At 65.3% G+C, this 44,158-nt stretch carries 39 protein-coding genes; 11 read left to right on the top strand and 28 right to left on the bottom strand.

Annotated features, from left to right (window positions below; all coding sequences use genetic code 11):
• Positions 1 to 191: LuxR C-terminal-related transcriptional regulator (locus RT424_RS00375; protein ID WP_313433628.1), on the top strand; the 191-nt coding region annotated here is incomplete at its 5' end.
• 79 nt (positions 192 to 270) lie between these two features.
• Here RT424_RS00375 and RT424_RS00370 read toward each other — a convergent pair.
• The 5 genes from RT424_RS00370 to RT424_RS00350 are packed head-to-tail and all read right to left on the bottom strand — an operon-like array spanning position 271 to position 5,270.
• Positions 271 to 1,899 (bottom strand): alpha-L-fucosidase, encoded by a 1,629-nt coding sequence (locus tag RT424_RS00370; protein WP_313433625.1) that lies wholly within the window; start codon positions 1,897 to 1,899, stop codon positions 271 to 273.
• Positions 1,896 to 2,714 (bottom strand): SGNH/GDSL hydrolase family protein, encoded by an 819-nt coding sequence (locus RT424_RS00365; RefSeq protein WP_313433623.1) that lies wholly within the window; start codon positions 2,712 to 2,714, stop codon positions 1,896 to 1,898. Before RT424_RS00365 ends, RT424_RS00370 begins: the two co-directional genes overlap by 4 nt.
• Complete coding sequence (locus tag RT424_RS00360; protein ID WP_313433622.1) at positions 2,711 to 3,505, bottom strand: GDSL-type esterase/lipase family protein; 795 nt, start codon at positions 3,503 to 3,505, stop codon at positions 2,711 to 2,713. The genes RT424_RS00365 and RT424_RS00360 overlap by 4 nt, the downstream gene beginning before the upstream one ends.
• Entirely contained in the window at positions 3,502 to 4,482 is a 981-nt protein-coding gene (locus tag RT424_RS00355; protein ID WP_313433620.1) for an alpha/beta hydrolase, read from the bottom strand. The genes RT424_RS00360 and RT424_RS00355 overlap by 4 nt, the downstream gene beginning before the upstream one ends.
• Positions 4,483 to 4,487: 5 nt before the next feature.
• Positions 4,488 to 5,270 (bottom strand): IclR family transcriptional regulator, encoded by a 783-nt coding sequence (locus tag RT424_RS00350; RefSeq protein ID WP_313433617.1) that lies wholly within the window; start codon positions 5,268 to 5,270, stop codon positions 4,488 to 4,490.
• A gap of 251 nt (positions 5,271 to 5,521) precedes the next feature.
• Between RT424_RS00350 and RT424_RS00345 the strand changes: the two genes are divergently transcribed.
• Together RT424_RS00345 and RT424_RS00340 are read left to right on the top strand one after the other, a co-directional pair.
• On the top strand, positions 5,522 to 8,338 hold the full coding sequence (locus RT424_RS00345) for a TonB-dependent receptor (RefSeq protein ID WP_313433614.1): 2,817 nt from the start codon (positions 5,522 to 5,524) through the stop codon (positions 8,336 to 8,338).
• Positions 8,339 to 8,530: 192 nt separating this feature from the next.
• Positions 8,531 to 8,872: an L-rhamnose mutarotase gene (locus tag RT424_RS00340; protein WP_313433711.1), complete on the top strand. Its 342-nt coding sequence runs from the start codon at positions 8,531 to 8,533 to the stop codon at positions 8,870 to 8,872.
• A gap of 6 nt (positions 8,873 to 8,878) precedes the next feature.
• Here the strand turns inward: RT424_RS00340 and RT424_RS00335 are convergent, their stop codons facing one another.
• The 4 genes from RT424_RS00335 to RT424_RS00320 form a co-directional block, all read right to left on the bottom strand.
• The gene (locus RT424_RS00335; protein ID WP_313433612.1) at positions 8,879 to 9,655 is read right to left on the bottom strand and encodes a ThuA domain-containing protein; all 777 of its coding nucleotides are present in this window, start codon (positions 9,653 to 9,655) and stop codon (positions 8,879 to 8,881) included.
• Positions 9,655 to 12,723: a glycosyl hydrolase family 28-related protein gene (locus RT424_RS00330; protein WP_313433610.1), complete on the bottom strand. Its 3,069-nt coding sequence runs from the start codon at positions 12,721 to 12,723 to the stop codon at positions 9,655 to 9,657. Before RT424_RS00330 ends, RT424_RS00335 begins: the two co-directional genes overlap by 1 nt.
• Before the next feature lie 193 nt (positions 12,724 to 12,916).
• A complete protein-coding gene (locus RT424_RS00325) occupies positions 12,917 to 15,916 on the bottom strand; it encodes a TonB-dependent receptor domain-containing protein (protein WP_313433608.1) in 3,000 nt (999 codons plus the stop codon).
• A 97-nt stretch (positions 15,917 to 16,013) separates the two neighbouring features.
• Positions 16,014 to 19,058: a glycosyl hydrolase family 28-related protein gene (locus RT424_RS00320; RefSeq protein WP_313433605.1), complete on the bottom strand. Its 3,045-nt coding sequence runs from the start codon at positions 19,056 to 19,058 to the stop codon at positions 16,014 to 16,016.
• Positions 19,059 to 19,274: 216 nt separating this feature from the next.
• On the opposite strand from RT424_RS00320, the gene RT424_RS00315 reads away from it, so the two are divergent.
• Positions 19,275 to 19,757, top strand: a complete 483-nt coding sequence (locus RT424_RS00315) for a gluconokinase (protein ID WP_313433709.1) — start codon at positions 19,275 to 19,277, stop codon at positions 19,755 to 19,757.
• Positions 19,758 to 19,817: 60 nt separating this feature from the next.
• On the opposite strand, the gene RT424_RS00310 is transcribed toward RT424_RS00315, so the two are convergent.
• Genes RT424_RS00310 through RT424_RS00300 form a run of 3 tightly spaced genes read right to left on the bottom strand, consistent with a single transcriptional unit; the run spans position 19,818 to position 22,242 of the window.
• Complete coding sequence (locus tag RT424_RS00310) at positions 19,818 to 20,495, bottom strand: FadR/GntR family transcriptional regulator (protein WP_313433604.1); 678 nt, start codon at positions 20,493 to 20,495, stop codon at positions 19,818 to 19,820.
• A 35-nt stretch (positions 20,496 to 20,530) separates the two neighbouring features.
• Positions 20,531 to 21,877, bottom strand: coding sequence for a gluconate:H+ symporter (locus tag RT424_RS00305; RefSeq protein ID WP_313433602.1), 1,347 nt, complete (start codon positions 21,875 to 21,877; stop codon positions 20,531 to 20,533).
• A complete protein-coding gene (locus RT424_RS00300) occupies positions 21,874 to 22,242 on the bottom strand; it encodes a hypothetical protein (protein ID WP_313433601.1) in 369 nt (122 codons plus the stop codon). The genes RT424_RS00305 and RT424_RS00300 overlap by 4 nt, the downstream gene beginning before the upstream one ends.
• Between RT424_RS00300 and RT424_RS00295 the strand changes: the two genes are divergently transcribed.
• From RT424_RS00295 to RT424_RS00285, 3 genes are read left to right on the top strand one after another with little or no spacing between them, the layout of a single operon-like run.
• On the top strand, positions 22,237 to 22,503 hold the full coding sequence (locus RT424_RS00295) for a LuxR C-terminal-related transcriptional regulator (RefSeq protein ID WP_313433599.1): 267 nt from the start codon (positions 22,237 to 22,239) through the stop codon (positions 22,501 to 22,503). The two genes, RT424_RS00300 and RT424_RS00295, sit on opposite strands and share 6 nt — an antisense overlap.
• 26 nt (positions 22,504 to 22,529) lie before the next feature.
• Entirely contained in the window at positions 22,530 to 23,633 is a 1,104-nt protein-coding gene (locus tag RT424_RS00290; RefSeq protein WP_409521406.1) for a Gfo/Idh/MocA family protein, read from the top strand.
• A complete protein-coding gene (locus RT424_RS00285) occupies positions 23,630 to 24,634 on the top strand; it encodes an SMP-30/gluconolactonase/LRE family protein (protein ID WP_313433594.1) in 1,005 nt (334 codons plus the stop codon). Before RT424_RS00290 ends, RT424_RS00285 begins: the two co-directional genes overlap by 4 nt.
• Positions 24,635 to 24,815: 181 nt before the next feature.
• Here RT424_RS00285 and RT424_RS00280 read toward each other — a convergent pair whose 3' ends face one another.
• Positions 24,816 to 26,024: an MFS transporter gene (locus tag RT424_RS00280; protein ID WP_313433593.1), complete on the bottom strand. Its 1,209-nt coding sequence runs from the start codon at positions 26,022 to 26,024 to the stop codon at positions 24,816 to 24,818.
• Positions 26,025 to 26,305: 281 nt separating this feature from the next.
• Here RT424_RS00280 and RT424_RS00275 point away from each other — a divergent pair, with 281 nt between their 5' ends.
• Positions 26,306 to 27,418, top strand: a complete 1,113-nt coding sequence (locus RT424_RS00275) for a zinc-binding dehydrogenase (protein ID WP_313433591.1) — start codon at positions 26,306 to 26,308, stop codon at positions 27,416 to 27,418.
• On the opposite strand, the gene RT424_RS00270 is transcribed toward RT424_RS00275, so the two are convergent.
• Entirely contained in the window at positions 27,419 to 27,661 is a 243-nt protein-coding gene (locus RT424_RS00270; RefSeq protein WP_313433588.1) for a DUF3253 domain-containing protein, read from the bottom strand.
• Positions 27,658 to 27,948, bottom strand: a complete 291-nt coding sequence (locus RT424_RS00265; protein WP_313433708.1) for a UvrB/UvrC motif-containing protein — start codon at positions 27,946 to 27,948, stop codon at positions 27,658 to 27,660. Before RT424_RS00265 ends, RT424_RS00270 begins: the two co-directional genes overlap by 4 nt.
• Before the next feature lie 123 nt (positions 27,949 to 28,071).
• Here RT424_RS00265 and RT424_RS00260 point away from each other — a divergent pair, with 123 nt between their 5' ends.
• Complete coding sequence (locus RT424_RS00260; protein WP_313433585.1) at positions 28,072 to 29,184, top strand: ThuA domain-containing protein; 1,113 nt, start codon at positions 28,072 to 28,074, stop codon at positions 29,182 to 29,184.
• Positions 29,185 to 29,251: 67 nt separating this feature from the next.
• Here the strand turns inward: RT424_RS00260 and RT424_RS00255 are convergent, their stop codons facing one another.
• Both RT424_RS00255 and RT424_RS00250 read right to left on the bottom strand, forming a co-directional pair.
• A complete protein-coding gene (locus RT424_RS00255; protein WP_313433582.1) occupies positions 29,252 to 31,090 on the bottom strand; it encodes a DUF885 family protein in 1,839 nt (612 codons plus the stop codon).
• 110 nt (positions 31,091 to 31,200) lie between these two features.
• On the bottom strand, positions 31,201 to 31,653 hold the full coding sequence (locus tag RT424_RS00250; protein ID WP_313433580.1) for a tRNA (cytidine(34)-2'-O)-methyltransferase: 453 nt from the start codon (positions 31,651 to 31,653) through the stop codon (positions 31,201 to 31,203).
• Between the two features lie 168 nt (positions 31,654 to 31,821).
• Between RT424_RS00250 and RT424_RS00245 the strand changes: the two genes are divergently transcribed.
• Entirely contained in the window at positions 31,822 to 32,703 is an 882-nt protein-coding gene (locus tag RT424_RS00245) for a class I SAM-dependent methyltransferase (protein WP_313433578.1), read from the top strand.
• A gap of 9 nt (positions 32,704 to 32,712) precedes the next feature.
• Here RT424_RS00245 and RT424_RS00240 read toward each other — a convergent pair whose 3' ends face one another.
• The 8 genes from RT424_RS00240 to RT424_RS00205 all read right to left on the bottom strand — a co-directional run bounded on the left by RT424_RS00240 (position 32,713) and on the right by RT424_RS00205 (position 40,062).
• Complete coding sequence (locus RT424_RS00240; RefSeq protein WP_313433576.1) at positions 32,713 to 33,426, bottom strand: YoaK family protein; 714 nt, start codon at positions 33,424 to 33,426, stop codon at positions 32,713 to 32,715.
• 103 nt (positions 33,427 to 33,529) lie between these two features.
• Positions 33,530 to 34,876, bottom strand: coding sequence for an alginate export family protein (locus tag RT424_RS00235; RefSeq protein WP_313433573.1), 1,347 nt, complete (start codon positions 34,874 to 34,876; stop codon positions 33,530 to 33,532).
• Positions 34,877 to 34,988: 112 nt separating this feature from the next.
• A complete protein-coding gene (locus RT424_RS00230) occupies positions 34,989 to 35,444 on the bottom strand; it encodes a DoxX family protein (protein ID WP_409521403.1) in 456 nt (151 codons plus the stop codon).
• 177 nt (positions 35,445 to 35,621) lie between these two features.
• A complete protein-coding gene (locus tag RT424_RS00225) occupies positions 35,622 to 37,466 on the bottom strand; it encodes an amidohydrolase (protein ID WP_313433571.1) in 1,845 nt (614 codons plus the stop codon).
• Positions 37,467 to 37,555: 89 nt separating this feature from the next.
• The gene (locus RT424_RS00220; RefSeq protein WP_313433568.1) at positions 37,556 to 37,828 is read right to left on the bottom strand and encodes a DUF1427 family protein; all 273 of its coding nucleotides are present in this window, start codon (positions 37,826 to 37,828) and stop codon (positions 37,556 to 37,558) included.
• Between the two features lie 26 nt (positions 37,829 to 37,854).
• The gene (locus RT424_RS00215; RefSeq protein WP_313433566.1) at positions 37,855 to 38,691 is read right to left on the bottom strand and encodes an alpha/beta hydrolase; all 837 of its coding nucleotides are present in this window, start codon (positions 38,689 to 38,691) and stop codon (positions 37,855 to 37,857) included.
• 111 nt (positions 38,692 to 38,802) lie between these two features.
• Entirely contained in the window at positions 38,803 to 39,474 is a 672-nt protein-coding gene (locus tag RT424_RS00210) for a hydrolase (protein ID WP_313433563.1), read from the bottom strand.
• Between the two features lie 81 nt (positions 39,475 to 39,555).
• Positions 39,556 to 40,062, bottom strand: a complete 507-nt coding sequence (locus RT424_RS00205; protein WP_313433561.1) for a hypothetical protein — start codon at positions 40,060 to 40,062, stop codon at positions 39,556 to 39,558.
• 320 nt (positions 40,063 to 40,382) lie between these two features.
• On the opposite strand from RT424_RS00205, the gene RT424_RS00200 reads away from it, so the two are divergent.
• Entirely contained in the window at positions 40,383 to 40,760 is a 378-nt protein-coding gene (locus RT424_RS00200; protein WP_313433558.1) for a VOC family protein, read from the top strand.
• Positions 40,761 to 40,781: 21 nt separating this feature from the next.
• Here RT424_RS00200 and mddA read toward each other — a convergent pair whose 3' ends face one another.
• The 3 genes from mddA to RT424_RS00185 all read right to left on the bottom strand — a co-directional run.
• The gene (gene mddA / locus RT424_RS00195) at positions 40,782 to 41,516 is read right to left on the bottom strand and encodes a methanethiol S-methyltransferase (RefSeq protein WP_313433556.1); all 735 of its coding nucleotides are present in this window, start codon (positions 41,514 to 41,516) and stop codon (positions 40,782 to 40,784) included.
• A gap of 158 nt (positions 41,517 to 41,674) precedes the next feature.
• Positions 41,675 to 42,796, bottom strand: coding sequence for an acyltransferase (locus RT424_RS00190; protein ID WP_313433553.1), 1,122 nt, complete (start codon positions 42,794 to 42,796; stop codon positions 41,675 to 41,677).
• Positions 42,797 to 42,813: 17 nt separating this feature from the next.
• On the bottom strand, positions 42,814 to 44,158 hold a 1,345-nt coding region (locus tag RT424_RS00185), incomplete at its 5' end, for a hypothetical protein (RefSeq protein ID WP_313433552.1).

Here is a 44,158-nt window from a genome sequence, read left to right as displayed (position 1 = left end):
TGACGCCGCGCGAAAGACAGATCGTGCAACTGGTCTGCGAGGGGAACATGAACAAGCAGATCGCCTATGTCCTCGGCGTAAGCCCCAAGACCGTGGAGACCCACCGCGCGGCGGCGATGAGCAAGTTGTCCTTCACGTCGACCGCCCAGCTCGTTCGCTTCGCGGTGCGGAACAATCTGGTTACCGCTTGAGATCGACGATCCCTCTATCAAAGCATACCCGGCTCGAAACCCTGCCGCTTCCTGTGCGCGGCAGGGCCATCGGGGCGTCCTAGACCAACCCGCGTCCGTCGATGCGGAACGCGGGCACGAAACCCGTCGTTCCCCGCGCCAGCTTCAGATGGAGCCCCCGGCCGTCGCGGCTATGGGCGACCGGCCCGCCGCCCAGCATGGTCACGCGTTCGACCACGCCCGCCTTGGGCCCGGCGGCGAGCGATGCGATCGTGACGTCCCCATCCGGTTTGCCCAGCACCAGGGCATAGAGCGCGCCGTTGTTGGTCGTGAAGCGAATGTCCTCCGCCGTGAAGGGCTTGGCCTTCTCCTCGCTCTGCATGCCGAGCACGGGCTTGTTCGGACCTTCGCCGAAGCGGCGCCAGGGGCGCGAGCCGAAGATCGCTTCCCCGCCCGCTTTCATCCATTCGGACATCTCGTCCAGGATCCGCTCCTCCTCGCTGTCGATCGAGCCGTCCCCCGGCTGCGGGATCGAGAGCAGCAGGTTGCCGTTCTTGGAGACGACATCCGCAAGGCGCTGGATCACTTCCTCGGCGCTCTTGTAGCTCTTCTCGTTGAGGCGGGCGACGTTGTAGAACCAGTCGCCGATGCAGGTATCGGTCTGCCAGGGTTCGTCCCAGATATGGTCGGTGTAGCCGCGCTCCACGTCCTGGACCACGCCGAAGCGGGCCTCCGGGGATAGCTGCTTCGCGGTCAGGACCACGTCGATCTTGCCGTGCCACTGGATGGAGCGGTTGTAATAGTCCGCCGCCGCTTCCAGCCCGACCGGACCGAACGGCAACCCGTAATCGTCGAAGTAGACCAGATCGGGGCGATACTTGTCGATCAGGTCGGTCTGGCGCAGCAGCCACCGGGTAACATAGGCGGGATCGTCCTTGGGGCCGCTCTCGATCCACTGGCCGTTGTTGGCATCATGCCAGGCGTTCATCGCTTCTATGCTGTCGATCCCGTCGGGCAGGACGGCGTGGCCACCGGTGTAGAGTTCCTGCGGGTCCAGCCCGTCCCACCACTGGCCCTTGCCGTCCGCCTTGCGCAGGCCGAAGGCGTCGTAGCGGCGGCCTTTTTCCGGCCCGGTGGGGTCATAGCCATAGGCCGTCTGGTACCAGTGCCAGGCGTGGGCGGCATGGTTGGAAACGCCGAAGCGCAACCCGGCCTTGCGCGCGGCCTTCTCCCAGATGCCCACCACGTCCTTGCCGGGGCCGACGCGCAGGCTGTTCCAGGCGTGGTAGCGGCTGTCGTAGCAGTCGAGATTGTCGTGATGGCAGGCGAGGGCAACGAAATACTTGGCGCCGGCTTTCTGGTAGCGCGCGATCAGGGCGTCCGGCTCCCAGCGCTCGCCCTTCCAGCGGTTCTGGATGTCCTTCATGCCTTCGACCGAGGGATGGCCGTAAGTCTTCAGGTGATGCTCGTACATGGGATGGCCCTGCATGTACATGAAGCGGCCGTACCAGTCCCCCTGCGCGGGCACCGACTGCGGTCCCCAGTGCGACCAGAGCCCCAACTTGGCGTCGCGGAACCAGTCCGGATAGCGGTAGTTCGCCACCAGAGACGGCCAGTTGGCCTGGACCGGACCGGGCGCGCTTCCCATGGCGCTGGCGGCGCGGGCCGTCCGCGCGAGGCCCAGCGCGGCGGCGCCCGCCATGAAGGAGCGGCGCTTGAGATCGATCATCGTTGTGCTCCCAGGGTTCCGGTTACGGCGGCAAGGGCCAATGGACGCATCACGGCATAGCCCGCAGGCGTGGGGTGGACGCCGTCGCTGGCGAGGCCCGGCTTCATCGCGCCGTCAGCCAGGGCCATGGCGCGATGATAGTCCACGAAGGCGAAGCGGTTGGCGCGGGCGTAAGCTGCCAGACGCGCGTTCATCTCGGCGATCTGCGGGACGGGGCGCTTGTCGGGGCTCCAGGGAAATGCGGCGGCGGGCGGGATCGAGGCGATGATCACCTTGATCCCATGCGCGCGGGCCAGTTCCGCCATGCTCTGGATATTGCCGAAGACGGTGTCCATCGTCGCCGCGCCGGTATTGCCCGCAATATCGTTGGTGCCGGCCATGATGTGGACCGCCTGCGGCTTCAGCGCGATCACGTCCTGACGGAAGCGGACCAGCATCTGCGCGGTCGTCTGCCCACTGATGCCGCGATCGACCAGCCCCTCGGTGAAAAACTGGGGATCGGCATTGATCCAGTTGTCGGTGATGGAATCGCCCATGAAGACGACCCTGACCTTCTGCGCCGCGATCGCGCGGTTCGCTTCGGCATAGCGGCAGAGCTGGCCGAAGTCGCGGGTGAGCATATGCAGGTTCCACGTAACCCAGCCGGCCTGGTCGGTTGGCGCGGGATGGGCGGGGCAGGGGTCTGCGACGATGCCCACCGGGTCTGCGGCATGAGGGTCTCCCGGCACTTGCGTTCCCGCCTGCGCCGGACTTGCGAAGCCGAGCGCGAGCAGGATGGCAGGTGCCAGACCGGCCAGTCGAAAATGAATTGTCATGGTCTGTCCCCCAGAGCTTGTTCTATGGCGCGCTGCACCACCGGCGCCATCACGGCATAGCCGGCGTCCAGAGGATGCACGCCGTCATCGGTAAAGCGGGCCGCCATCAGGCCGCGCGCGTCGACCAGCGGGCTATGATAGTCCGCAAAGGCATAGCCGCCTTGCGCGCAGAAAGTGCGAAGCCAGGCGTTCAGGGCGCGGATCCGGTTGGGGTCGCGATCCTTCACGACGTCCTTGGCGGCCGGCGTATAGTCGTTGACCGGCAAAATCGCGCCGAGCACCACCTTGATGCCGTGGGCGTCGGCAAGATCGGCCATGGTCTCCCAGTTCGCTTCGATCTGCTCCGGCGTCTCTTGCTGGAGGAAGCCCTGAATGTCGTTGATCCCGGCCAGGACGACCACGGCGGATGGCTTCAGCGCGATCACGTCCTGGTGGAAGCGCAGGATCATCTGCGAGGTGACCTGGGCGCCTATGCCGCGATTGACGTAGTCTCGGCCGGGGAAGGCGGCGGCCAGGTTCCAGCGGTCGGTGATCGAATCGCCCAGGAACACCACGCGCCGTTCGCCGGCTTTGGGGGCGGGAAGGGCCGCGTTCGCCGGGGCGTAGAGATAGCGTTCGCCGAAGTCCTGCATCAGGCTGGGCACCAGCTTGGCGCGGAACGGCCCGAGCCATTCGCCCCAGTCCTTCTCCACCACCGTGCGGCGTTCGGGTGAGCTTTGATACTGCTGCGCGGCGACCGGTACCGCTGGAAGCGCGGCAAGCAGTGCCAGCAGGGCGACACCGCGCCTCATGCGAAGGGAACGCCGTGCGTCTGCGCGAAAGTAGCGAAGAGCGCGGGCCAGGCGGCGGCCTGCATGCTCGCGGGCAGGCGAACGCCGAAGCCGTGCCCGCCGTTTTCGAACACATGCAGCGCCGAAGGGCGTCCGGCTTCCTGCAAGGACTGGAACAAGGCGATGCTGTTGGCCGGCGGCACCAGGCCGTCGTCGGCGGCATGGGCCAGGAAGGTTGGGCACGTCGCGCCATCCACCCGCGCTTCCACCGAGCGCAGCTTCTGCTGGGCTGGTGTCGATCCCGGCCCCAGCAGATTGTCGCGCGATCCCACATGGGTGAATGGCGCGACAAGGCTGACGACGGGGTAGAGCAGACCCGCGACTTGCGGCGTGGCGCTCTGGCGATCCGCCTCGTCGACGGGGCGGTATACGTCTTCCGAATGGCGCGTGGCGAGCGACCCGGCGAGATGTCCTCCTGCCGAGAAGCCGAGGACGCCCACTTTCGCGGGATTGATCCCGAACCGGCTGGCTCCCGCGCGGATCAGGCGCATGGCGCGCTGGGCATCCTGAAGGGGCACGTCCTCGCGCCGGGTCCAGCCTTCGCCGGGGAGACGGTAGAGCAGGATGAAGACGGTCACGCCCCGCGCATTGAGCCATGCGGCCTGGCTGATGCCCTCGTTGTCGTAGGACAGGAAGCCGTAGCCGCCACCGGGCACCACCAGCATCGCGCTGCCGTTGGGGCGGGCCGGGCGCTTCACCACCATGACCGGCCGGTCGATGCCGGTGATCCAACGGTCGGGGTGGGCGGCGTCCTTGGACTGGTCGGCGATCTTGCGGCGGATCGGCGTGGCCGTCGCGCCCGGTGGCAGGGTGGGAGCCGAGTCAGGCCAGAGCGGAACCACTTCGTCCGCAGGGCCTGTCTGCGCGGAGGCCATGCGGGGCAAGGCGGCCAAGGCAGCGACGCCGGCCAGGGTGGTGCGGCGGGTCATCCGGGTCACGGTATCTACTCCTGTAGTTCGGGGGAGACCCCCTGTCGGATCGGGGACATGGCGGCTCCGATCGCGGCGGCTGCCTCCCGCACGCGCAGGCTGCACGCCTCGATGGTGGACTTGCTGGCCGGTCCCGCGACGAAGGGCACGGTGAGGGCGGCGCGTGCCGTTCCGCCCAGCAGGATCGGTGCCGAAAGATCGGTGATGCCCGTCAGCATCGGGCTGGGTTCGCTGGCGCCGCCCGCTTCCGCAACCTTGTCCAGCCGCGCGAGCAGAGCCGCTTCGTCGAGGTCATCCCCGCTGGCCCGGCGGATATCAGCGATCATGGCGGCGCGCGCCTCGGGAGACTGGAAAGCGAGCAGGATGCGGCCAGAGTTGGAGAGGTGCAATGGCCGGCGATAGCCTACCCTGACGGCAAATCCGGACAGGCCCGGTGCCTCTATGGCGATGATCACGATCATCTCCGCCCCGGAGGCCACGCCCAGATGGCAGCTCTGGCCGATGGTGCGGGCGAGTTCCTGCATGACCGGAAGCGCGGTAGAGGCAAGGTCGCGGATCGGCGGCTGGCTCATGCCCAGAGTGAAGAGGCGGTTGGTCAGCCGATAGCCGTCTTCCGCGCGCGCGATGTAGCCGTGCTCCTCCAGCACCTGGAGCATCCGGAAAATCTCGCTGACGGAGCGGCCCAGCGCCGCCGAGATGTCGGACATGATGAGCGGCTCGCTGGAACCGGCCAGAAGTTCGAGGATTTCCAGCCCCTTCTTCAGGGCGGGCGCCTGGTAGCGCGTCTTGCCGTCCATCGATCCTCTCCCGTTCCTGCACCGATCCTCTTTTGCCAACCGCGCTCGGATTTGCCATGCCCATCGATCACAATCCACATATGAAATCAATTTTTATATTTCATAATGTTTCGATTAAGCGTAATGAGTCGCTCGTCTTCGCTCCGGGCAACGCGAGAAACGGCTGGTTCAAAGCCGGATCGCGTGCTCGGCCGAAAGGCGAGGCTTTTTGAGGATGTGCTCCGCGAAGGAGCCAGGGAGAGGGGAAGTCCATGAGGACGATTGTTCAGGCATCGCGCCGTGCGCGTCTGCTTACGGGAATATCGGCAGCTACTGTCGCGCTCGGCACGATTGCGCCGGCAAATGCGCAGGCAGTCACGGCCGAGCAGAGCGCGGAAACGGCCGCGCCGCAGGACGGGCAGGGCAACGATATCGTCGTCACCGGCGTGCGCGCCAGCCTTAGCAGCGCGCAGTCGATCAAGCGCAATTCCGACGTCATCGTCGATTCCATCGTGGCCGAGGACATCGGCAAGCTGCCCGATCGCAACGTTGCCGAGGCGCTCCAGCGCATCACCGGCATCCAGATCCAGCGCAGCTTCGGTGAAGGCAGCTCGGTCTCGATCCGCGGCCTCAGCCAGGTCCGCACCGAAGTGAACGGACGGGACGTGTTCACCGCCAACGGTGGCCGCACGCTGAGCCTGGAAGACGTGCCCTCGGAACTGCTTGCGGGTGTGGACGTCTACAAGAACCCGGCGGCTGACCAGATCGAGGGCGGCATCGGCGGTCTGATCAACTTGCGCACGCGCAAGCCCTTCGACTTCGACGGCTTCAAGGCCTCCGCCAGCGCCAGCATCAACTATTACGACCTCTACGGGAAGTCGACGCCGCAGGCCAACCTGCTGCTGTCGGACCGCTGGGACACCGGCATCGGCGAGATCGGCGTCATGGTCGACGTCGCCTACCAGAAGACCGCGTTCCGCCAGGACCAGATCTCCAGCCAGCCTTTCTACGAACTGGACCAGACACTTGGCGCCAACGGCGTTCCGAACGACGCGGCCGATTATGCCGTAGCTTCGGGCCTCGGCCGCCTTGGCAAAGACACCTATCTGCCGCACGGCGTGGGCATCGGCCAGTACTTGGGCGACCGCCGCCGCATCGGCATCGACGCGGCCATCCAGTGGAAGCCGACCGAGACGCTGCTGTTCACCGGCGAGTACGTCCGCTCCGACTACAAGTTCCAGTACGGCGACTACAGCTTCTTCGCCTATACCGGCGACAATCCGATCACGCCGGACTACACCCAGCCCTTCGCATTCGACGACGACGGCAATTTCCGCAGCGGCACTTTCGCCAACGTGCCGATCGATTCCAACACCAGCCTCGAGCGCCGCAAGTCGGTCACCAACGACTTCTCGCTCAACGTGAAGTGGAATCCCACCAACAACCTGTCGGTGAACGGCGACTTTCAGTATATTCGCGGCACCACCGACGGCCAGCGGTCGATCGTGATCCTGCATTCGAACGCCGAGCGGCTCTACCAGGTGGTGGGCAGCGGCGTGCCGACCATGGACATCCTGCCGGACAACAATCCCGCCAACGGCAACGGCTCCGTCACCGACGTGGCGAACTATGCCCCGCTGGGCGGCGGCTACCTCGACCACATCGACCATTCGGTGGGCAAGCAATATTCCGGGCGCCTGGACGCGGAATACAAGTTCGATGGCGGATTCCTGCGCTCGATCTCCGCAGGCCTGCGCTATACCGACCGTTCCGCCGTCACCGATTCCAGCACTTACGCCTACTACGGTACCAGCGCGCTGGCGGACAATCTCTACGAGGTGCATCCGTTCCGGGGCGATCTCTATCGCGGTTATCAGGGCGTTCCGGACGGCGGCGTGTTCTTCAATCGCGGGATCGTGCTGGACTATGACGCCACCCGCCAGGCGCTGGCCCCCTATGTCAGCGATTCCCAGCGCCAGGCGCTGCTCGACGGCGTGAGCTACGTTCCCAGCGACCGCAATACCCAGGGCGAGAAGACCTATACCGCCTACGGTCTTGCCAAGTTCAACTTCGAAGATGCCGGCTTCCCGCTCGACGGCAACATCGGTGTCCGCGTCGTCAAGACCAAGGTTTCCACCGACGGCTTCATCGTCCAGACCCCGCAGGTGATCATCGACGGTCAGCCGGGGAACGGGCCGATCTCCTACGTCGCGCTGGGGGTGAACTCCAACTACACCAAGGCGCTGCCCAGCCTGAACTTGCGCTATCACTTCAACGACAAGCTGCAACTGCGCCTCGCCGCCTCGAAGGGGCTGACCCGCCCGGACTTCTCGCAGCTCAATCCCAACATCAACATCGTCGAGTTCAATTCCGGCAGCGGGCTGCGGACGGCATCGAGCGGCAATCCGTACCTCAAGCCGCTGGAAGCCAAGCAGTTCGACGCCTCGCTGGAATGGTATTTCTCGCAGACGGGTTCGCTCTACGGCGCGGCCTTCTACAAGAAGGTGGACGGCTTCATCGCCAATATCACCAGCACCGAGACTTACGACTTCGGCAACGGCCCCTTCAACGTCGACGTCACCCGCCCGCTGAACGGCGACAATGGCAAGATCAAGGGCTTCGAAATCGGCGGCAACACCTTCTTCGATTTCCTGCCCGGCGTGCTTTCCGGCTTCGGCGTCCAGGCGAACTTCACCTATGTCGACAGCAAGGCGCCCAGCCCCGATGCGGCCGACAACGAAGGAAACCAGCTTTCGGTGCCGCTCGAATTGCTGTCCAAGTACAGCTACAACCTGATCGGCTTCTATGACAAGGGACCGCTTTCTGCGCGCGTCGCCTACAACTGGCGCAGCAAGTACGTCGTGACCACGCGCGGAAATGGTAGCGGTAACCTGCCGATCTTCAACGATGCGCGCGGACAGCTGGACGCGTCGATCACCTACACGTTCACGCCGAACTTCGCCCTGACCCTCGATGGCGTGAACCTGACCAATACGGAGAACCGCACCTACTACGGCATCGCCAGCAGGCCGCAGTCCAACGTGCTCAACGATCGGCGCATCAGCCTCACGGCACGCCTGACGTACTGATCCGCCTTGAGCATTTTCTAATCAGATGGGATCATCTGATGACTCGGAAAAAATGCGCCAAACCTGCGGCTTGGAGCAGTCGATCCGATTCAATCGGATCGACTGCTCTTGCGGCGATCGGTCTGTTCGCTACTGGTCGGGAGATCCCCGGCCAGTAGCTTTTTCGGCGCCAGAACCGGAGTGGGAGACGTGATGCGGCAGGTTCTGTTTCTGGACCTTGTGGACGAGGCCGAAGCCATTGCTCGCTACGAGGCATGGCACGCGCCGGGCGCGGTCCCGGCGGCTGTCGTCGAAAGCATCCGCGCTGCGGGAATTCGCGACATGGAAATCCATCGGACCGGCAACCGGCTGGTCATGATCATGGAGACCGGGCCCGACTTCGATCCGGCCCGGAAAGCGGCGGCCGACGCGGTCGATCCGCAGGTGCAGGCATGGGAAAGCCTGATGGATCAGTTCCAGCTACCGCTGCCCTGGTGCTCCGGAAGCAAGTGGACGCCGGCGTCTCGGATATTTTCGCTTCAGGAACAACCCTGAAGCGTTTCAGCGTTGCTGGCCGAGGCCGGTGGCTGCCCAGTAGATCCCGCCCATCAAGTGGGCGAGGTACTGCGGGTCGCGGTACGCCTCGCCATTGTGGCCCAGCGTGGTGACGAAGACCCGGCCTTTCTCGTATTGGTGCTGCCAGGCGACCGGATGGTCCCCCATGGCTTTGGCCACTTGCCCCGGCCAGATGCGGGTGGGATCGTAACTCGTTTCATCGACGCGAAGCACGCTCTCGACCTTCACGCCGTGCGGATTGGTAGTGACGTAGAACTCATCGCTCCAGATCCAGCGATGCGGCAGGCCGAAGGTCGCCGGGAAGCCGGGGTCGGCCGGGGTCACGACACCGGTCTGAAACATGGGATGGTTGACGAAGCTGCGGCCCACGAGCTTCTCGTACCAGGGCCAGTCGCCCGGCTTCGCGATCGCGGCGCGATGGACCACCATAGCGTTGCCGCCCTCGCGCATGTAGTTCTCGAAGTTCCGCCGCTGCGCCGGGTTCAGTTCCTCGCCCGGCGTGTTGAGGAACATCACGGCGGCATAGCGCTTCAGGTCGCCTTCGAAGGTGGCGGGATCGTTCGTGTAGGTAAGCTCGAAGTCGTGAAGCCGGGCAAGGTGTTCCAGGCTGTCGCGTGCTATCGGGATGTATTCGTAGTGGTACTTGTTCGGGATGGCGAGGACCAGCAGCCGGTACTGCGGATCGGCCCAGGCGCTTGCAGGAAAGGCCAAGGTCGCGAAAGTCGCGGCGATGAGCACCAGCAGCGCGCGGATCGCCCGCATCACTTGTCTATCCGCGCGGCGTAGAGCGCGTGGTGGGTCAGGATGTAGAGCGTGCTACGATCCTCACCGCCGAACACGAGTTGCAGCGGCCGTTCGGGAACGTCGATCCTCCCGATCTCGCGGCCTTCGGGCGAGTAGACGAAGACCTGCCCGTTAGCGACATAGACGCGGCCCCTGACATCGCTGGCGACACCTTCACCGCCACGCTCGGCAAAAGGCTTGAGCCCGGTCACGCTACCCCCGGCGCCCACCACGCCGCTGTAGGTTCGGTTTTCCGAAGCGTTGGTCAGGTACACCCGTTCGCCGGGCTTGCCCTGGATGAAGCCGTATGTGTCCAGCGAGTCGGAGAACCGAAGCCCCCGGTGATCGGACGGGCCCTGCGCGAAGACACGCCATGCCGGTAGCACCACGCTTCCGTCCGGCGAGGCATATTCCTGGGCCTGGGGCTTCGCCATGTTGTGCGTGAACATCGCGGCCAGGGTGGTGAATTCGTAAGTCCGGGGATCGATTTGATCCTTGAACTCGCCGTTGATCCACCAGTTTACCGGCAGCACGGTGGCGGCGCCGCTGGTGCGTTGCGCCGGGCGCGGTGCGATCACGGTCAGTTCGGTATCGGGCGATCCGGGCTTGAGGCTGTAGACGGTGCCGTTGCGCGCGAACGAGGACAGGACCAGCAGGTTGCCGGATCGGTCCACGGTCAGGTTGACCGGATCGAGCGTGGCGTCCCGCACGATCTCCAGCTTGCCCTGGTCCGACCAGCTCCAGATGCGCTGGAAATGCCGGTCGATGAAGTAGAGCTTGCCCGCCGCATCCACCGCGCCGCCGCCGATGGAGTGGAACCCGTCCGCCAGCCTTTCGACCTGTGCGCCCTCGAAGCTGGCCGGAACGACGGGGGCGGGCGCCGGTGTGGGTGGGGCGATGACGTCCAGCACCGCGAATTCACGCTCCCGCACGTCGAGGCCATGCGTCACATCGCGCAGGGCGTTTTCATAAGGAAACTTGGTCAGGCGCAGGAACGTGGCGCAGCCGTTTTCGTCGCAAGTGCCCAGACCGCTTTCGGCATTCACATGGACGTTGCGGAAGCGGATATCGTGCGAGTTGTAGAGCGTGACGGCGGCGGGTGCGGCCTTGCGGGTGCGGGTTACGCGATAGGCGTGGAGATTGGCGACCAGGATATTGCTGGAATCGCGGATTTCCAGCGCGACGGCATCGCCGCTCTCTCCGGCCTCGCCCTCGGTCTGCGGGGCGAGCAATTCCCAGTTGGATACGCGGTTGAGCCCGATCTCGGTTCGGACGTGATGTTCCACGGAGGCCTGGATGATCCGGCCCGGAGTCTTTGTGTCGGAGATCAGGATGCCGGGATGGCCGAACGTGCTGGGGCTCCAGACATTGGCGAAGGTGCCGCCGCCGCCCTGCGTGACCCAGAGGCTGGCATACTGCCCTTCCCAGCGCCGCGACGCGTCGGGATCGGCGGTGGCGTTGTTGTTGTATGGATCGGTCCGGGTGCCGTCGAAACGGTTGGTGCCGTGGCCGCCCTGGAACTTGACGTCGTTTACCATCGAGTGGGCGCCCGCCTTCCACAGCAGGGCTGTGGCGCGCGGATTGTTGCCGCTGGTGTCGAGGCCGATTCCGGCAACGATCGCATCCCCGCCCGCAGCGCTTTCGACCAGCGCCTTCGGCGCGCCGATCCCCGCGTAACCCGCCGAACCGTCCGGCAAGACGATTTGCGTCCGACTAGGGTGGAGACCGATCAGCACGGAGTCCGGACGCAATTTTAGGGTATCGCTGACCTTGTAGAAGCCGGAGGGGAGATAGACCACGCGGTGGCTGTCGATCGCCTTCTGAAGCGCGGCGGTATCGTCGGTCCGGTTGTCTCCTTTCGCGCCGAGCGTTCGGGCGCTCACCCATTCGGAAACCGGCGGCAATGCGCGGATCGCCGAGGCGGAAGGAGAGGGCAGGGAGGCGAGCGGTTCGGCATCGACTTGCGTGCGATATTCACCCATCTTGCCGAACGCCGGCAGCGTCAACCCATGGGTAAAGGAAGCGACCTTGTAGCTCTCGCCCTTGCCGGGCACCGTCTTGCCGCTGTCGCGAAAGCGCGCGAATACCGGCGTGCGGGTGGCCAGCGCATTCTGGAAGCCGACTTGCGTATAGACGTTGTTCTCGTTGGAAACGATGACGCCTGCTTTGGAGACGTTGTCGAAGCGCACGTCCTGGCCCCAGAGCCAGTCGCCGTAGCCCTTGTCGATCTCGATGCCTACGGGCGTGTCGCGGATCGAGACGTTGAGCAGTGTCAGACCGGCCTCGTGCTCGCGAATGGCGGCGTCGCGCTGGCCTTCGAAAGTGGAGTCCACCAGCGCGAAGGGCCATGCAGGCGAAGGCTTTTCCGCGAGAATGCCGTAGCGGCCGCCGCGAAAGTGCAGGTCTTCGGCCTCGTTGGCGACGTGGTAGAGCCCGGCAAGGCCGGAGCCGATGTCGAAATCGACATGGCTGACGAAGCTGTGCTGGGCGGAGTGAAAGCGGATGGCGGTGGCGGCGGGGTTGCCGTTGAGAATCCGGAAATCGATGTTGCCGAGCGCTGAGTAGAACGTGCCGGGATTGGCGTCTGCCACGTTCTTGTTGAAGGGCACGGAGCCGGGCGGCGGGAAGGCCACTTCGCGCGCGTCCTTGGGGTCGCGTTCCCGCGCGGAGCCTGCGAAGACGAGCATGTGCGCCACGCCGCGCTGGAAGCCGGGGGTTTTCGCGCCGAGCACGATGACCGGGCGCTTCTCGCCCACCCCGAAGATGCGCACGCCCGGCCAGAGGAACAGCGTGCGGCTGATGCGATAGGTACCTTGGGGCAGGAACACGATGCCGCCGCCCACGCCTTTGCCCGCAGGGCCTTGCGCGGCCTTGTCGATCGCCTGCTGGATGGCGGCGGTATCGTCCGCCACCCCGTCTCCCTTGGCCGCGACCGTGACGGCGGCGGGCTCGTCCGGCGCAACGGTGTAGACGGAAGGCGATGCGGCGAGCGGCGCTGCGGCCATCAGGGCCAGTATCGCCGTGGAGGCTCCGAAGATCGCGCGCATCGGTAATTCTCTCCGTAATATCGTCGTCCCGGACTTGATCCGGGACCGCTGGCCGGGAACGGCCCAAGTCAGTTTGATAGCGCTATCACAATGGCGCCGGCCCGCAAGGTGGGCTGTTCACCGCCAGCGGTCCCGGATCCCCCGCGTTCGCGGGGGCAGGCAAGTCCGGGACGACGCCGACGGTAGCGCATGTTTAGAAATTGAAGCGGATACCGGCGCGATAGATCCGGCCCAATGTGTCGTAGAGCGCCGGGTTCACGTCGAGCCCGGTGTTGGTCTGCGGCGAGGCGGTGGGATCCTTGTCGAACAGGTTGTCGATCTTGCCGTAGAGTTGCAGGTTCTCGTTGAACTTGAAGGTCGCGCCGATGTCCACGTAGAAGGCGCCCTTCATGGTGTTGTAGTCGATCGTCGGATGGTTGCCAGTGGAAGCCGGGCAGGACGTCTGGCACACCACGTACTGGTTGCCGAAAGTGCCGTCGCTGATCCAGCGTTCCTGCACGGTCAGGCTGAAGCGGTTGCTGTCGTAGGTCTGGATCGCCAGCCACTTCCAGTCGGGCGTGGCGCCGGCGTTGTTGCCGGCCTGATCGATCGGATCGACCCCCGCGATGCCGGCGCTGACGATGAACTTCTGAATGTGCGTGGCCAGCGCGCGGACAGTGAAGTTGCCCGGCAGGCCCAGCGGTTGCTGCCACTGGTAGCTGGCCTCGATATCGAAGCCGCTGGTCTTCCACGAGGCAAGGTTGAACGGCTGGACGTTGACGAAGTTGGTACCCTGCGCACCGTCCAGCTGGAAGCCGCCGCAGAAGGCCTGGTTGCCGTCAAAGCAGAACCGCACGATCTGGTCGGCCGAAAGGGTGGAGACCACGCCGTCCAGCTTGATGTGGTAGTAGTCGAACGAAAGGCTGAGGCCGGGCAGCCACGAGGGACGCGAGAGCACGATGCCCAGTTCGGTGTTGCGCGCCACTTCCGGCTTCAGGTCGGGGTTGCCGATCGTGTTCTGGAAGATCTGCACCGCCTGGTTGCGGAACGGGTCGTTGAAGTTGGGCACCGTGGTGACCGTCGGCGCGGCGAAGAGTTCGGAGAGGTTGGGCGCGCGCACGTCGCGCGAGGTGACCGCGCGCAGGCGGACGCCGTCGAGCGGGGTATCCCAGGTGCCGCCGACCTTCCAGGTCCAGACCGTACCCGAAGTGCTGTAGTGGGTGGCGCGGGCGGCGCCGTTCAGGTTTGCGCGGCCGAAGTCGTCGCTGTTGAGCAGCGGCAGGTCGACTTCCACGTAGCCCTCATAGACCTGATACTTGCCGCGACCGTTCTTGTAGTTGCCTGCCGCCCAGTTGCTGCCCAGCGTCGAATTGAGCAGCGGATCGGCCGGGTATTCCGGGCTGTTGGGGCTGATGTCGGACACACCGGCGCCATAGGGATCGGCGTTGACGCGATAGAACTCGCGGCGGAACTCGCCGCCGAACGCCACCGAGACCGGGCCCGCCCAGGAATCGAAGGGATTGCCCGAGAAGTTCGCGCTGACGACGTCCTGCTTCAGCTTGGTGTGCTGGAACGGACCGTTCTCATGCGGCGCAACGTAAGCGAGTGCCGAGGCGGAGGGCGCGAAGTTGCCGAAGATGTTGATCGGCTGGCATCCGTTGGCGCGCGCTACCGGATCGGCGCAGACGATGGCGCCGTTGAGGGCGATGGCATTGGTCGCCGCCACGTAGCGGTTCTGCAGCACGATGTCGCGAACGTTGATGTCCGAGATGGTGGTGCCATGCTGGTAATAGGCATCGTAGTTCCAGTTCGTGCCGGCCAGTTCGAACGCGCCCTTGAGGCCGCCGACGAAGCGGTACTGCTTGCGGTCGGTATAGACGCGCGGATCGGGGAACGAGGCATTGGCGCTGCCGAAGCCGAAGCTGGTGATGCCCGCCGTGGCGCAGCGATCGCGCACCAGCTGCGGCAGGAACGGATTGGCGCATTGCACGGTCAGCGAACCCCGGTTGTATCCGGGGCTGGGCTGGTTGTTGGTCTTCACTTGCGCGACGTTGACGGTCACGTAGGCTTCGTTGTTTTCCGCGAAGTCGTAGCCGATGCGGCCGTAGCCGTTGATGCGTTCCAGCGCGGACTTGAGCGAGGCGCCCGAACCGGGCGCGCCGGACAGATCGCCGCCTTCGCAGAAGCTGTTGCCGCGGAAACAGTTGCTGACCTGCCCGTTGCCCAAGGGCTGTCCATTCGAGCCGTAATTGAAGTTGTAGGGGGTGCCGTTGGCGTCGAAGGCGATGCCTTGGAGCGGGCCGTTGTTGATGAGGCCGTAGCGGGCATACTGGTAGGGCTGCGCATAGTCGCGATAGTTGAACTGGGGCAGGCCATTGTTGGTCTGGCCGGTGTTCATCAGGGTGGTGGCGCGATACCAGTCGCGACTGCCGGCAAGATCGGTGCCGAAGTCGCCCGCGCCGACGCCGCCTTCGTGATCGTATTCGCCGCTGACGACCACATGCAGGCGGTCGTCGAGGAACGATTTGCCCCATGCGCCCTGGACCAGCACCGTCTCATCGTCGCCATACTTGGTGATGCTGCCGAGGATGTTGCCCTTGAAGCCCTCGAAATGGGTGTCGGTGATGAAGTTGACGACACCGCCGACCGCGTCCGAGCCGTAGGAGGCGGAAGCGCCGCCGGTCACCACGTCCACGCGCTTGACCAGCAACTGCGGGAACATGCTGATGTCCGGAACGCCGGTCACGTTGGCACCGACCACGCGTTGACCATCGAGCAAGGTCAGCGTGCGGATCGGCTGGAGACCGCGCAGCGAGAAGGAGCTGAGGCCCTGCTGTCCGCTCGACGTGCTGAAAGTGCCCGTGGATGCGCCGGTGGAACCCTGAAGCGAGGGCAACTGGGCGATCGTGGTGAAGATGTTGGGCTGCGCGTTGGCGTTGATCTGCTCCTGGCCGATCACGGTCGTGGGGGTCGGCGCGTTGAAGCCGCTGGTGGTGATGCGCGAGCCGGTGACCACGATTTCCGCCGCCTGGCGGTCGGAGGCAGGCTCTGCCGGGGCCTCTGCGACCGCCGCAGGCTCCGGGGTCTGCTGCGGGGTCTGTTCCTGGGCCTGCGCCTGCTGGGCACCCGCGAGCGAAACGGCCACGAGCGCGACGAGGCTGGCCCCAAGGTTAGCCCCAACGCGCTGGCGGTGAATGGTTGTCCTCATTTTCATCGATCCTTCCCCTTTTCCTTCGAACCTCCCCTTGCGGAAAGGCCCTCCCATTCTTGTTCGTTCGTCGTGTCCGCGCGCATCCTTGCCGAGGGATCGGTCATGGGTGCGCGGCGTAAAGTGCGTGGTGCGTCAGGATGAACAGCGTGTTGCCGTCCGCGCCGCCGAACAGGATCTGGAGCGGGCGATCGGGCACATCGATGCGGCGCTGCTCGCGGCCGTCCGGCCCGTAGACATAGACCTGCCCGTTGGCCACGTAGACCCTTCCCTGGCGGTCGACCGCGACGCTCTCTCCGCCGCGCGGCGCAAAAGGCTTGAGGTCACGCAGGGCACCGCCCTGGCCGATGGCGGCGCTATAGGTCACGTTCTCGGCGCCGTTGGTGACGAAGACCCGCTCGCCGGTCCGGGCGGAGATCAGGCCGTTCGCGTTCAGGCTGTTGGACCAGCGCCAGCCGACATGATCGACCGGCCCCTGCTGCCAGACGCGGAAGGCCGGAAGCGCCAGGCTGCCGTCCGGCGAGACATATTCCTGGGCCTTGGCCGCACCCGCGTCCTGCGCGAAGAGTTCGGCCAGGGTGGTGAACTGGTAGCTCTTGTGGTCCAGCTGGTCGCGGAACTCACCGTTGATCCACCAGTTGACCGGCACCAACGTGCGCGCCGCGGACTTTCCGCCCACGGGGGTGGGCGCAATCACCGTCATCCGGTCCTTGGGACCGGCGGGATCGATCGAATAGACCCCTCCCTTGGCGCCCAGCGAGGACTGCACCAGCAAGTGGCCGGAGGCGTCGACCGCCAGGTTCACCGGATCGAGCGCATTGTCGCGCACCACTTCCAGCCCGCGTTCGCCGGTCCAGCGATGGATGCGCTGGAAGCGGCGGTCGATGAAGTAGAGCGCGCCCTTGGCGTCGGTGGTCGCGCCGGAGATCGACCAGAAGCCGTCGGCCAGTTTCTCCACGGGCACGGGCGATGTCACGGCGGCGGGGGCAGCGCTGCCGCTTTTTCCGATATCGAGGCTGGCGAATTCCCGCTCGCGCACGACGCTCTTGCCGGTCACGTCCTCTATCGCGTTGTCGAACGGGTACTTGCTGGCGCGCAGGAAAGTGCCGCAGCCTTCGTCGTCGCAAGTGGCATAGCCGCTCTCGGCATTGACGTGGACGTTGCGGAAACGGATGTCGCTGGAGTTGAACAGTTTCGTGGCGCTGCGCGCCGGGTGATAGCTGCGCGTCACGCGATAGGCGTGATAGTTGGCGAACAGGAGATTGCGCGAATTGCGGATCTCCAGCGAGATCGCGTCCGGACCGTCACCCACTTCCTGCTCGGTCTGCGGCGCCAGGAACTCCCAGTTCTCCACATTATCGAGCACGATCTCGTTGCGGGCGTGATGCTCTACCGACATCTCGTAGACGTGGCCTGGGGTGCTGGTGTCCGTCACCATGAAACCGGACTGAGCGAAAGTGTTCGGGCTCCACACGTCCGCGAACGTGCCGCCGCCGCCATCGGTCACCCAGATGCTGGGATATTGCGCGTCCCACCGGCCGTCGGCCACGGGATCGCCGCTGCGTGCGGAGAGGGAGCCCAGCGGCTTGCCGTCGGCGGTGGGCGTGCCGCCGCCGCCCATGATCTTCACGTCCTCGACCAGGCTGTTCTCGCCCGAACGCCAGAGGAGCGCGCTGGCACGCGGATTGACGCGGCCGGTGAACAGGCCGATGCCGGAGAGCACATTGTCTTCCCCGCGCGGGCTTTCGAGGATCGGCAGGACCGCGCCAAGCCCGGCATGGGCGGCATTTCCGTCCGGGATATAGAGCTGCGTCATCGCCGGATGGAGGCCGATCAGCACGTTGTCCGGACGCAGGGTCAGGCGGTTGGTCACCTTGTAGAAGCCCGCCGGGAAATAGAGCACGCGGTTCGCGTCTATCGCCCGCTGGATGGCTGCCGTATCGTCGGCAGTACCGTCGCCCACGGCGCCCTGACTGCGCACGTCTACCCATTCCGACATCGGCGGCAGATCGCGGATCGCACCCTTGCGCGGGGCGGGCAGGGCGGGAAGTCCCTCGATATCCGCCCTGGTCGCATAGGTGCCGTCGCTGCCCAGTGCGGGAACGGCGAGGCCGTAGGAAAAGGCGGAAACCTTGTAGGCCGGGCCCTTGCCCGCAACGGTCCTGCCACTGTCGCGGAAGCGCGCGAAGACGGGCGTGCCGCTGGCGAGCGCGTTCTCGAAGCCGATCTGGGTGAAGACGTTGTTCTCGTTCGAGATGACCACGCCCGCCTTGCTGACGTTTTCGAACCGGACGTCCTTGCCCCAGAGGGAATCGCCGTAGCCGCGATCGACCTCGATCCCCACCGGCGTGTCGCGGATCAGGACGTTGACCATGGTCAGGCCCACCTCGTGCTCGCGAATGGCGGCATCGCGCTGCCCGTTGAAGCTGGAATCGAGCAGGGTGAACTGCCAGGCGGGAGAGGTTTTCTCGGTGACGATGCCATAGCGGCCGCCGTGGAAGTGGACGTTCTCGATGACGTTGCCGGCCTGGTAGACACCGGCGAAGGCCGAACCCAGGCGGAAGTCCATGTGGCTGAGGAAGGCGTGCTGGGCCATGCGGAAGCGCACCCCGGCAGCGGCGGGATTGCCTTCGCCGATCTCGATATCGAGATTGCTCATGGCCGAATAGAACGTGCCGGAGTTGGCATCGCGCACGGTCTTGTCGCGGGGAACCACGGTGGGCACCGGAACGGGGACGTCGCCGACCGCATATTGGTCTCCCCCGGCGAAGACGATCATCGTCGAGACGCCTTTCTGGAAGCCGGGCGTGCGCGGTGCGAGAACGATGGTGGGGCGGTCCTGGCCGAAGCCGTAGACTCGCACGCCTGGCGGCACGATCAGACTGCGGGTGATGCGGTAACGGCCCGAGGGGAGCAGTACCATGCCGTGTCCGCCGGAATCTCGCGCCCTGTCGGTTGCGGCGTCAAGCGCGTCCTGGATCGCGGCGGTATCGTCGGTGCGGCCGTCGCCTGCCGCCTTCACGGTAACGGCCCGAGGCTCGTTGGGCGCGACGGGGAAGACGGATGTTCCGGCAGCGCGCGCGCCCGCGTGGGGGACAAGCGCAGTCGCCGCCAGCAGTGCCGTCATCAATGCGCCCCGTCCGATCATTGCCGTCTCCCTGCCGGATTCTCTTTGTCGCCCTTTGCTAATGCGGGTGGCGCGGCTTGGCACTTGCGACAAAGGTCGTAGTTCCCACCGGACAGTCGCCGCCCGTATAGCTTACCCATCATCGCGATGGGCCTTGCGCCGTCGCCGGGCTGCAAGGACCCCGATTTGCCAAAATCCTCAGGAAGCGCCGCCGATGTTCCCGGCGCCATCATCGTCATGGGCGTCAGTGGTTGTGGCAAGTCCACGCTGGGTGCGCTGCTGGCCGAAGCGCTCGATTGCGAGTTCCTCGAAGGCGACATGTTCCATTCGCCGGAAGCGGTGGAGAAGATGCGCGCCGGCCAGGCATTGACCGACGAGGACCGCTGGCCCTGGCTGGACCGGCTGGGTGCAGCTGCCGCCGAAGCCGTCTTGAAGCAGGGACGCGTGGTGGTTGCCTGCTCGGCTCTACGCCTGGCCTACCGGGACCGCCTGCGGGCGGCGATCGGGAATGGAGCGCGGTTCGTGCTGCTGGAGGCGAGCCGGGAAAACCTCTTCGCGCGCCTCGGCAACCGCCCCGGCCACTACATGCCGGCAAGCCTGCTGGACAGCCAGCTCGCCACGCTCGAAGCGCCGATGGCGGGCGAACAGGTGGTGGTACTGGCAAGCGAGGAAGCGCCCGAAATCCTGCGCGACCGGGTGCTGCGGACTTTCGGTCCGTGAGCACCGGAAGCGCGAAAGGCCGCCGTTCGCAGGCCCGCATGGGCTGAATCCCCATACACCCTAGGGCATCAGGCGGCGGCGGCCTTCCCATAGGTGCCAGCGCATGGCCAGGGCCGCGCCTTCGGCATCCTGCGCCCGGATGGCATCGACGATCACCTCGTGCTCGCGCAGCATCGTCGCGATGACCTCGGGCGGGCGCGAGCGGGAGATATCGACCCCGGCGCGCATGATCTTCTCCACGTCCGACCAGAGCGCGTCGAACGTCACAAGGAAGGCGGGATTGCCGGTTGCGGCGGCGATGCGGCGGTGCAGTTCCATGTCCTCGGCATGGGCGGGCGCGTTGGACAGCAGCGCCTGACGCAGCATCTCCATGCCTTCCTCGACATGGGCCATCTCCATCGAGGTACGCCGGGTGGCGGCAAGCCGACAGGCCTCCGCCTCCAGCACGAAGCGCACTTCGTAACTGCCCAGCGTCGTCGGAAGCTCACTCATCGGCATGAAGGCGGCGAGCCGGTCCGAAGGGCGGCTTTTCACGAAAGAGCCCGCGCCGCGCCGCGCCTCGGTGATGCCGTCGGAGGCGAGGCGCACCAGCGCCTCGCGCACGATGGCACGCGATACGCCGAACATCTCCGCCAGCCGCGCCTCCGAAGGCAGGCGCGCGCCTACCTCCAGTTCCTTCGACTTGATGATCTCGACGATACCCGCATAGGCATGGTCGGAAAGCCGTGCCTGGTTCATCGCTGGTTCTGCCTGCCCGTCATGCCGTCCCTTTGTTAGATCACGCTGCTGGCCGCAAGCACCAGCAACAGCCCGACCACCGCGACCACCGTTTCCATGATCGACCAGGTGCGGAAGGTGCCGGGCATGTCGGTGCCGAGGTAGCTCTTCACCAGCCAGAAGCCGGGGTCGTTGACGTGGGAGAAGAATAGCGATCCGGCACCGATGGCCAGCACCATCCATTCGGGCTCCACGCCCGATGCGGCCACGAGGCCCTGCATCACGCCTGCCGTGGTGATCGTGGCGACGGTCGCGGAGCCGGTGGCGAGGCGGATGCAGACCGAAACGCCCCAGGCCAGGAGCAGCGGAGAGATCGCGCCGCCGCCCGCCAGCCGCACCAGCATGTCGGAAAGCCCGGCGGTCACCAGCACCTGCTTCAGCGCGCCGCCGGCACCGATCGCCAGCAGGATGCCGCCGGCGGGCGCCATGGCCTCCAGCCAGATCGAATCCTGGATGCGACGCTCTCCCAGCCGCCGTCCGAACAGGAGCGGCAGGGCGACGAGGTTGGCGAGCAAAAGGGCGACCACCGGATCGCTCACCCAGGTCAGCCACACCAAGGGGGCGGCGATCGCGGGGGGTGCCATCGCCACGGCCTGACCGGCCGCGATCAACACCACCGGCAGCAGCACTGCCGTCAGGGTGCGGCCGACGGACGGCGGCGCCATGTCGATCGTCTCGGGTGCGAGCAGGGGCGGGCTGAGCTTGACCCCGCGCGCGGTGAAACGGGCGAGCACCGGCCCGGCGATGATCGCGGTGGGGATGCCGACCAGCAGGCCATAAGCGAGCGTGAGGCCCAGGTTCGCACCGAGCGCATTGACCGCCAGCAGCGGTCCCGGATGCGGCGGAACCAGCGCGTGGACGACCGAAAGCCCGGACAGTGCCGGCAACATCAGGCGCAGCTTGGATTCGTCGTCGTCCATCCCCTTGGGCAGCGCGGCAGCGGCAGAGGCCACGATCGGCAGCAGCAGCACCAGCCCCGTCTCGAAGAACAGCGGCAGGCCGATCAGCAGGGCGGTGAACAGGCTGGCCCAGGGCGCGCCCTTGATTCCGGAAACGCGGAGCGCCGCGCGCGCCAGCCCGGCGGCACCGTTGGACAGTTGCAGCATCGCGCCGAGGCCCAGACCCAGCGCAACGACCAGACCGGTGCCGCCCAGGATCGTGCCCGCGCCCTTTTCGACGGACTTGGCGGTTTCCTCCAGCGGGATTCCGGCCAGGATGCCCACCGTGAAGGCACCGCACAGCAGGCCGACGAAGGGGTGGAGCCTGCCACGAACGATCAGCGCGATCGATAGCGCGATGCCCGCGATCGCGGACAGGACGAGCCTGATATCTTCAGGAGTCACGGGTGGATCGATTCGCTAAATGAAGCCTGGATCGTGCGCTTTGGGCCGAACGGCTGCGATCGATGAAATGACGGCGTCATCCCTCGCCTCTCCCTTCTCTCTTCCCGATCCGGCTTCGGCCGGCGGGGCGTTGGTTGCGTTTTCGCTTTGGTGATCGAAGCGGCAGGGCCGTTCAAATCTGTTGGACAGGTTATAGCTGCAAGATCGGTGTATTCTAGATATTTTAGTGTCTGCGGCAAAATTTTGCTTGAACCTGTCAGACTGATTCCAGTATCACAGGGATCAACGAACTCGGCGCGGCGGGTCTCTTTATCCTTGAGCGGCGCCACAAGAAACGAGTCACCTAGGGAGAGAAAGAGATGCACCTCGTTGCAGATCTGTGCACGGTTCCCCTCAGCCAGGATGTCGCCGCGTGGGAGGCTCCGGCCGAACCGCTCCATTTCACGCCCACCCAGCTAAAGGTGCTGCGCTGCGTCCGTTCGGGCCTGCTCAACAAGCAGATCGCCTACGAACTGGGCATGGCGGAGGCCACCGTCAAAGTTCACATGACGGCGCTGATGCGCAAGCTCAACGTGCGCAACCGCACCCAGGTCGCCATCGCGGCCGGACGCCTGGCAAGAGCCTGATCTTTCCGAAGGAACTGACGGTGGCGATAGGAACACGGCGCGAGGTGCTTGGGATCGGCGCGGGGGTCGCGGCTCTGGGCTTGGCGCCCGGACTCGCGGGGCAGAGCCATGCCAGCACGCGCAAGATCGGATACGCGGTCGTCGGCCTGGGATACTATGCCACCCGGCAGATCATGCCGAACTTCGCGGGATGCGAACATTCGCGTCTCGTCGCGCTGGTGAGCGGAACGCCCGCAAAGCTGGAGCAATACGGCGCGCAGTACGGCATTCCCGCCAGTCACCGCTACAGTTACGACCAGTTCGACACGATCCGCGACAATCCGGATATCGACGCCGTCTACATCGTCCTGCCCAATAGTCTCCACGCCGAATACAGCATTCGCGCGGCGCAGGCGGGCAAGCATGTCCTTTGCGAGAAACCGATGGCGACCTCGGTGGCGGAATGCCAGGCGATGATCGCGGCCAGCCGCAAGGCCGGGAAGAAGCTGATGATCGGCTATCGCTCGCGGTTCGAGCCTTACAACCGATTGGCGATAGAACTGGCGCGGGGCGGCCATGTCGGCCCAACCCGGCTTGTCACGGCCGAGCACGGCTTCCCCATCAAGCCCGATCAGTGGCGGCTGGATAAAGCGCTGTCGGGCGGCGGCTCGATGATGGACATCGGCATCTACAGCCTCAACGCCGCGCGCTATCTCACGGGCGAGGAACCCGCCGAGGTCAGCGCGGTGGAATCGACCGACCGTTCCGATCCGCGCTTCCGCACCGTGGAAGATCGCGTCAGCTTCGTGCTGCGCTTCCCTTCGGGCATCCAGGCCAACTGCATCTCCAGCTACAGTTCGGCGCACAACGGCTATCGGGTGATCGGCACGCAAGGCTGGATCGCCTTGGAGCCTGCCACGCCCTACACCGGCCAGGCCATGACCATTCGCAAGGACAACGTCACCACGCCCCGCACTCTGCCCGAACCCGCGCGCAACCAGTTCGTTGGACAGCTCGACCATCTGGCCGAGTGCGTGCTCACCGGAGCCACTCCGATCGTGCCGGGCGAGGAAGGCTTGGCCGATATGCGCCTGATCGAGGCGATCTATCGATCCGCAGCGGAACGTCGCCATGTCGAGCTGAAGGCATGATCGGCCGCCGCGCGGTGCTGGCCGGCCTCGCCGTCGCCCCTTTGCTGGAGGCGGCGGGAATGGCGGCGACGGATCCCGGGTTCGGCGCCGTACGCCGCCTCGATCCCGCGTTCGACCGCATCGTGGCGCCCGCTGCCTCGGTTCGTCGCCTGGCCTCGGGCTTTCGCTGGGCGGAAGGACCGGTGTGGGTTCCGGCCCAGAATGCGCTGCTGTTCGGCGATCCGCCCAGCAATACGGTGCATCGCTGGACGGCCGCCAAGGGCGTCGAAGTGTTCCTGCGCCCCTCGGGGCTCCGGACGCCGGTGCCTGCGAGCATACGCGAGCCCGGCCTCAACGGCATTGCCCTGGATGCGCGCGGCAGGTTGATCGGGGCGGACAGCGGATCACGCGCGATCGTGCGCATAGACCTGGAAACCCGGCGCCGGGACGTGCTGGTCGATCGCTTCGAGGGCAAGCGCCTGAACAGCCCCAACGACCTCTGCGTGGCGAAGTCCGGCGCCATCTACTTCACCGATCCGACATACGGGTTGGCGGACGGAGACGGATCGACACTGCGGGAAGTGCCGTGGTGCGGCCTCTATCGGCTTTCTCCGGACGGGAAGCTGGACCTGCTGGACAAGAGCCATCGTCGGCCCAACGGCGTCGCGCTTTCGCCGGACGAGCGCACGCTCTACTTGTCCCTCTCGGACGAAGCGCAACCGGAAGTGCTGGCCTATGCGCTGGATGCCAAGGGCATGCCGGGCGAACGGCGGCGGTTCCTGGACCTGCGCGCCGAACATGCGGCGGGCCGTCCGGGTCTGCCCGACGGCATCAAGGTGGATGCGCGTGGTAACGTCTTCGCGACGGGGCCGGGCGGGGTCCACGGCTGTGACGCGGACGGGCGCGTGCTCGGGGTGGTAGAGACCGGCAAGGCCGTTGCCAACTGCGCCATCGGGGAAGGCGGGCGGACGCTGTTCATGACATCGTCCGACATGCTCGCCGCGATCCAGCTGGAGTCTTAGAGATCGTTTGAAAAATGCCTGAAGGGCATTTTTAGAGCGGCACCGGCCCACCGTATTTCTCAGGCGCCCCCACCCTACCACCCGCAGGATACTACCGTTGGGTGGTAGGGTGGGGGCGCCTGAGGAATATAGGGGGCCGGTGCCGCGAAATTCGCCTGCGGTGAATTTTCAAACAGACTTTCTAACCCGCCGCCACTTCCACCGGACGGTTCGGCATGAACAGCAGCAGGACCGCACCCAGCAGCACCGTGACGCCGCATAGCGCCAGGAACGGCGCGAAACTGCCGCCCCCGCGCAAGATGAAGCTCAGCATGATCGCGCCCAGCGATGCGGCTCCGGCAATGATCGCGGTCATCATGCCCATGACCGAGCTGTAGACCTGCACACCGAACGCCCGCGCGACGAGGAAGCTGATGAGGTCGCCCTCCGCGCCGAAAGTGAGCCCGATCATCACCACGCTCATCGCCACGATCATGGGCGAGGACAAGGATGAGGCCATCAGGAACAGCCCGACGGATGACAGGGCCATGGCCACGAAGGCGACCAGATGGGCCGGCAGTCGATCCAGCGCGAGTCCACAGGCGAAGCGGCCCGCCAGCGTGCCCGAGGCGAAAGCCGAGATCATCACGGCGATGCTGCCGGTTTCGATGCCCTTGTCGAGCAGGACGAGGTTGAGCTGCGAAAGGGCGATGATCTGCGGAAGATTGCAGAACAGCATGGCGCCGGCGAGAATCCAGAAGGCGCGGCTGCTGAAAATGACCGGATAGTCCTTCCGCGCCGACCGCTTGGGCTTGTCGGTTCCTGCGGGGTGCCGCTCGGACGGCATCAGCAGCAGCGCCAGGCCGCCCAGCAGCGCGGATACCACGGCGACGAGCATGTAGCCCGATCGCCAGCCGTTCGCCTCGACGTACTGGTTGAGCAGCGGGGCGGCGACAACACCCATGGCCGCCGGGCCGGATGCCACGATGGCCAGCGCCACGCCGCGCGCATGGACGACGTGTTGTACCACGGCCCGGCTGTAGACGGTTGCGGTGGTGGTTATGCAGATGAGCCCCATCGCCACGAACAGGGCGATGTAGACGCGGATATCCCCGTTCATGCGGCTGAGCAGCCCATAGCCGAGCGGGCAGGCCACGACCCCGATGAAGGCGGTGCGCTTCACGCCCACCACGTCGGTCAACCGCCCGATGAAGGGGAATACCAGCACGCAAACCAGCGTAAGGCTGCCTACCGCCGCGAAGTCCGCCTTGGACCACCCGAACTCGCGAAGGAGATGCGGCGCCATGATGCTGGTTATGTAATTGGTGATCGAATAGCCTGAACTCAGGCCGATGATCGCCGCCAGCAGGGGGCGCCATTGTGCCCGCAGTTCCTGAAGGTAGGCCGGCATTCCATGCTCTCCCGAAGCGCTTCCGTTTCCGGGGGCAGCGCTGTTGCCGCTTGGCCCCCCATCGGAACGGCGCTGTGCGCACCTGTCCGACTTACCGCTCGAAGCTGGCCCGGAATGCATCATGCATCAAGCAGGGCGGCAGCCGCCGGGGCGATATGGCATTTCCGTTCCGTAAAGTGCGGGAATGGCCGAAAGGTTGTCCGCCGAGGCTTGCGACGCAGAGGGTGCGTCCTATGTTTGTGGCAGCGGGCCACCCGCCCGCAGCGGCATTGGAGATGAGCATGGGTTTAGAAGGACGTGAGCTGAGATCGACGGTGCAGGACGGGCGGCTCCGCCTCTCCCTGGAAACCGTGCGCATCGATGATCCCGCCGATGACGAGATCGTGGTGCGGGTGGAAGCGGCGCCGATCAATCCCAGCGACATCGGGCTGCTGATCGGCCCGGCGGATCTCCAGAGTCTTCGCGAGGAGGCGGGTGGCCTTTCTTTCGATATCCCGCAGGCGCGCCTGGGTTCCGTCGCCGGTCGGGCGGGGCAGTCGATGCCGGTGGGCAATGAAGGCGCAGGCACGGTCGTGGCGGCGGGCAAGGCGGTGGCGCATCTCCAGGGTCGGCGCGTCGGCATGATCGGCGGCGCCATGTACGCCGACTATCGCCGCATCCGTGCGGCCGATGCGGTTCCCTTGCCGGAGGACGCGACGGCGGCCGATGGCGCCGCGATGTTCGTCAATCCGCTTACGGCGCTGGGCTTCGTGGAGACGGCCCGGCAAGGGGGGCACAAGGCGATCGTGCACACCGCCGCCGCATCGAATCTGGGCCAGATGCTCCAGAGGATCTGCCTTGCCGACGGGATCGCGCTGGTGAACATCGTCCGCTCGGAGGAACAGGCCGAAATCCTTCGGCGCATCGGCACGACCCACGTCCTGAACAGCAAGGACACGGACTTCGCGGAAAACCTTGCGAGCGCGGTCGAGCAGACCGGGGCGACGATCGCGTTCGATGCCATCGGCGGGGGTACGCTGGGCAGCGACATCCTGCGGGCCATCGAGCGCGCCTCGGTCAAGGCTTCGGCCGAGTACAGCCGCTATGGCTCCACCGTGCTCAAGGAACTCTACATCTATGGCGCGCTGGACATGTCACCGACCACGCTGGATCGCATGGCGTTCGGTTTCCAGTGGAGCGTGTCCGGATGGCTGCTGTTCCCGTTTCTCCAGAAGGCCGGCCCCGAGGTCGCCGCAAGGTTGCGCGCGCGCGTGGTCGCAGAATTGAAGACGACCTTCGCCAGCCGTTACACGCGGGTGATCGGCCTGGCCGAGGCGCTCGATCCCGACGTGCTGCGCGCCTACGAGCGCAAGGCGACGGGCGAGAAGTTCCTGATCGATCCGACCAGGGGATAGCTAGGAGTTCGAGCGCCTGATGCGGTAAGGGCCGGTCCTTGCCGCCAGCGGCTGACCCTTCCAGCTCAATTCGACAAGTCCCTCGGCGAGCAGGCGGTCTACGGCGGCATGGATGGCCGGCATGCCGCTGCGCCAGCTTTCGGGTGAAGCCATGGCGCGCGCCGCTTCGCTGGGGCAGATCGTTTCATCCGGCCTGCGGGCGGCCAGGAGTTCCAGGATCGTGTTCCGCGCGTCGGCGGTCATTTCCGGCGCGGCCCGCGCGGCGCGGATCGGCCCTTCGTCATCGGATCGGGCTTGGGCGGCGGTGTCCAGCCCGGAGGCGGTGTCCTGCGCTGGTGGTTGGTCCCGAGGCCCATGGCGCCCGGTTTCTGGCGGGCGAGGCCCGACATGTCGGCTGTTTCCGCATCCACTTCCGTCGCCCCGCCCCGCAGCAGGTTGATCCGGTCGCGGCAGCGCTTCGCTTCCTCGAAATCGAGCGCGCGGACGGCCGCTTCCATCTTCTCCTGCAAGGCCCGGATCGTTTCGGTCATCATCGCCAAACGCACCAGGCGCCCTCCGGTTACTGTGATACCGATCCTTGCCGACGTGCATGGCCTTTTCCCTCCGACCTGCTTATCGTGCCGCGTAAATATAGTCATGGGAGGGAGAATCTGATGCGCAAGTGTGCGCCGCTGATCGCGGCTGGGGCTTTGGTGATCGGGGTGCTGGCAAGCTTTCCCGCGATGGCCAAACCGGTAACCGATTGCCCGTTGCGAGACGCGCCCTTTTCCGCCGAATCGCCGCTGATCGACATTCTTCTCAGCCCCGCTGCCAAAGCGGTCGTGGAAGCGACGGCGGGCTCCACGCTGGACAAGGTGCCGGCGCGTTTTGCGGGAACGACACCGCCCAGTTTCGCGGCGATCCTGTCGCTGCGTTCGGCTTCGATGTTCACGGGGCTGAAGGCCAATGCCCTGGCCGATGTCGATGCCCGGTTGCGGAAGCTTCCCGTTACCGACGCGGACCGGTCGGCCCGGTGCGCCCGCTATGACAACGACGTGCCGGTGTTCACGCTCAAGCCCGGCAAGCGCCACATACTGGTGTTCGAGAAGATCAACGGGTTCCGCGACGGCCCCTCCGTAGAAGCCGCCCATGCCGCGTTCGTCGCGATGGCGGAGCGCAAGGGCTGGGATCTGGTGACCACCGACAAGGGCGGGGCCTTCAATGCGGCGACGCTGGGGCAGTTCGATGCCGTGATCTGGAATAACGTCAGCGGCGACGTGCTCACCCTTTCGCAACGCGCCGCCTTCCAGCGGTTCCTGGAGCGTGGCGGCGGCTTCGTGGGCGTTCACGGAACTGCCGGCGATCCGTCCTATTTCTGGGACTGGTATGCCGACACGCTGATCGGCGCCCGTTTCAAGGGCCATCCGATGAACCCGCAGTACCAGGAAGCGCGCATCGCGGTGGATATTGCCAGCCCGCTTGCCGCCGGACTTCCGGCGGAGTGGCGCATGACCGATGAATGGTATTCCTTCAGCACCAATCCGCGCAAGGCGGGTGCAAAGGTGGTCCTGAGCCTTGACGAGAGCACCTACAGCCCGGTCGGCCCGATGAGCGTGGACTTGCGGATGGGCGATCATCCGCTGGCCTGGACGAATTGCATCGGCAAGGGGCGGATGTTCTATTCGGCGATCGGCCATCGGCCCGAAACCTACAGCCGGCCCGAATATGTCACCCTACTGGAAACCGCCATCGCCTGGGCGGCGGAAGACCGAAAGGCCTGCCCTTAAGCAGCAATTACGGTTGCACTGACGGCCTGACTGCGCCGGGCGCGCGGTCAGGCCGAGGGTCTTGGCCTTAGGACTTCTGCGACAGAATCCAGTTGTCCACCACGCGTTCCAGCACTGTCAGCGGCATGCCGCCGCCGGCCAGGGCGGTATCGTGGAAGTTCCGGATATCGAAGCGCGGGCCGAGCGCGGCCTTCGCCTTTTCGCGCAGGCGAAGCCATTCGTTGTGCCCCACCTTGTACGCGCAGGCCTGGCCCGGCCATGAGCAGTACCGCTCGATTTCCGAGGTGGCGCCGCCTTCGGCCCGGCCGGTGTTGTCGATGAAGTAGCGGATCGCCTGTTCGCGGCTCCACCCCTTGGCGTGAATGCCGGTATCGACCACCAGGCGCACGGCCCGGAACAGCAGGCTCTGGTAGAAGCCCACCCGGCCCAGCGGGTCGTTGTCGTAAGCGCCCAGTTCGTCGGCAAGCTGTTCCGCATAGAGGCCCCAGCCTTCGCCGTAGCTGGAGAAGAACATCAGGTTCATCAGCTTGGGTGCGGCGGCGCTTTCCTGCTGGAGCGCGATCTGCAGGTGATGGCCGGGAATGGCCTCATGATAAGTGAGGGTGGGCAGGCCGAACTTCGGCCAGTTGGCCGTATCGGTCAGGTTGATCCAGTAGATCCCCGGGCGCGTTCCATCCAGGCTGGGCGAATTGTAGTAGCCCTGCGACGCGCCTTCCTGGATTTCGGGCGGCACCCGCTTGATCTCTACGCCCGACTTGGGCAGGCGGCCGAACGCCTTCGGCAGCAGGGCCTGCATCGCGGCCATCTGCTCGTTCAGATGCGCGATCAGTTCGGTCTTGGCGGCATCGGTATTGGGATAGACGTTCGCCGGGTTGGCGGTCAGCGAGGCCATGCGTTCGCCCACGGTCCCCTGAGACATGCCCTGCTTCTTCAGCAGCGCGTCGGAGCGGGCAGTGAGGTCGGCAACCTGCTCAAGCCCGATACGGTGGATTTCGTCGGCGGAAAGCCGCGTGGTGGTGATGTAGTTCAGGCTGTTCGCGTAATACTGCGCACCCTGGGGAAGCCGGGATACCGAGGCATCATGGCCCGCCTTCGGCAGGACCGCCTTCAGGGCATCGTTCTGGCGCTGGAGCGCCGGATAGACGCGATCGGAAACCAGCTTTTCCACACGCGCGCCCCAGTCGCCGGGGATCGACATTTCATGGGTGCGCCGCGTGATCGACTGGACCAGCGTGGACTGTCCCGCCGCCGTACCGAGCATTCCGGCCTGGAGGCCGATGGTCTTGTTCAGGATGAAGTCCGGCGGGATGACGCCTAGGCCGAAATCCTCGCGCATCCGGTCCGTTTCGGCGGCAAGCACATCGGCGAAGTCGGAAACGCGCGAGACATAGGCCTCGGCATCCGCGGCGGTCTTGATGGTGTGCTGGTTGTCCAGGAAGTCGGCCGTATTCAGATAGGCGCCGCCGCCCTGGCTGACCCGGTAGACCTGCGGCCAGCCGCCCTGTCCGTAAGGGATGGCGAAAGTCCTGATGACGCCGTCGAGATTGGCCGCGATCGTATCGTAATAGATGCCATCCTGCGTGCTCATCCCGGCCCTGTTCAGGGTGCCCAGTTCGGCGCGGGCGGCGCGGGTGCGGGCCCGGTCCTGCTCCTCACGCTCCCGCGTCGGGACGGTGAGGCGGGATTTCAGCGCCGCGCGGGCGCCGGTATCCAGGCCCAGCTGCGTCGCCGTTTCGGGCGAGGCATCGACCTGGGTGTCGAAATACTTGTCCATGAAGGCCGCGAGCGCGGGATCGCCCGCCCCTTGGGCCTTTCGTGCGCCAGATACGCCGGCGAAGGCAGGGCCGGCGGCGGCCACGGCAGCCCCCATCGATGCGGAAGCAAGGAAGTGGCGACGGTCGATCATGGCAGCTCCGACAATGGTTTAGTCTAGACCTATGCCATTGTGCCGGTGGAATGCAATGGAGCCGGAGAACGCGACTTGTGGTGCGTCGCCGCGTCCCACAGGTCAGGTGGTTATCGCGGCAGGCTGTCCGTCTGTCGCAGCGCTTCGCCCAGCGCCAGTGCCGCAGACGTCGCGAGGTTCATCGAACGCACCTCGGGGCGCATCGGAATGCGTATGCGGGCATCGCAAGTCTCCGCGATCTCTTGGGGAATGCCGGCGCTTTCCTTGCCGAACAGCAGAATGTCGTCGGCCCGGAACGCGAATTCGTAAGCCGATTCACTGCTTTTCGTGGTGAACAACACCAGGCGGCTCTCGCCCACGGTCGCCTGAAAAGCCTGGAAATCGGCATGGCGGGCAATGGTTACGTGATCGATATAGTCCATCGCCGTACGGCGCACGCGGCGATCGTCCCATGCGAACCCCAGGGGCTCGATCAGGTCGATGGTGGCGCCGAAACAGGCGCCAAGGCGCAGGACGGCGCCGACGTTTCCGGCGATTTCGGGTTCGAACAGGGCAATACGCATGGCGCCTGATTGGCGTTGCCGCGCCCTGGATGCAAGCCCGGTTCCCTGTCCTGGAATAGAAGGAAGCCCAAGTGATCGGATGGATCTGTCCCGAAGAGATCGGGTGGATGCTTTCCGGATGGAGTATGATTGCCCCGCCTAGAAATGATCCGGCATGGGAGATCTATGATGGAACAGGATGCGGCCAGTAATGAGCCGGGCGCGGGAAGCACCTCTGACGGCGCCCCCGCTAGCGCCCCGGTAAACGCGAACAAGGCCTTGTGGGAAAAAGGCGATTTCACGAGACTTGCCGAAACCATGCGCCAGAGCGGCGACGAACTGGTCGCGTGGATCGCCCCCACGGCGGGAATGGAGGTTCTCGATCTCGGTTGCGGAGATGGGACGACGGCCTTGCCTGCCGCCCGTCGCGGAGCGCGAGTCCTTGGCGTCGATATCGCGTCCAATCTTGTGGCCGCGGGCAATCGACGCGCGCGCGAGGCGGGACTGGCCGACTTACGCTTCGTCGAGGGTGACGCCAGCGCGCTGGTCGGGATTGAGGATGCGCGCTTCGATCTGGTGGTGAGCATGTTCGGGGCGATGTTCGCCCCCCGCCCGCACGATGTCGCCGCCGAGATGGTGCGGGTCTGCCGGCCGGGCGGGCGGATCGTGATGGGCAACTGGATTCCCGGCGATCCCACGCTTGTCGCGGGAGTGCTCAGGATCTGCGCCGCCTACATGCCGCCCCCGCCGGAGGGCTTCGTGAGCCCGGTCAGTTGGGGACAGGAAGAAACCGCGCGCGAACGGTTCGTCGCCGCCGGTATCCCGCCCGAACGCATCGGCTGCGAAAGGGCCACTTACACGTTCCGCTTTTCCGGCCCGCCGCATGCCTTCCTGGCGGTTTTTCGCGACTTTTACGGGCCGACGATGAATGCGTTCGAGGCAGCGCGGCGCGATGGGCGGGAGGCAGAGCTTCAGGGCGAGCTCGAAGCGCTGTTCGAAGCCGAGAACCGGGGGGACGCCGGTAGCACGGTGATCCCGGCGACTTATCTGCGCGTGACGATCGAGCGCTAGGCTGATCCCCTAGGGCCGGTGCGGCAGTGCCGATGCGGGATTGCGGGTGAGGAGCAGGGTGGCGCCCAGCACCACGGCTCCGGCGAGGACGAGCGGCACAGCAAGGCCGACATGGAGCAGCAGCATCGCGCCCACGGCCGCGCCGGTGAAGATGGACAGCACCGCGGCGGAGCGGCGCAGGAAGTTGGGCGAACGGCCGGCAACCTGGTCGGCGGCGATGCCGGTGATGGTCAGGGTGAGCACGGTGGTGGTCAGATCGGGCACTTTCAGTGCGCGAACGGTGGCGTTGCGCAGTCCCATAGCGAAGCCGGTGAGGACGATGACCGAGAGCACCGCGAGCTCCGGCGCCTGCGCTGCGATATCGATCTTCGTCGAGATGGCGGCGGCGATCCACAACAGCCCGGCTTCGGCCACGGCGGCGCGGATCAGCCAGCGTCGCAGCGGCAGATCGGTATGCGCGCGGGCGAGCCGCCCGGCACCCCAGGCGCCGACCATGAAGGCGACCAGGGCCATGACCGCCGGTATCACCTTGAAGCCCGGCGTTCCCGCTGCCGCGAAACCCAGGAACACGACGTTGCCGGTCATGTTCGCGGTAAAGACCTTGCCGAGGCCAAGCACCGATGCAGCATCGACGAGGCCGGTCGTGGCGGAGAGCAGCAGGAGCAGCAGCGGGAGGCTGGAGCTGATCGGGGCATTGGCGTTGCCGGGGGCTTTGGCGGTCATGTCGGTCTTTCCGGTGTTGGGGGATGCCGATGGTCTAGGGGGCAGCGGACTTGGTAGATATCCGAATAAGATGGATCGATCTGTTCCAGTAAGTTGAATGATGTCAGAACCGGAAGTTGCTTTCCAGGCCCAGCATGCGGATGGTGCGGGCGGTGCCGGTCTGCTTGATGAAGGTGCCCGGCGCGAAGGCGGACAGCGAGGCTGAGAGTTCGAGCTCAGGCGTTGCCTGCCAGGCCAGCGTGGCTTCCACTTCCTTGCCGACGAACCGGGCGCGGCTGTCTCCGGCGTCACGGATCAGGTTCCCCGGAATGTCGTAGATGCCGTCCTCGCGCGAGTAACGCCAATAGGCCATGGCGGCGAGGCTGGCCGAGACATCGGGCGTCAGTTGCAGGCCGAGCGAGGAGTAGGCGTTGACGATGTTGTAGGGGCCGACCGGCGAGAGTTCGCCGAAGTACTTGCCCTTGGGGAACAGTGCGTTGAACGTGCCCACGCGGTTGTCAGCCTCGTGCCTGTCTCCGCTCACCAGGTTGACGCGCATCGTGAGGTTGGGCGCCAAGGGCGCGTCGGGGAAGGCGCGGCCGAGTTCGGTGCCCAGCGTCCAGGCCGAGATCGGGCCATCCGCAAAGCGGCCGAACTGGTAGACGCCTTCGACGTTCCAGCGCCAGTCGTCGCGTTTGCCGTGCCAGCGCGCGCCCAGGCTGTGGCGGGTTTCGGTGCCTTCGCGGGTGCCCCAATGGGCGGCCTCGTTGCGATAGCCGAGATAGTAGAGGTCGAGGTTCGGCATGGCGGCATAGGCGCCCCACAGCGCCTTGTCGGGCGAGGTGCGATCGTTGAAGTCGCCCTTGCGGGCCTGCACGGGCTTGACGGCCAGCAGGCTCACCGTGGCCGCGCCCAGCTTCACGTCGGCGCGCAGACCGTCGAAGGCGAGCGGCACGTTGGGGCCGTAGCGGGTGCCGATCAGTCGCTCGGTGCCGAGCGAGAGCATCTGCCGTCCGGCCCGCAGCGTCACCGGCCCGAAATCGGCCTCGGCGAAGCCTTGCAGCAGGTCGAGGCCGCTGCCGTCGACCGGGCCGGGCGCGGGGGCGACGCCGATCGAGGTCGAGGCGATGGGTTGGACGAAGGCGCGCAGCTTGCCCAGATGAAGATCGGCGTAAGGCAGGGCGCGCAGCCAGAGATAGCTGTCGTCCGGCGCTTCGGCGGCGCCCCAGAGGTTGTTCTCCAGGTTCTCGTTGCGCGCGCGCAATTCGATGCCGGTGGAGAGCCAGGCGTCGTCGCCAAGCGGCACGTACTTGAACGGGCCGGTCCAGTGGTGGTCGCGCTTTTCGGCATCGGCAAGGTCCGACCAGTCCTCGTCGTAGCGGGTGATCGAGAGGGTCGGGGCCTGCCAGGCTTCGGTGGGGTCGGCCTTGGCGAAGGTGGGCAGCACGGCGGCGAGGACGAAGGTAAGCAAGGCGGCCCGTCGTCCCGGACTTGATCCGGGACCGCTGGCCGGGCTGCGCCCCGCTCGCGAGCACGCGCCTAAAGGCGGACACCGGTCCCGGATCAAGTCCGGGACGACGAAATTACGCAACGGTCTTCTCTTTGCGCGCCAGGATGGCAACCAGCACGAAGCCGCCGACGAGGGCCATGTGTTCGAAGAAGGCGTTGGTGGCGGCGAAGCGCTCCGGTCCGGCGGGCATGGCCCAGAAGGCATTGGCGACCAGCGCGGCGAAGAAGGTGAACACTCCCAGCATGCCCGCGCCCAGCCAGACGAGACGGTTCGAGAGGACCAGTAGCGGGCCGACCAGTTCGACCGCGATGGTCAGCCCGGCCCAGAGCGCTGGCGGGGTCAGGCCGAAGTGGGCCTGTTCCGCCACCGCGCCCGGCCAGTCGGTGAGCTTGGCGAGCCCGCCGACCAGATAGGCGCTTACCAACAGGAGTCGGGCGAAGAAGCGTATCGGCGCGAAGTCCAGCACCGATGCGACGAATTTGGGCGTGCCGGACATGGCCGCGGCGGAAAGGAAGGCAGGGCGCTTCATCAGAGGCTCCTTTGGCACGTCTTTGGAGGGCGAGTTTCCGCGTCGTCCCGGACTTGATCCGGGACCGCTGGCGGTCTTTAGGTGCTACCGTTGCAGTAAAGAGTCTTGCCGAAGCATGGGCCGTTCACCGCCAGCGGTCCCGGATCAAGTCCGGGACGACGGCTGGTTACCGAACGATCATACGGCCCAGCAGCCGCAGCCGAGCGCGCCCCAGAAGGTCTGCACATCGGCGGCGGGAACATTGGCGCCCAGCGCGGCGGCGTGATCGTGGCCGTGAACGCCGCAACCGCTGGCGCAGCCGCAGGCAGAGGCCAGCTTCTGCTTGGCTTCGGGCGTCTGGTAATAGCCGCCGAACGTCGCGACCGGCGACCAGTCCGGCATGGCGCGGGGCAGTTCGGGCGCGAGCGGCCGGAAATCGCCGTCGCCATGGACCACCTTGCCGCCGAGCAGGGTCAGGATCGAACGGATATGGACGATCTCGTTGTCGGGCACGCTGAAGTAGTCGTCGGAGAGCAGCGCGAGATCGGCCAGCTGACCGGCCTTGATCTGGCCCTTCTTGCCCACTTCGGAGGAGAACCAGGTGTTCTCATGAGTCCACATGCGCAGCGCCTTCTCGCGGCTGACGCGGTTGTCGCCGCGATAGAGCGAGAGGCCGCCCACGGTGCGTCCGGTGACCAGCCAAGAAAGCGAGACCCAGGGATTGTAGCTGGCGACGCGGGTGGCGTCGGTGCCGCCGCCCACCGGAATGCCGGCGGCGATCATGCGGGCGATGGGCGGGGTGCGCTCGGCCGCCTTGGCGCCATAGCGCTCGACGAAGTATTCACCCTGGTAGGCCATGCGGTGCTGCACGGCGATGCCGCCGCCCAGTGCGGCGATGCGGTCTATGTTGCGGTCGCTGATCGTCTCGGCATGGTCGAAGAACCAGTTGATGCCTTCGAGCGGGATGTCGCGGTTGACCTTTTCGTAGACGTCGAGCGCGCGGCCGATGGTCTCGTCGTAAGTGGCGTGGAGACGCCAGGGCCAGCGGTTTTCGGCGAGCAGGCGGATGACCGGCTCCAGGTCGCCTTCCATCTCGGGTGCCATGTCGGGGCGGGGCTGGCGGAAGTCTTCGAAGTCGGCGGCGGAATAGACGAGCATCTCGCCCGCGCCGTTGTGGCGGTAGGTATCGTCGCCCTGGCCGGGCTTGACCTGCTTGGCCCAGCCCTGGAAATCGGCCAGTTCCTCCTTGGGCTTCTGGGTGAACAGGTTGTAGCTGATGCGCACGGTCAGCTGGTCATCGGCGTGCAGCTTCTCGATGATCTCGTAGTCGTCGGGATAGTTCTGTGCCCCGCCGCCCGCATCGATCACGCCGGTCACGCCCAGCGCGTTGACTTCGCGCATGAAGTGGCGGGTGGAATTGAGCTGGTATTCGGGCGGCAGCTTCGGCCCCTTGGCCAGCGTCGAATAGAGGATCGTGGCGTTGGGATGCGCCAGCAGCAGGCCGGTGGGATTGCCCTGCGCATCGCGGACGATCTCGCCGCCCGGCGGGTTCGGGGTGTCCTTGGTATAGCCCACCACGCGCAGCGCGGCGGCATTCAGCAGGGCCCGGTCGTAGAGGTGGAGGATGAACACCGGCGTGTCGGGGGCGACCGCGTTCAGTTCCTGAATGGTCGGCAGGCGCTTTTCGGCGAACTGGTGCTCGGTGAAACCGCCGACCACGCGCACCCACTGCGGGGCGGGGGTGTTATCGACCTGCTTCTTCAGCATCGCCATCGCTTCGGAAAGCGAGGTCACGCCGTCCCAGCGCAGTTCCATGTTGAAGTTCAGCCCGCCGCGGATGATGTGCATGTGGCTGTCGATCAGGCCGGGGATCAGGCGGTGGCCCTTCGCGTCGATCACCGCAGCCTCGGGCGCGGCGGCGCGCACTTCGGCTTCGCTGCCCACCGTCAGGAACTTGCCGTCGCGGATCGCCACGGCTTCGGCCTGCGGGTTCTCGCGATCGAGCGTGGTGATCTTGGCGTTGACGATGATGGTGTCGGTCATGGCGGCTTCCTTGGAACGGGCAGTTTGCATAAAAAGCGAGGGCAGGAGCGAAGTGGCGGCCGCGCCTGCAAGCGTCTGGCGGCGGCTAATCACGCCTGGGCCTTGTCTTCGGAAGTGCGGCAGGGGAACTTGTCCCCCGGAAGTCTTCCCAGAACATGCTTGCGGCAATCAGTCTGGACGAACTGGGAGACTTCCTCGTGCGCCCACATCTTCTTCGCCAGCGGTACGATCTGCTCGCCGAGCAGGATGCCGAGCAGGCCCAGCAGGGCAATCATCGGCGGTGCCGGCGAACGGACGCCGAGGAGAGAGTAGACCACGCCCACCAGCAACCCGGCGGCGATCGAGAGAAGGTAGGCTTTCATGGTTTGGCTCTCCTCGGCGTCTTGGATCAGGCCTGCACGAAGGCGAGCAGGTCGGGGTTGATGACTTCGGCGTGGGTGGTCAGCATGCCGTGGGGATAGCCCTCGTAGATCTTGAGCGTGGCATTCGGCAGGATTTCGGTCTGGAGCAGCGCGGCGTGCTTGTAGGGTACGACCTGGTCGTCATCGCCGTGCAGGACGAGAGTGGGCACGGTGATTGCCTTCAGATCGTCGGTCTGGTCGGTTTCGGAGAAAGCCTTGATGCCTTCGTAATGCGCCTTGGCGCTGCCCATCATGCCCTGACGCCACCAGTTGTCGATCACCGGTACGGACACGTCGGCGCCCTCGCGGTTGAAGCCGTAGAACGGGCCGGCTGCCACGTCGCGGAAGAACTGCGCGCGATTGGCGGCAAGGGTGGCGCGGAAACCGTCGAATACTTCGAGGGGAACGCCGTCCGGGTAGCGATCGGTGGAGATCATGATCGGCGGCACGGCGCTGACCAGCACGGCCTTGGCGACGCGGCCCTGCGGGATGCCGTAGCGGGCGACATAAGCCGCGACTTCGCCGCCGCCGGTCGAGTGGCCGATGTGGACGGCATTGCGCAGGTCGAGGTGCTCGGCAACGGCGGAGGCGTCGGCGGCGTAATGGGCCATGTCGTGGCCTTCGCTGACCTGTTCGGAGCGGCCATGGCCACGGCGATCATGGGCGACGACGCGATAGCCCTTGGACAGGAAGAACAGCATCTGGGCGTCCCAGTCGTCGGAAGAGAGCGGCCAGCCGTGGTGGAAGACGATCGGCTGCGCATCCTTCGGACCCCAGTCCTTGTAGAAGATTTCAACGCCGTCCTTGGTGGTTACGTAACCCATGATGCTGATCCTTCGATGTATGTGTGATGTGTCGACTAGAAATGGTGGGGACCGGAAGTCTCTGGCGAGGGCCGGTTGGGGAGGTTGAGGCTCCCGGTCCCGAGCTTCAGATCAATGGCCGCCCTCGGACGCGCCGAACATGGTCTTCGCGTAATTGATGCCGATACCGTAGGCTCCGCCCCACTTCTTGGCGATTCCGGTGGTGCTGTCGTAAGTTTCGGTGCGGGCCCAGTCGCGCTGGAGTTCGAGCAGGTACTGAAGCGAGGTCATCGGCACGGCGCCCAGCTGGATCATGCGCTCTACGGCGCGCTCATGCGCTTCGGTCGAGATGTCGCCGCAGGCGTCGGTGATGACGTAGGCCTCGAAGCCCTGGTCGATGGCGGAAGCGACCGGACCGACGATGCAGACCGAGGTCCACAGGCCCGCAAAGACGATGCGCGGCTTGGCGATGCGGTTGATTTCGCAGATGACCGCATCATCTTCCCAGGTGTTCATGCTGGTGCGATCCAGCAGTTCCTGTCCCGGAAACGCTTCGGTGATCTCGTCGAACATCGGGCCGGAAAAGCTCTTTTCGGCAACCGTGGTAAGGATGGTGGGAACGTTGAACGACTTGGCGCCGCGAGAGATCAGCGCGGCATTGTTGCGCAGCAGTTCGGCCGAGATCGACTTGGTGGCGAAGGCCATCTGCGACTGGAAGTCGATCAGGACAAGGGCATGATTGTCAGGTGAAAGCAGCGACTTGCCGGGGGTTGCAGTGGCGGTCGGTGCGGCGGTGATGGTCATTGGTCAGTCCCTTTGGTTTGTGGTGTCGATCTTGTGGAATGAGAATTAGCCGGACGATCGGTTTCCAGAAATCCCGATAAATCAGATGATATCGTTCTTGATATTAGAAGTTCTCGCAGGCTCGCCGTGCCGGCGAGAGCGAAAAGGTTGGCGGACAGCAGGTGCATCCTCATCGGCGCGTGGGCCGGATTCGTGCAGCGTGCGTCGAGAAGATCCGGCAGCCAGACGAAATCGTGAATGCTGCCGATCGTGCGCATGGCGCTGACGTCCCGTTCCGCCGCCAGCAATCGCCGTGCGAAGTGTTCCGCGCCCCGGCGGAAGGGATCTACTTTCCGCCGTCAGGATCAGGATCGGCGGCAGACGATGCAGGCGATCTTCATTGTAGCCGCCCGGCCATCCGGCTTCGTCGAGCATCTCGCGAGCGCGCGTTGCACGGTCGCGCGCACCGTCGATGGGCAGCCAGGGCGTGCTTCCCGATGCGTCTGGCGAGACTTGCAGGGGCGTGGCCAGCACAGGCAGGCCGGAGGCCCTGCCGCCCAGCGTCACGCCGTCACCATCAAGCGTGAGCGTTTGCTGCGGCAGCGCCATTGCGAAGTTGCCGAAGCGATAGATTCGTGCGCGCGTGGCGGGAGAAAGCATCGGATTTTTCTAGAAGGCAATTGCGTCATTCAGAAGTGCTGAACGCATAATCGTCTGTGGTTATGATGCTTATTACACACAAAAATGCATCGAGCTGTCGCTGAAATCGGTTGCAGCACGACAATGATCCCAACCACTCCATCCACCCGGATTGAGACGCCCCTGGCCGTCTACCGGATCGTCCACACGGGCTAGATCGAGGTCATCCTGGAGATGCGCCAAAGCGGATCGTAAAGGGAACCGGATGCTTCAGTGTCCGTTCCCCGGAGATGTTGCACCATGTCTCGCTTGGCACCGCCGATCTCGCCCGCGCTCGCGCCTTCTACGACCCGGTCATGCGTGAACTGGGGCTTTGTCGCACGCTGGATGTGGCGGACGCGGTGGGTTACGGTGCCGGGATCACGGTATTCAGCCTCAACATCCCGGCAGACGGCACAGCGCCGTCACCGGGAAATGGGGTGCACGTCGCGTTCGAGGTCGAGACGCGTGGAGCCGTCGATGCGTTCTTTCGGGTGGCACTGGCGCAGGGCGGCGGCGCCGATGGCGAGCCCGGCATCCGGGAGCAGTACGACCCGCACTACTACGCCGCCTTTGTGCGCGATCCGGACGGGAACAAGATCGAAGCGCTCACTTTTGCGGGCACGTGATCGGTCCGCCCAGGCGGCGTGCTATCGTTTGTGGATGCGCGGGAACAATTTTCCGGTTCGGCCTCGGTAGCCCTCGTAATCGGCGCCGAACAGGTTCACCAGATCGCGTTCCTCGTACGTGATCGCGATCAGCATGTAGACTGAAAGTCCCAGCGCCAGCACCAAATGACCAACTGTCATGCGAGGCGTGGCCCAGAAGGCCAGGAAGAACCCCGAATAGAGGGGGTGACGCACGACCTTGTAGAACAGCGGTTGCCGCAGACGCGGCGCGGCGGGCCGAGACCCGCGTGCGTGCTGCCAAGCCTGGCGCAGGCCGAAAAGTTCGAAATGGTCGATCAGAAAAGTGCTTGTCAGAACGATCACCCAGCCGGCCGCGAAGAGACCCCAGATCAATGCTTTTCCGGCCGGGCTCGAAATTTCCCAGAGCACGGCGCCGATCGGTCGCCAGCACAGGAACAGCGTTATGAGAGCGAGGCTTGCGAAGAGCACATATGTGCTGCGCTCTATCGCCGGAGGGACGATCCGGGTCCATTTCCGCTTGAAGCCTTGCCGGGCCATGATGCTGTGTTGGGCGCCGAACAGGGCGATCAGCGCGATGTCGAAGGTCAGTGCGACGGCCAGCGGACTGCGCGGTCCTTGGTCAACCGTCAGCGGCAGTCCGGCGAAGCCGCCGACGAAACCTACAAGATAGAGAAATGTCGCCAGGAACACTACGTAAACCGCAACAGCGTAGAGAAGAAAGGCTGCCTTCTGCATCGCACGCTCCCATCGTGGGAATCGGTGCCGCCGGGGCCTGCTCGCAAGGCCGAAGCCAGCAGCGTATTGTGGATTAGATCACTTTCTTCGGTGCGTTTCAATGGGCCGGAAGCACTACTCCTTCCGGTCTGCTCTCTAAGCGGCGGCATCATGGCGTCCTATTGCGGCCGGCTTTGCGGTGAGGCGTTCAGGCCCGACGTTTCGCCGAGGCGCGTTGGTTGGCGCTGCTCTCCGATCCAGCGACGGAGGAGGCGTTGGGCAGGGCCGTCATAGTAGTGCGTGGCTAGTGCGGCGATGGCAAGGATCGCCGGCACAACCAGATAGGCTTCGAATCCGGCTTCGCTTCTGCCGCTCACGCGTTCCGCCAGTCCCGAATAGAGCGCCAGGAACGGCACATGGAGGCCGTAGACGGAGTAGGAGATCGCGCCAAGAAAGCCGGCGCCGGGGATGAGGCGCTGATGGCCGGCACACACGGCCAGCATCAAGGCGGCTGGCAGGACCATGACCGTCAAGCCGATAAGCCATGGAACGGCGTGCAGCGGCAGTACGAGCGCGGCAACTATCAAGGCTACGGACAGCGACGCGGCCCCTTTCCCGAGCCGGGGCAGTCGATCGCGGACGGCATGGATAAGCAGCCCGATCAGAAAGCCGAAGGAAACCCGCGCCAGGCCGCCGGGCAATGTGGGCAAGTCCCAGCCGAGGTCCATGGAGCGATAGTGGCCGGCCACCAGGATCAGGGCAATCATGCTCGCCAGGGTCGCTGCGACGAGAAAGGCACGTCTTTTTGATACCAGCAGACCGGCCCATGCGAGGTTGATGACCACTTCGAAGAAAAGCGACCACAACGGCCCGTTGATCGGGAAGACTTCCCAGCCGGTCGCCTGGCCATGCCACCATTTCGGTATCAGCATGCCATTCAGCGCGGCACTTGCGAGAATGCCGCCGAGACTATCCGATCGCGACGGCGCGGCGAACCAGCGCGTGAGCGCGTAAGCAGTACCCAGGCAGACGCCAAGCAACACGATCGGCATCATTCGCGCCAATCGTCGTCTGGTGAAATCGGTGAAGCTCATGCCGCTGGAAAGCCGTTTGCCATAAGCCTGGGCGATGACGAAGCCGCTCAACATGAAGAAGAAATCGACCGCCAGATAGCCGTTGGCAGCGATTGCCGGTGCACCGGTGCGCGTGCCGACATGAAACAACAGCACGATGAGGGCGGCGATGCCACGCAGTTCATCCAGCAGTTCGTAACGCTCATTGTGATGGGGCGCAGATGCCATGGAATTGCCTCGAATCGTCAGGAAGGCTGCTGGAAGGCGGCGTTGAAAGGCAGCTTACGGGAACCGGCGGGCCGAGTGTGCGACGGCAGGGATGCCGCGCCCTCCTTGCTTTGCCGGGAAAGGGCGATGGACAGGGCGGCAGCAATGCCGAACCCGAAGCCTGTCAGCGGTTCGAAATTGGCATCCGCTATCATCAGCGACACGGCGATCATCGGCACATAGGAAAACCGGAAAGCCGACATGACGATCCTGGATTCAACCGTTGCGTATCGGGGAGATCGAAAGAAGGACTGCGCCGCGAAGGCATAGAAAAGCAGTGCACCCAGTATGCCCGAAGCGCTCAGGATCGCGACAAGACTGCTGGACGAACGGGTGCTGCCCAGTCCGATCCCGAAGCCGTAGCTTTCGGACACGCTGGAAAGCGCGATCACACGCCACATCCCGCGCTCCTCGTAAGAGAGCGACGAGGTTTTCTGCAGCACCATCCGGTCAATCATGGCCAGGATCGGATCGAGCAGACCGGGATTGAAGAGCAAGGTCAGCATGATCGCGATCAATACGATCATGACAACCGACAATTCGCCGAGCAGGCCCTGCTTGTAGATCGGTACGCCGCCTCGTTCGATGTTCGCTCGCAGAAGCCATTCCAGTCCAGCCATCGCGAAGAACAGCGCCAATCCTACGTAGGTTGCCGAGGATTTCGACTGCCAGCAAAGGATCAGCAGCAGGCCCAGCAGTATGGGACAGATGCGTTCACGCAACGTCCGGTTCGCTATTGCGCGACGATAGAAATGCAGGGCGCACAGGAAGCCGAGGCAGTAATTGCCGAAGGCGGAGGCTTCCGGCATGAGACCGACGACGCGCTTGGATCCAAGCACTTCGACTTCGGTGGCCAGCGCGTAGGAGGCAGTCCTGAAAGGTGCGAGAACGGGGCCTAGCGGAACATACTGGCTGGCAAAATCGACCAACCCCGTTGCGATCAGGATGCCGGCGCCCAGGCAGATGGCCTGGAGCGCATGTTGCCGCATCGTGGAAGCCTGCAACAACCTGGCCAGTGCGAAAACGGTAAAGACCGAAATCGTCATATAGACCCACTGAGACAGGTTCTGCGTGGAGGGGTGCAGGGGGGCAGGCGTGCTTAGAATCCCGCGAACCGGAACCACCAGGATGTCTCCCGCGAAGAGGCGCGGCATGAACAGCGTGGTGACGGTGACGACGATCCAGAAGGCGAAAAGGCAAAGCAACCGGTTCGGCAAGAGCGCAAGGGTCAGGAACGAGGCCGGTCCGTCACGGTCGAGAAATGCCTTGCCGACGATGATCAGCGCCACGATCGGTGCCGCGACGAGCGTCAGGCCTCCGGTG

Origin of the sequence: Novosphingobium sp. (assembly GCF_032093395.1) — a bacterium.
Lineage (GTDB): Bacteria > Pseudomonadota > Alphaproteobacteria > Sphingomonadales > Sphingomonadaceae > Novosphingobium.
Note: the sequence above shows the minus strand (reverse complement) of the source record. Positions and strands in the feature narration are given on the sequence as shown.

Coding starts and splice junctions, on each gene's coding strand:
- RT424_RS00200 (WP_313433558.1), top strand. CDS start 40,383: ATGTTGCACCATGTCTCGCTTGGCACCGCCGATCTCGCCCGCGCTCGC.
- RT424_RS00320 (WP_313433605.1), bottom strand. CDS start 19,058: ATGATCGGACGGGGCGCATTGATGACGGCACTGCTGGCGGCGACTGCG.
- RT424_RS00365 (WP_313433623.1), bottom strand. CDS start 2,714: ATGACAATTCATTTTCGACTGGCCGGTCTGGCACCTGCCATCCTGCTC.
- RT424_RS00230 (WP_409521403.1), bottom strand. CDS start 35,444: ATGAAGCGCCCTGCCTTCCTTTCCGCCGCGGCCATGTCCGGCACGCCC.
- RT424_RS00210 (WP_313433563.1), bottom strand. CDS start 39,474: ATGACCATCACCGCCGCACCGACCGCCACTGCAACCCCCGGCAAGTCG.
- RT424_RS00275 (WP_313433591.1), top strand. CDS start 26,306: ATGGGTTTAGAAGGACGTGAGCTGAGATCGACGGTGCAGGACGGGCGG.
- RT424_RS00360 (WP_313433622.1), bottom strand. CDS start 3,505: ATGAGGCGCGGTGTCGCCCTGCTGGCACTGCTTGCCGCGCTTCCAGCG.
- RT424_RS00345 (WP_313433614.1), top strand. CDS start 5,522: ATGAGGACGATTGTTCAGGCATCGCGCCGTGCGCGTCTGCTTACGGGA.
- RT424_RS00260 (WP_313433585.1), top strand. CDS start 28,072: ATGCGCAAGTGTGCGCCGCTGATCGCGGCTGGGGCTTTGGTGATCGGG.
- RT424_RS00340 (WP_313433711.1), top strand. CDS start 8,531: ATGCGGCAGGTTCTGTTTCTGGACCTTGTGGACGAGGCCGAAGCCATT.
- RT424_RS00295 (WP_313433599.1), top strand. CDS start 22,237: ATGCACCTCGTTGCAGATCTGTGCACGGTTCCCCTCAGCCAGGATGTC.
- RT424_RS00330 (WP_313433610.1), bottom strand. CDS start 12,723: ATGCGCGCGATCTTCGGAGCCTCCACGGCGATACTGGCCCTGATGGCC.
- RT424_RS00335 (WP_313433612.1), bottom strand. CDS start 9,655: ATGCGGGCGATCCGCGCGCTGCTGGTGCTCATCGCCGCGACTTTCGCG.
- RT424_RS00240 (WP_313433576.1), bottom strand. CDS start 33,426: ATGACCGCCAAAGCCCCCGGCAACGCCAATGCCCCGATCAGCTCCAGC.
- RT424_RS00215 (WP_313433566.1), bottom strand. CDS start 38,691: ATGGGTTACGTAACCACCAAGGACGGCGTTGAAATCTTCTACAAGGAC.
- RT424_RS00370 (WP_313433625.1), bottom strand. CDS start 1,899: ATGATCGATCTCAAGCGCCGCTCCTTCATGGCGGGCGCCGCCGCGCTG.
- RT424_RS00310 (WP_313433604.1), bottom strand. CDS start 20,495: ATGAACCAGGCACGGCTTTCCGACCATGCCTATGCGGGTATCGTCGAG.
- RT424_RS00350 (WP_313433617.1), bottom strand. CDS start 5,270: ATGGACGGCAAGACGCGCTACCAGGCGCCCGCCCTGAAGAAGGGGCTG.
- RT424_RS00190 (WP_313433553.1), bottom strand. CDS start 42,796: ATGGCATCTGCGCCCCATCACAATGAGCGTTACGAACTGCTGGATGAA.
- RT424_RS00325 (WP_313433608.1), bottom strand. CDS start 15,916: ATGAAAATGAGGACAACCATTCACCGCCAGCGCGTTGGGGCTAACCTT.
- RT424_RS00255 (WP_313433582.1), bottom strand. CDS start 31,090: ATGATCGACCGTCGCCACTTCCTTGCTTCCGCATCGATGGGGGCTGCC.
- RT424_RS00270 (WP_313433588.1), bottom strand. CDS start 27,661: ATGACCGCCGACGCGCGGAACACGATCCTGGAACTCCTGGCCGCCCGC.
- RT424_RS00245 (WP_313433578.1), top strand. CDS start 31,822: ATGGAACAGGATGCGGCCAGTAATGAGCCGGGCGCGGGAAGCACCTCT.
- mddA (WP_313433556.1), bottom strand. CDS start 41,516: ATGCAGAAGGCAGCCTTTCTTCTCTACGCTGTTGCGGTTTACGTAGTG.
- RT424_RS00285 (WP_313433594.1), top strand. CDS start 23,630: ATGATCGGCCGCCGCGCGGTGCTGGCCGGCCTCGCCGTCGCCCCTTTG.
- RT424_RS00225 (WP_313433571.1), bottom strand. CDS start 37,466: ATGACCGACACCATCATCGTCAACGCCAAGATCACCACGCTCGATCGC.
- RT424_RS00205 (WP_313433561.1), bottom strand. CDS start 40,062: ATGGCGCTGCCGCAGCAAACGCTCACGCTTGATGGTGACGGCGTGACG.
- RT424_RS00280 (WP_313433593.1), bottom strand. CDS start 26,024: ATGCCGGCCTACCTTCAGGAACTGCGGGCACAATGGCGCCCCCTGCTG.
- RT424_RS00265 (WP_313433708.1), bottom strand. CDS start 27,948: ATGACCGAAACGATCCGGGCCTTGCAGGAGAAGATGGAAGCGGCCGTC.
- RT424_RS00220 (WP_313433568.1), bottom strand. CDS start 37,828: ATGAAAGCCTACCTTCTCTCGATCGCCGCCGGGTTGCTGGTGGGCGTG.
- RT424_RS00250 (WP_313433580.1), bottom strand. CDS start 31,653: ATGCGTATTGCCCTGTTCGAACCCGAAATCGCCGGAAACGTCGGCGCC.
- RT424_RS00315 (WP_313433709.1), top strand. CDS start 19,275: ATGGGCGTCAGTGGTTGTGGCAAGTCCACGCTGGGTGCGCTGCTGGCC.